Here is a 53,630-nt window from a genome sequence, read left to right as displayed (position 1 = left end):
GCGGCCATGACCTTGTCGATCACGATATAGGACTGGTTCGCGGGCGGCGGGCCGATATGGATCGCCTCATCGGCCATCTGCACATGCAGCGCATGCTTGTCCGCGTCCGAATAGACGGCCACCGTCTGGATGCCCATCTTGCGGGCGGTCTTGATGACCCGGCAGGCGATCTCGCCCCGGTTCGCGATCAGGATCTTGTCGAACATGTCCGTCCCTTCCAGCGTTCCGCCCGGGCGTCCCCGCCCCGGCGCTGACAAAACAAAGGGCCACCGGGGCGTACTGCCCCGATGACCCTGTCACAAACGGTCGCGTCGGCCCCGAAGGCCCCCGCGATCAGATCAGTTGCACACGCCCGCGTCGTCGCACAGCGCGCCCGCAGCGGCACCGGCCGCTGCACCGGCCGCGACATTGCCGCCCAGTGCGTCGGCCACGACCGCACCGCCAACGGCACCGGCAAGCGCCCGCTCGCCGTCGTTGGACATGCAGCCCGCGAGAACCGCCAGCGCGGCGCACGCGGCAAAAAGCTTGATACCACCCATTTTTCCCTGCCTCCTTGGGAGTTGTTCGAACATCCAAAGGATAGCGCGGCAGACCCGGCCAGGGAATAGCCCATAGGGCCGCGATCGGCGGTTTTCCACCACCGGCGGGGGCCGGTCGCATTGGGGCAAGACAGGGTGCAGCCGGTCATTCCCAGCCCCCCCCGTCAAAGGCATCCGGGAACGCCGCGCGGGCACGGGGCAGGTCGATCCGCAACAGCGCCTCATAGCTTTCGGGATCGAAGGGATCCTCGGCCGGCACGACCTCGCGGCCGAAAAGCCAGGACAGACGCCCGGCATCCAGGTTTCCCCGCTCGAACGGCGCCTCGCCGAAATAATCCCACAGCGCCGCCAAGAACGCTGCATCGGCCCGTCGGTCGGCCGGCCGGCGGTCGGCATAGCGTTCACGCGCGGTCAGGCGCGTTGCACCGGCCTTGTTCGCGCGGCGAATGGTGAACTGGAAATCCGTGCCCGGCAGGCGGCTGGGAAAACCGCGATGTTTCAGCATGCCGCACCTCCCCGGGCCGGGACGTGCGGAAGGGACGGGGCGGGACGAACCCGCCCCTTATCCCGATCAGTACTTGTTGTAGGTCGGCTCGGCCGGGATCGGCTCGGGCTCGACGTACACAACTTCTTCCTGCTGGGCGCAAGCCGCCACGAAGGCGACGAGGGACACGGCCAGAAGGGTTTTGATGCTCTTGGACATCCGAAGCTCCTGTTACTGTTGCGGGTGGGGGCTGGCCCCACCCCGATCAAGGTACAGGTCACAAACACGTAACCTTCCGCGATGATACCGAAAGGTTTTGGTTTTGCACGCGTTTCATGCCCCCCAAACAGGCCATGTGGCGGAAAAAACGCATCGCGGGAGGCGGATAAGCTTCTCCCGGCAAGATATTGTCGCATCTTGGGAAACGTCGCGCCCCGCCAAAAACGGGCTTTGCCCGGCCCGGAGGATGGAAACAGCGGCCGATTCATGAAACCGGCCTCCGCGCGAGGGCGTCGACCTCAACCAGCGCGCCAACCGCCAGCCCGGTCACCCCGATGGTGGTCCGCGCAGGGCGGCGATCTGCGGGGAAAAATCCGGCATAGGTGTCGTTGAAGACGGCGTAGTCGCGGTCGAATTCGGTCAGGTAACAGCGGCACTGGACGATATGGGACAGATCCAGCCCGACGCCGTTCAGAACGATCCCGAGGTTTTGCATCACCCGCCGGGTCTGCGCGGCGATGCCCTGCGGCAAGGGGGCATCGGGCGCCGCCGGATCGGTGGGCATCTGTCCGGTCAGCATCACCCAGCCATCGGCCTCCACCGCGTGGGAAAACGGCGCGACGGGGCGCGGGCCGCCCTGGATCATGTGGAACAGCGGGCTCATGCGTCCCCCGGCAATCTGGCGTGGGCCAGCCAGCGGGCGCGATGGGCCGGGCTGGCCAGCAACGCGGCGATGCGCGCCTCGGCGCGGGCGCGGGGAAATGGCTGCGCCGCGCGCCCGCCGGCGGTGACGGTCAGGCCGGTCTTTGCTTCTTCGACCCGCACCACCGGGGAAAAGCCGCGCAGATCCTGCAACGCCCGCCACATGTCCTGGCGGATCTGCTGCGCCAGACGCCCCTTGCGCGCGGCGGGAAACCCCGCGCGGGCGCACAGGTCAAGGCGCACCGGCAAGTGGCGTGCCAGCGTCAATGCGCCCGGTTCGCGCAGGATATGCCAGCCCCGTCGCGCCATCGCTCAGAGCGGGATATTGTCGTGCTTCTTCCAGGGCATCTGGCGCTTCTTGTTGCGAAGCGCGGCAAAGGCCCGGCTGACACGGCGGCGCGTGCTGCGCGGCTGGATCACCTCGTCGATAAAGCCACGCTCGGCCGCGACGAAGGGGTTGGCAAAGGCATCCTCGTATTCCTTGGTGCGCGCGGCGATCTTGTCCGCGTCGCCCAGTTCGGAACGGTACAGGATTTCAGTCGCGCCCTTGGCGCCCATCACCGCGATTTCCGAGGTCGGCCAGGCATAGTTGATGTCGCCGCGCAGATGCTTGGAACTCATCACCACGTAGGCGCCGCCATAGGCCTTGCGGGTGATGACCGTCACCTTGGGCACGGTGGCCTCGCCATAGGCGAACAGCAGTTTCGCGCCATGCTTGATGACGCCGTCATATTCCTGCTTGGTCCCGGGCAGGAAGCCGGGCACATCCACCAGCGTAAGGATCGGAATTTCAAAGGCATCGCAGAAGCGGACGAAGCGGGCCGCCTTGCGCGCGCTGTCGATGTCCAGAACCCCGGCCAGCACCATCGGCTGGTTGGCGACGACACCCACGGTCTGACCCTCCAGCCGGAAGAAGCCGGTGATGATGTTCTTGGCGAAATCTTCCTGGATCTCGTAGAAATCGCCCTCGTCGGCGATTTTCACGATCAGTTCCTTCATGTCGTAGGGCACGTTCGGGTTGTCCGGCACCAGCGTATCCAGGCTGGCATCCACCCGGTCGGGATCGTCGAAGAAGGGGCGAACGGGCGGCTTTTCGCGGTTGTTCAGCGGCAGGAAATCAACCAGCCGCCGCACCTCGTAAAGCGCCTCGACATCGTTTTCAAAGGCCGCATCGGCGACCGAGCTTTTCTTGGTATGGGTAGAGGCGCCGCCCAGTTCCTCGGCGGTGACCTGTTCGTTGGTCACTGTTTTCACCACATCGGGGCCGGTGACGAACATGTAGGACGAATCCCGCACCATGAAGATGAAATCGGTCATCGCCGGGCTGTAGACCGCGCCGCCCGCACACGGCCCCATGATGACGCTGATCTGCGGCACCACGCCAGAGGCCTCGATATTGCGCTGGAACACCTCGCCATAGCCGGCAAGGCTGTCCACACCTTCCTGAATGCGCGCACCGCCCGAGTCGTTGATGCCGATCACAGGGGCGCCGTTCTGCATCGCCATGTCCATGATCTTGCAGATCTTCTGCGCGTGGGTGTTGGACACCGACCCGCCAAGGACCGTGAAATCCTGGGAAAAGACATAGACCTGACGGCCATTGATCGTCCCCCAGCCGGTCACGACGCCGTCGCCGTAGGGTCGGTTTTCCTCCATCCCGAAATCGGTACACCGATGGGCCATGAACATGTCGAACTCTTCGAAGCTGCCCTCGTCAAGCAGCAGGTCGATGCGCTCGCGCGCGGTCAGCTTGCCCTTGGCGTGCTGGCTCTCGATACGTTTCTCGCCACCCCCCAGTCGGGCAATGTCGCGGCGGCGTTCGAGCTCTTGCAGGATGTCCTTCATCGGTGCTGGTCCCTCGCGGAAATTTGCGGCAACCTAACGGGGGCCTGCACGACATAAAAGAACCTTTCGGAATATTTGCAAATATTTCTCCGGACCGCTGTCGCAAAATGAATATTTGCGAACACTCCTCCCCTGCACTGGCCCGATAGACAAGCGCGCAGCACTGGCTTACATGCCATGCATGACCCCACCTTCCCGGGTGCGTTTCCTCGATCGCACCACCCCACCCCATATTGCGACGCTGGTTCTGCTGTCGGGCATCGCTGCGCTGTCGATGAACGTCTTCCTGCCCTCGCTGCCCATGATGGCAGAGGAGTTCGGTACGGATTACGCGGTCATGCAGCTTTCCGTGGCGCTGTACCTGGCGGTCAACGCGATCCTGCAACTGGTCATCGGCCCGATCTCTGACCGGTACGGGCGGCGGCCGGTGCTGCTGGTGTCATTGGGCCTGTTCCTGCTGGCGACGCTGGGCTGTTTGCTGGCCCCCAACGCACAGGTATTCCTGGCGTTCCGCATGGCACAGGCCGTCATCGTGACCGGCATGGTCCTGAGCCGCGCAGTCGTGCGCGACATGGTGGCCGATGCGCAGGCGGCGTCGATGATCGGCTATGTGACGATGGGCATGGCACTGGTGCCGATGGTCGGCCCGACGATTGGCGGCGTGCTGGACCAGATGTTCGGCTGGCGGGCCAGCTTCGGCTTTCTGTTTCTGTCAGGGGCCGCGGTGCTGGCCCTGACCTGGGCCGATCTCGGCGAAACCGCGACCCCGCGCAAGGTCAGCCTGCTGGGCCAGTTCGGCCAGTACCCCGAGCTGTTCCGCTCGCGCCGGTTCTGGGGCTATACGCTGACGGCGTCCTTCGCCTCGGGGGCGTTCTTTGCCTATCTGGGCGGCGCCCCCTTCGTGGGGACAGAGGTGTTCGGCCTGTCGCCCGCGGTGCTGGGCCTCTATTTCGGGATCGCGGCCCTGGGCTACATGGCCGGGAATTTCATCTCGGGGCGTTACTCGGTCCGGATCGGGATCAACGGGATGATCCTGCGCGGCACCCTGATCGCGGGATCGGCACCGCTGATTTCCATGGCGTTCTTCGCCCTGGGCGCCACGCATCCGCTGGCCTTTTTCGGGGTGATGGCGCTGGTCGGCCTGGGCAACGGCATGGTGATGCCGAACGCCACGGCAGGCATGCTGTCAGTACGCCCGCATCTGGCCGGCACAGCCAGCGGGCTGGGCGGCGCGATCATGATCGGCGGCGGCGCGGGCCTGTCGGCGCTGGCCGGTGCGCTGCTTGCGCCGGGCACGGGCGCCTGGCCCCTGCTGGGCATCATGCTTGCCACGTCGCTCAGCGCAGTGCTGGCAATGCTGTATGTCCGCCGCATCGACCTGCGCGAGGGGCCGTTGGCCGAGGGCGCGCCCGCCGACCCGCCGCAGGGCTGACCGCTTGCGAGCGGGCTTTGCAAAGGCTACTCAGGTTTCCGGCTAATCCGCAAACCGGGAACGCATGATGGCGGTTCGAAAACTCTATGCCGGGGTGAAACTACGCGAAACGCGAACGCGGCTGGGGCTGACGCAAAAGGCCTTTGCCGCCAAGCTGGGCGTGTCGCTGCCCTATCTCAACCAGATGGAGAACAACAACCGCCCCGTGTCCTCGACGGTGTTGCTGGCGCTGGCCTCGGAATTCGGGTTCGACGTGACGGAACTGTCGGCGGGGGATGCCGAACGGCTGGTTTCGGACATGCGCGAGGCGCTGGCCGACCCGGTTTTCGGCGACAGCGCGCCGCCGCTTGCCGATCTGCGGCTGGCCGCCTCCAACGCCCCGGCGCTGGCCCGCGCGTTTCTGGAATTGCACCGCGCCTATCGGCAAAGCCACGAACGCCTGGCCTCGCTGGACGAGGCGTTGGGCCGCGAGGATGCCGCGCTCAGCCCCTCGCCCTGGGAAGAGGTGCGCGACTTCTTTCATTACTGCGACAACTACATCGACGCGGTGGACCACGCCGCCGAGCATTTCATGCGCCCCGACGGCGGCAACCCCGACCCCGAGATCCGCGCCGCCGAGATGCTGGAACGCGCCGGGATCACCCTGCGTTTTGCGGACATCCCCGGCCTGCGCCAGTATGACGAGGGCAGCCGCACGCTGACCCTGCCCAACCGGCTGAGCGGGCCGACGCGGCGCTTCCAGTTGTTGCACCAGCTTGCCCTGCTGACCCAGGCCAAGCTGCTGGAGGCCACGCTGGACCTGGCCCGGTTCCAAAGCCCCGAGGCCCGCGCCATCGCCCGGATCGGCATGGCCAACTATTTCGCCGGTGCGGCCCTCTTGCCCTACAGCCGGTTCCTGGAGGCCGCACAGGCCACCCGCCACGATCTGGAATTGCTGGCAGACCAGTTCGGCGCCTCGATCGAGCAGGTGGCGCATCGCCTGTCCACCCTGCAACGGCCCGGCGCCAAGGGGTTGCCCTTCTACTTCGTCCGGGTGGATCAGGCCGGGACCATCACGAAACGCCATTCCGCCGCACCGCTGCAATTCGCCCGGTACGGCGGCGCCTGCCCCCTGTGGAACGTGCACCGCGCCTTTGAAACGCCGGGCCAGTTCCTGCGCCAACTGGCCGAAACGCCGGACGGGGTGCGCTATTTCTGCCTGGCGCGCGACGTGTCCAAACCGGGCGGCGCCTGGGGCGCGCCGGTGCGCCGCTTCGCCATCGGCCTGGGCTGCGAGGTGCGGCACGCGGGCGCGCTGGTCTACACGGACGATCTGGACCTGGACAACGCCGCGGCCTTTGAACCCATCGGAATTTCCTGCCGCATCTGCGAGCGGCGCAATTGCCACCAGCGCGCGGTGCCGCCCCTGGAACGGCGCCTCAGCGTGAACGCGGATCTGCGCGGCGTGCTGCCCTACGAGGTTGCCGAATAGTTTTGACCTGTCCGCCCCGCCCACCCTAAAAACAGGGAGGGAGACTTGGGAGGACACGCATGGAACTGACCGGCAGCCGCATGATCGCGGCCGACCGCGCAACCGTCTGGGCATACCTGACCGACCCGGACACGCTGCGCAGCTGCATCCCCGGATGCCAGGAACTGGAAGGCACGCTGGAAGATGGCTTTGACGCCGTGGTCAAGCAGAAGGTCGGCCCGGTAAAGGCCACCTTCAAGGGGGCGGTGGCGGTGTCGGACATTGTCGCGCCCGAAAGCTACACCATCGCGGGCGAGGGCAAGGGCGGCGTCGCCGGCTTTGCCAAGGGGCGTGCGGATGTTCGGCTGGCCGAGGTGGCCGAGGGCACCGAACTGACCTATGACGTGCATGCAGAGGTGGGCGGCAAGCTGGCCCAGCTCGGTTCGCGGCTGATCCACGGCACGGCGAAAAAGCTGGCCGACCAGTTCTTCGAGAATTTCCAGAACGAGGTGGAAGGCCCCGCCGAGGACGCGAGCGAAGCCCCCGCGGCAGCAGAAGAGGACTGAGCCCCGGCGCGCGGGGGGCGAAAGCGGCAGGCCGGCGCCCTGGGACAGGGCCCGGCGATCTCGCCGTCCAGGACCATGCGCGTCTTGCGCATCTCGTTCAGGTGCAGATCGTCGGTCGGCTCAAGATCGCTTTCGACGCGATGCACCGCGCTGTTGATCCCCCCGAAAAGCCGGGCGAAATGCGCATCGGTTTCCTTGAGCGTTTGAACCCGCTCTGCCCGGTCCGGGAAATCCTCGGCAAACCTGTGTCGTCACAGGTCAGAACGCCCATTCCCGCTGCGCCCCTGCCCCCGATCACCCCGGCGCGTCAACCTTCCAGTTCCGCACCGTTTTTCAGGATGATCGGAACGACCAGTTCTTCCTCGTCCAGCAGATGCCGGTCCAGAAAACGGCTGAAACCCGCCAGTTCCCCGTGCAGGGCACCGGCACGATCGGTCAGGCGGATGGGTTCGGCCCGCAGCAGGCGGTTCGTTGCATCGGCCAGGGCGTGCAGCTTTTCGTCCAGCGCGTGGTGATCGTGGTCCAGAATCTCGAACCCGTGCTGCAGGCCCGGCTCCAGCGCCGAGAGGCGGGGAAAATAGTGCACGTCCTCGATCCGGTGGTGGGCATGCAATTGCGACAGCAGCATCTGTGCCTGCTGCCCCAGGCCGTGCCGCGCGCGTTCGGGCGCGATATTGCCGTCCAGCAACGCCTCGGTCCGGGTGGTCATCCCGGCCAGCAGGCGGCGGAACATCATGTGCCGTTCCATCCAGAAGCGGGTCAGGCCATCGAAATTTTCATGGCTTTCCCACAGGTCGCGCGGATGGTCCTGCAACAGCGTGCGCAGGGCATCGGGCAGGCCCGTGCGGGCCGTCAGGTCAGTCTTTTCCAGCATGGGCGGCAGGTAGCCCGCCCGCCCTGCGACGGCAAGCCGCGTTCACAGCTTCGTGGCCTCGGGCGGCGGCGTGACCGCACGGCGGCGCAGCACCGCCTCGCGCCAGGAAATGAACACCACCGCGCCCACGATCATCGCGCCGCCCAGTATCACCCAGACATCCACCGGCTCGCCAAAGACCAGCCAGCCCAGCAACGTCGCCCAAACCAATTGCAGAAAGGTGATCGGCTGGGTCACCGTCAGGGGGGCTGCGCGGAACGCGCGGGTCATCGCATAGTGGCCCATCGTGGCAAACAGCGCGGTAAGGGCCAGCCAGCCCAGTTGCGCCAGCGTCGGCGGCACCCAGACCGCCAGCGCCAACGGCGCCAGCACCAGCGTCACCGTCACAGACATCATCGCGACAACCACGCCGGCCCCGTCCTGCTCGCTCAGCTTCTTGGCCAGCAGGTAAGAGCCGCCGAAGAAAAGCGCCGTGAACAGCATCGCGATATGCCCGTCCGAGATTTCGCGAAACCCCGGGCGCAGGATCACCAGCACACCGGCAAAGGCCACCGCGATGGCCAGGATACGCCGCAGCGCCAGACGCTCGCCAAAGATCAGCGCCGCCCCGATGGTCACGTAAACCGGGTTGAGGTAGTTCATCGCCGTAACCTCGGCGATGGGAATGCGGGTCATTGCATAGAACCAGCAGATCACGCCCGCCCCATGGACCAGCCCGCGCCAGCCATACAGCGCCAGCGTCCCCCGCGACAGCCCGCCCCGCATCAGAACCGCCAGCGTCGGCGCCAGAAAGACAAGCCCGAACAGGAACCGCAGGAACGCTGCCTGCGGCGCGGGCACGCCTTCGCCCACGGTCTTTACGCAGGCCAGAACCCCGACGAAGCTGAAGCCCGTCGCCAGCATCCACAGAATGCCGATAAGGGGCGACTGCCCCTGTTGCGGTTCCGTCCTGTCGGCCATTCGCGGATGTGACCGCAACCGGGGCGCGGACGCAAGGGGGCAACCGCACCGATCCGCCATGCAGCCGGGCGATAGCTCGCCCGGCCTGGGTCAGAGCTGGGCCAGAACCTCGTCGCTGGCCTCGAAATTGGTGGTGACGCGCTGCACGTCGTCGTCATCCTCCAGCGCGTCGACCAGCTTCATCAGCTTCTGCATGCCGTCAAGCTCCAGCTCGGTCGTGGTCGAGGGCTGCCAGATCAGCTTGGTCGAGTCGCTTTCGCCCAGTTCGGCCTCCAGCGCGGTGGCGACCTCGTTCAGGTCGGTGTCGGCGCAGATGATCGTGTGCCCGTCCTCGCCGCTTTCGACATCCTCGGCGCCGGCCTCGATCGCGGCCATCATCACGGTGTCCGCATCGCCCACCTCGGCGGGGTAAGTGATTTCACCCTTGCGTTCGAACATGAACGCGACCGAGCCGGTCTCGCCCAGGTTCCCGCCATTCTTGGTAAAGGTCGAACGCACGTTGGACGCGGTGCGGTTGCGGTTGTCGGTCATCGCCTCAACGATCACGGCAACGCCGCCGGGGCCGTAGCCCTCATAGCGGATTTCCTCGTAATCCTCGCTGTCGCCGCCGGTGGCCTTTTTGATGGCGCGTTCGATCACGTCCTTGGGGACCGAGTTCGACTTGGCCTCTTTCACCGCCAGGCGCAGGCGCGGGTTCTTTTCAGGGTCGGGGTCGCCCATCTTGGCGGCGACGGTGATCTCTTTCGACAGCTTGGAAAACAGCTTGGAGCGCGCCGCATCCTGGCGTCCCTTGCGGTGCTGGATATTCGCCCATTTGGAATGGCCTGCCATGGAACCCTCTTTGACGGCTGAACTCGACGGGGGTCTCTATATGTCAGCCACGCCGGGGGCCGCAAGCCCGCGCGCCGTTGCAAATGCCGCGCCGATCCGCTTGGCTACACGCAACGGAGGCGCCCATGACCCAGGACCAGATCATTCTCTTCGCGCTGTTCGGCGCGGTCTTCGCCGCGCTTTTGTGGGGGCGATGGCGGTATGACCTGGTGGCCTTTACCGCGCTGCTGTCCGCGGTGGTGCTGGGCGTCGTCCCCGCAAGCGAGGCGTTTGCGGGCTTTGGCCACCCGGCCACGCTGGTCGTGGCGCTGGTGCTGATCGTTTCGGCGGGGCTGGTGCGCTCGGGCGCGGTCTACCTGATTACCCGAACGCTGGTGGACAGCGCGCGGGGCCTGGGCGCGCATATCGCGATCATGGGCGGCATCGGCGGGGTTCTGTCGGCCTTTATGAACAACGTGGCGGCGCTGGCGCTGCTGATGCCCGTGGACATCGCCACCGCGCGCAAGGCCGGGCGCGCACCGGGCCTGTCGCTGATGCCGCTGGCCTTTGCCACGATTCTGGGCGGCATGGTCACGCTGATCGGCACGCCGCCCAACATCATCATTTCCGGCATCCGCGAGGACAGCCTGGGCGCACCGTTCCAAATGTTCGACTTTGCCCCCGTGGGCGGAACGGCGGCGATTGCGGGCCTGATCTTCGTGGCGCTGATCGGCTGGCGCCTGATCCCGCGGGGCGAACACATCACCCATGCCAAGAACCCGATGGCGGAATTCGCCCAATACATCGCGGAACTGACCGTGCCCGAAGACTCCGCCCTGATCGGCCAGCGTCTGCATGAACTGGAAGAACAGGCGGAAAAGAACGACGTGGCGATCCTGGGCCTGGTTCGGGATGGCAAGCGCCGCTATGGCCCGCAGCGCGCCACCCCCCTGCGCGCGGGCGATGCGCTGGTGCTGGAGGCCACGCCCGATGCGCTGGACGAATTTCGCGCCGCCCTCAGCCTGGATTTCGCCGAGAAGGACCGCGAAAAACAGTTGCGTGCCGAGGGCGCGGGCCTGTCCATCGTCGAGGTGGTGGTGCCAGATCAGTCCCGCATCACCGGCAAGACGGCCCAATCCATCGGGCTGGGTTGGCGGCGGCGCACGGTGCTGCTGGGCATCTCGCGTCAGGGCAAGGCGATCCGCACGCAAATCCGCAAGACCCAGATCCGCCCCGGCGACATCCTGCTGCTGCTGACCCCCGAGGACACCGCCCAGGATGTGGTGGACTGGCTGGGCTGCCTGACGCTGGCCGACCGCGGGCTGGCGGTGACCGATACGCGCAAGACCTGGGGGGCGGTGGGCCTGTTCGTGGCGGCCGTCATGGCGGCCAGTTTCGGGCTGCTTTACCTGCCCATCGCGCTTGGGCTGGTGGTCGTGGGCTATCTCTTCTTCCGCATTCTGCCGCTGACCGAGGTCTACGACCATGTCGAATGGCCCGTTGTGGTGCTGCTGGGCTCGATGATCCCTCTGGGCACGGCGCTGGATGCCTCGGGCGGCACGCAACTGATTGCAAACGCGCTGGTCGGCTGGACCGAGGGATGGCCCGCCTGGGCGATCCTGACGGTGCTGATGGTGGTGACGATGACCCTGTCGGACGTGCTTAACAACACCGCGACCACGGTGGTTGCCGCCCCCGTAGGCATCCAGATGGCGCAGGGGCTGGGCGTCGATCCCGACCCGTTCCTGATGGCGGTGGCGGTCGCGGCCTCCTGCGCGTTCCTCACGCCCATCGGGCACAAGAACAACACGCTGATCCTGGGCCCCGGCGGCTATCGCTTTGGCGATTACTGGCGGATGGGGCTGCCGCTGGAACTGTTGATCGTCGCGGTCTCGGTGCCTGCGATCCTGGTGTTCTGGCCGCTTTAGCCGCAGCTCAGTCGTCGCCGGGCCCCAGCCGCGGCGGCGAGCGGAAAGCGTAGCGCCGCCCGCTGTCGCTGACCAGCTCCACCTCGGCCAGCGGGGCGACGACCTGTGCCTGCCCCAGGCTCTCGAACAGTTCCAGCACGATGAAGCGCAGCGGGTTCGTGCCCTCCTGCAGGCGCACCTCATAGGCCAGCGGCAGGGGGCAATCGTCCAGCCGCCCGGCCCAGCCCATTTGCGTCGGCGTGGCCGCGGCGCGGGACGCCGCGCAGCGCGCACCGCCCGACAGGGTGACCGTCAGGCTGTCCCGGGTCAGTTTCACCGCCTCGGGCTGCCCGCCCTGTTGCGGGGCACAGGCGGCAAGGGCAGCAAGGCTCAGGCAGGCAAGAACACGCATCAGATCACCTCACAGCGGCCACAGGAACGGGATCAACGCCGAGGCCAGCACACCCACGCTCAGGTTCAACGGAATCCCGGTGCGCATGAAATCGACGAAGCGGTACCCACCCGGACCATACACCATCATGTTGGTCTGGTAACCGATGGGCGTGGCAAAACTGGCAGAGGCCGCCACCATCACCGCCACCACCAGCGGGCGTGCGTCGATCCCCAAGGCCTGGGCCAGGCCGATGGCGACCGGGGTGACGACCACGGCCACCGCGTTGTTCGACACCAGTTCGGTCAGAACCGAGGTCAGCAGATAGATCGCCCAGACGATAAAGAAGGGCGACAGCCCCTCCAGCCCCGGCGCCACGGCCTCGACGATCAGGCGGACCGCGCCGGAATGTTCCAGCGCCGCACCCACGGTCAGCATGGAAAAGATCAGCGCCAGAAGGCGCCCGTCGACGAAGGAAAACGCCTCTTCGGCATCCACGCAGCGGGTCAGCAGGACGACCGCAACCGCCACCAGCGCCAGCATCAGGATCGGCGCCACACCCAAGGCGGCCAGCCCCACGATCCCCAGCAGCGCCACGATTGCAATGGGCGCCTGCGTCCGGCGATAGGCCTGCCCCGAGGGTTGCGAGATATCGACCAGCCCCATATCGGCGGCCAGTCGCTTGATGTCGGGGGCTGCGCCCTCCAGCAGCAGGGTATCGCCGACCTTGACCACCAGATCATCCAGCTTCTGCCCGATATTCTGGTTTCGCCGATGCGCGGCCAGCACGTAGACCCCGTATTTCCGCCGCAGCCGCAGCGACCCCAGCGTCTGTCCGATCATCTTGCATCCGGGCGAAATCAGAACCTCAACGGTCGAGGTCTCCACTGCCGACACCTGGTCCACGCGGCGCAGGCTCTTGTTGCGCTGCAGGGACAGCAGTTCGGTCATCTGGGTGCGCAGGACGACGCGGTCGCCCACTTGCAGGACCACATCCCTAAGGTTGCGGCGCAGGGATTCGTTGCCCCGGATCACGTCGATCAGGCGGACGCCCTCGCGCTTGAACAATTGCACGCCCAGAACCTCGCGCCCGATCAGGTTGCTGTCGGGGGGGATCACCGCCTCGGTGAAGAATTTCATCTTGGACTTGTCGGACAGCAGGTTCGCCATGCTGTCGCGATCGGGCAGCAGGCGCGGCCCCAGAAAACGCAGATAAAGCATGCCCCATGCCACCAGCACGATGGCCAGCGGCGTGACCTCGAAGATCGAGAAAGGCGCCAGCCCGTGCGCCCGGGCCACACCGTCGACCAGCAGGTTGGTAGACGTGCCGATCAGCGTCAGCGTTCCCCCCAGGATGGCGGCATAGCTGAGCGGGATCAGCAGTTTCGACGCCGACAGCCCCAGGCTGCGCGACAGCTGCACGAAAACCGGGATCATCACCACCACGACCGGCGTGTTCGACACGATCGCCGAGGCGCCCACGACGAACCCCAGCAGCCCGGCCACCGCCCGGCGCGGGCTGCGCTGCACGCTGCGCTCGGCCGCCTGGGTGACCCAGTCCAGCGCGCCAGTGCGCACCAGCGCCCCCATCACCAGGAACATCGCCGCGATGGTCCAGGGCGCGGGGTTGGCTAGCACCTTCAGCGCCGCCTCATAGGGCAGGATGCCGAAAACCAGCATCACCGTCGCCCCTGCAATCGCGATCACCTCGGCCGGGTAGCGTTCACGCACGAAGAACACGAACATCCCCGCCACGACGGCGAGCGACAGGATCGCCATACCAGTCTCGGAAAGCGGAAGCGGGATCATCTGCGGGGCCTCACGTGTTGTTCGGACCGCGACTCTATCGCCCGCGCGGCCGCGCACAACAGGGTCTTGGTCCCGCACATGGCCGTCACGGTCCGGCCTGCTCCAACCGGCCGCCCTGGCGCACCATGCGGATGCGCGTTGCCTTGCCGGTGCGGTCGTCGGTTTCGACATAGACGCCCGACAGGGTGGCCTCGCCCATGGCGGGGGTGAACCGCCCCTTGGACATGCCGGTAACAAAGCGGCGTAGCGGTTCGGCCTTGTCCATGCCGATCACCGAGTTGTAGTCGCCGCACATCCCCGCATCGCTGAGATGCGCGGTCCCGCCGGGCAGGATCTGCGCGTCCCCGGTGGGCACATGGGTATGCGTGCCGACAACCAGGCTGGCCCGGCCATCGCAGAAATGGCCCATCGCCATCTTTTCCGAGGTCGCCTCGCAATGCACGTCCACGATGGCGGCCTGCGCCAACCCGCCCAGGGGATGGGCGCGCAACACCTGGTCCATGGCCGAGAACGGATCGTCGAAGGGCCGCTTCATGAACACCTGGCCCAGCACCTGCGCCACCAGCACCTTGCGCCCGCCCGCCGCCTGGAACAGGCGCGCGCCCTTGCCCGGCGCGCTCTTGGCGTAGTTCAGCGGCCGCAGGATGCGCGGCTCGGATTCAATAAAGGACAGCATGTCCTTCTGGTCAAAGGCATGATCGCCCAGCGTGACGCAATCCGCCCCCGCCGCAAGCAGCGCCTTGGCGTGATCGGGGCTGAGCCCCGCGCCCGAGGTCGCATTCTCGCCGTTGACCACAACGAAATCCAACCCCCAGTCCGCGCGCAATTGCGGCAACCGCTGGCTGACCGCCGCGCGGCCCGCCCGGCCCATGACATCCCCTAGGAACAATAGTTTCATGTCCAAACGCCTATGCCGCAGCGCGTGGAAGCGCAAGCCTCGGCATAGGGGCCGCCGCGCTAACCAAAGGGCAAAAGGCGCGTTCGCAGGCGAGCCCAGCCCGCGCTTGCCTGCCTGTGCAGCGCCGACAGGCCCGATGCACCGTCATAGACGTTCTTGGCGTAGTGCCGTTCGTCCACCGGCAGGTCCAGTCCGATCCGGTCGAACAGCGCGGGCAGCATCCCCTCGCGGCGGTAGTCCAGAACCTCGACCGGGCCGAACACTGCCTCATAGGCCGCGATCAGCCCGTCGAAATCCGTCAGCCATGTCCCCGGCCCGACATACAGCGCCGAGGCCGGGTCGTCCGAAGGGCACCGCCCCTTCACCCGCAGGATCTGCCGCGTGTAAGAGGCCAGGAATTCCTGCTTGTCGCGCAGCACCAGCAGGATGCGGAAGCGGGTAACCGTGTCGGGGAACAGCGCGCGCAGGGCGCGGCACTCGTCCTCGCTACGCAAGAGCGACAGCGCCTCTGCGCTGAAAATCAGCGTTTGCGCGGGGGTGCGCCGGACGAAATCGTGGATATGCGCCCGGACCTTTTCGCGCAGCGCGGCCTTGTCCTCGTCCGGGTGGGCCAGGCTGCCAAAGGATTCCAGCCCGTCCCGCACGGCGGCGCGGAACAGTTCGCCGTGGGTGTCGCGCCGCACAGCGCCCCGATAGAAATCGAAGCCCCGCCGCCGCATCCGCCGCCGGTTGTCCGCCAGCGCCGCCTGGAAAGAGGTCGTGCCGGTCTTGAACAGCCCAATATGCAGGATCGCGGTCTTGCCCTCGTCCCCGGTCATGTCAGTCTCCGTTTTCGGGGTGGATGATACCCGCCTCGGTCACGATGGCATCCAGCGGCTGATCGGTCGGTTCCACCGGCACGCGGGCGATCTCTTGCGCGGCATAGGCCAGCCCGACCGCCAGCACCGGGCCGCGGGCGCGCAGCCCCTCCAGCGTGCGGTCATAGAACCCGCCGCCATAGCCCAGCCGCGCGCCGCAGCGATCAAAGCCGACAAGCGGCACGATCAGAACCTCTGGCACGATCTCGTCGCCGTGCTCGGGCACCGACGCACCGAACGGCCCCGGCACCATGGCACAACCGGGCGACCAGCAACGAAAGCGCAGTGGGCGCCCCGCGCCCGCGATCACCGGCACCGCGACCGGGCCGTGCGCGGCCAGCGCCGTCATCGCCGGGCGCGGGTCGATTTCGGACCGGATCGGCATGTAACCCGCAACGGGCCGCCCAAGGTTGGGCCGCAACAGGGCAATCAACCGCTCGCAGGCCACCGCCCCCCGTGCCGGGTCATGCGCCGCCTTGCGCCGGTCCAGCGCCGCGCGCCGCAGCGCCGCCTTGTCCAGGCTCACAACAACACCGCCGAGGCCAGGCCAAGAAAGGCAAAGAACCCGACCACATCGGTTACGGTGGTGACGAACGTGCCCGAGGCCAGCGCCGGGTCCACCCCCAGCTTGTCCAGCGTCACCGGGATCAGGATACCCGCCAGCGCAGCAACCCCAAGGTTGATGATCATCGCCGCGGCAATCACCAGCCCCAGTTGCGGCGAGCTGAACCAGACCAGCCCGACAACGCCCATCACGATGGCAAAGATCGCCCCGTTGATCAGGCCCACGGCAAGCTCTCGCCGGACCACGCGCCAGACGTTCGATGCGGTCAAGTCCTTGGTCGCCAGCGCGCGCACCGCGACCGTCAGCGACTGGGTGCCCGCGTTGCCACCCATGGATGCGATGATGGGCATCAGCACGGCCAGCGCCACGACCTGGGCAATGGCCTCTTCGAACTGGGCGATCACCAGCGAGGCGATGATCGCCGTCAGCAGGTTCACGAACAGCCACGGGAAGCGCTGGCGCGTGGTCTCGCTGACCCGGTCCGACAGGCTGCCCTCGCCCACGCCGGCCAGGCGCAGGATGTCCTCTTCGTGCTCTTCGTCCAGCACATTCATCGCGTCGTCGATGGTGATGACACCCACCAAGCGCCCGGCATCGTCCACCACAGGGGCGGAAATCAGGTGATACTGGTTGAACGCATAGGCGACCTCGGACTCGGGCTGGCTGACCGGGATCGTGCGGAAACTGTCCTCGAACAGCGCGGTCAGCTTTTCCTTGCGCTTTGAAGACAGCAGCTTGCCCAAGGTCACGTAGCCGACCGGCCGAACGCCCGGGTCGATTACGATGACGTGGTAGAACTGGTCGGGCAGCGTCTTCTTGTTGGCGCGCAGGTAATCGATGGCCTCGCCCACGGTCCAGTGTTCGGGTGCGCGCACGACCTCGCGCTGCATCAGGCGGCCGGCGGAAAACTCGGGATAGGCCAGCGCCTGTTCGACGGCGATCCGGTCCGGCTCTTCCAGCGCGTCTAGGATCGCCTCTTGCTGGGGGGTATCCAGATCCTCCAACAAGTCGACAACGTCGTCCGATTCCAGATCGCGCACCGCGTCGGCCAGAACGTCCGGCGGAAGGAAGGCGATCACCTCTTCGCGCAGGCCCTCGTCCAGTTCGGACAGGATTTCGCCCTGGAACAGCCCCGCGCCCAGCAGCAGCAATTCGCGCCGGTGCCCACCATCGAGCTGTTCCAGAAGGTCCGCGATGTCGGCCGGGTGCAGGGGGTCCAGCAACTCGGCCAGGCGCTGCCGGTCGCCCGCGGCAATGGCCAGCCGGATCGCGGCCACCGTGCGGCCGTCCAGCGCATAGCCCTCGTCCTCGGGCGGGGTTTCCAGTATCTGCTCTTCGGTCATGGACTGCCTCATGTCCGCTTTGATGAAAGCATATCCAAAGCCCCTGCAGGAAAACAGCCCAGAGCCGCGATTTACCCGCCCCCGATCCATGCCTAATGTGGCGCCGCACCAGAGCGGAGACACATATGGGCGATGCGGAACTGATCCTTGGGCAGGTGCTGTCCTTTACCGGCGATCCGTTGACCGCCGGACCCGCCGCCGCCCGGGTGGAACCGCAGGGCGCCGTGCTGCTGGCCGATGACCGGATCGCCGATCACGGCACGGCAGCCGACCTGCGCGCCGCCTGGCCGCAGGCACGCATCACGGATATGGGCGATTGCCTGATTTCCGCGGGGTTCGTGGATGCCCACGCCCATTATCCCCAGACCGGGATCATCGCCAGTTGGGGCAAGCGGCTGATCGACTGGCTGGACCGCTATACCTTCCCCGAGGAGATGCGCTTTGGCGACCCGGAACACGCGGCCGCCGTCGCCAGTCGCTATCTGGATCTGCTGCTGAATCACGGTACAACGACGGTGGCCAGCTATTGCTCCACTCATCCCGCCAGCGTTGACGCCTTCTTTGCCGCGGCGCGGGCGCGCGGGATGCGCGTGGTGGCGGGCAAGACCTGCATGGACCGCAACGCGCCCGAGGGGCTGTGCGACACCGCCACGCGCGCCCATGACGAAAGCGCCGCCCTGATTGCGCGCTGGCATGGACAGGGGCGCGCGACCTACGCGATCACGCCCCGGTTCGCCCCCACCTCGACGCCAGAGCAGTTGGAGGCGCTCGGCGCGCTCTGGGCCGCGCACCCGACCTGTTTGATGCAGACGCATCTGGGCGAACAAACCGAGGAAATCGAATGGGTGCGCGCGCTTTACCCCCAGGCGCGCGATTACCTGGATGTCTATGAACGCGCGGGCCTGACCGGCCCCGGCGCGGTGTTCGGGCACGCGATCCACCTGACCGGGCGCGAGCGTCAGCACCTGCGCGACAGCGGGTCGTCGCTGGTCCATTGCCCGACCTCGAACACATTCATCGGGTCGGGCCTGTTCGACATGGCCGGACTGGCGGATGAGGGGCAGCGCATCGGGCTGGCCACCGATACCGGCGGCGGGTCGTCCTTTTCGATGCTGCGCACCATGGCGGCGGCCTATGAGGTTGCGCAACTGCGCGGCCAAGCCCTGCATCCGGCCGCGTTGTGGTGGCTGGCGACCGCCGGGGCGGCGCGGGCGCTGCGGCTGGAGGACCGCATCGGCAACATCGCCACGGGGATGGAGGCCGACCTGATCGCGGTGAACCTGGCCGCCACCCCGGCCATCGCACAGCGCAGCGCAAGGGCCGAGGATATGTGGGAGGCGCTGTTCCCCACGATCATGATGGGCGACGACCGCGCCATCGCCGGGGTCTGGGTGAACGGGCTCCGGCGCTGAGCGGGCTCAGCCCGCCGCGGCGGACAGGATGTCCAGCGCCGCGGCGTGGACCTCGGGGTTGGCCGCCGCGATCACCCGTCCGCCCCCATGGGCCGGCCCGCCGCGCCAGTCGGTGACGATGCCGCCCGCCGCCTGTATCACGGCAATCGGCGCGTGGATGTCATAGGGGTGCAGCCCGGCCTCGACCACCAGATCCACCTGCCCCAGGGCCACCAGCGCATAGGCATAGCAGTCCAACCCGTATCGGGTCAGCTGCACACGGTCCGACAACGCGGCAAAGGCCGCGCTTTCGGCGGGGCTGCCAACCTCGGGATAGGTGGAAAACAGGATCGCCCGGTCCAGCGGACGCGGCGGCCGGGTGCACAAGGCGCGTGCCCCGCCGGGGCCTGTCAGTTCAGTCCGACCCAGCCCGCCCTCGAACCGCTCGCCAATATGGGGTTGGTCGATCACCCCGTAAAGCGGCCCCTGCGCATCTGACACCGCGATCAGAACGCCCCAGGTCGGCGTGCCAGACATGAAACCGCGCGTGCCGTCGATGGGGTCCAGAACCCAGGTCAGGCCGGTTTCCCCGGCCACGTCGTCCATCTCTTCGCCCAGGATGCCATCGCGCGGGCGGCGTTCGGCCAGAACCGCGCGCATCGCGGCCTCGGCCTCGCGGTCGGCAACCGTGACAGGATCGAACCCGCCCTGCCCCTTGTCCTGAACACTTAGCGCCGCGCTGCGGAAATGGCGCAGGGTCGCGGCGCGCGCGGCCTCTGCCAGCGCATGGGCGGTCGCAATCAGGCTGTCGGCCTCGGGGTGGTCTCGCATGGGGTCTCCGGGCTTGGCGCGTCCCCTTTGGCGGTAGCGCCCGGCCCGTTACCCGTCAAGCACTGCGGTCAGCCGTCCGACAGCACGCGCGCCAATTCGAACAGGCGGCGGCGCTGGTTTTCCGGGATCGCGTAGTAGGAGCGGACCAGTTCCAGCGCTTCCTTGTCGCTGAGGATATCCTCGGGCACGGTGCCGCTGACGGCGCGTCCCTTATCGCTCAACCCTTCGAAGAAGAAGCTGATCGGCACATCCAGGGCCTCGGAAATGTCCCACAGGCGCGACGCGCTGACGCGGTTCATGCCGGTTTCGTATTTCTGAATTTGCTGGAACTTGATCCCGACCCGTTCGGCCAGTTGCTGCTGGGTCATGCCCACCATCCAGCGCCGGTGACGGATCCGTTTGCCGACATGCACATCCACGGGGTGCTTCATTCTTCGCCTCCTCTTCTTGCCAAAAGCAGTAGCAAGAACCGCGCCAAGTATGATGGCAACGGCTGCACACGCACCAAGAAACCCCTTATGTTATTGATTTACAGCAGACTAATTCCGCGCAAACATCAGACTTCAAGCTTGGCGCCGGGGGAATCCACCAAAAATGCGAGCCGCCTGATATTGCATAGCGCAAAATGCGCCGCCAGGCATTGCATTTTGCGAATCCGCAAACCGCTTCGGCCGCTGGCGCCCCCTCTGCAAGGGCGCTAACTTGCGCCCGACGCAAAGAGGGAACCGCCATGAACAGCTTCGAGATCGCCGCGTTCGGCGCCACGCCGGCCCTGGTTCAGCGCCCCGCGCCGCAGCCCGCCCCCTCCGAGGTGCGGGTGCGGATCGCTGCCTGCGGACTGAACTTCGCCGACCTGCTGATGATCGAAGGCAAGTATCAGGAACGCCCCCCCCTGCCCGTGACGCTGGGCATGGAACTGGCCGGCACGGTCGAGGCCGTGGGCCGCGACGCGAACCCTGCCTTGCTGGGTCGGCGCGTGGCGGTCTATGCCGGATCGGGCGGGCTGGCCGAGGCTGGCTGCTTCCCGGCGGCCCGCTGCGTCCCCCTGCCCGAGGGCATGCCGTTTACCGACGCGGCGGCTTTTCAGGTGGCCTATGGCACCAGCCATGTCGCGCTGGATCACAAGGCCCGGCTGCAACCGGGTGAAACCCTGCTTGTTCTTGGCGCGGCCGGTGGCGTGGGCCTGACGGCGGTCGAGATCGGCAAACGGATGGGCGCCCGCGTCATCGCCTGCGCGCGCGGCCCCCAGCGGCTGGCCATCGCCGAACAGGCCGGGGCCGACCACCTGATCGACAGCACCACCGACGATCTGCGCGACCAGGTCAAGGCCCTGGGCGGCGCCGATGTGGTCTACGACCCGGTGGGCGGCGATCTGTCCACACAGGCCATGCGCGCCTGCAACCCCGACGCCCGGCTGCTGGTCATCGGCTTTGCCAGCGGAGAGGTGCCGCAAATCAAGGCCAACCACCTGCTGGTGAAGAACCTGACCGTGATGGGCCTGTATTGGGGGGGCTATCTGGCCTTCCGTCCAGAGGTTCTGACCGACAGCCTGTCACGGCTGTTCCAATGGTACGCAGAGGGGCACCTTCGCCCGCATGTCAGCCACACCCTGCCGCTGAGCCGCGCGGCCGAGGGGCTGGACCTGCTGCGCCAACGCAAGGCAACAGGCAAGGTGGTCATCACGATGGACGGGGCCGCGACTGCCTGAGGTGCAACACGCCCCCGAGCAGCCACTGATCGCCCCACCCCTCTTCTTCTTGGTCAAAATACCCCGGGGGTCCGGGGGCAGCGCCCCCGGCGCTCGCCGCGGCGCGCCTACCCCGTCCGGTAGGCCTGCCGTATCAGCGCGGCCAGCGCCTCGGTCACCGGGCCGCCGGTCACATCCGACACGTACAGGTTGATCTGCGTGGTCATCAGTTCCGGTAGCGCGCCGCCATGCTGGATGCGCTCCACATAGGGGGGCTCGGTGCCCTCGACGACGGTGTGCACGGCCAGATCCGCGCTGACGCTGGCCTCGATCGTGCGGGTCGATTCGCTTTCCACGGCCATTTCCCAGGGGATACCCGCCCGGTCCAGTGCCCCCTGCACCCGCTTGCGGAAGATGCAGTTATGTTCATAGGCCAGCCGCAGGGGGCGCGATTTCCACGCCGACCCGCCAATCGCGCCGACCCAGATCAACGAACGCTCGTTCAGGGTTTCGCCCCCCGCGCCCACCGCATCCTCGGTCCCCAGGACGATATCGGCCTCGCCCCGCGCGAACTGCTCGCGCAGCCGCGTCGTGAAAGAGGACAGAAGTTGCACCTTTACACGCGGGTATTCCGCCGCAAAGCGGTTCAGAACCCTGGGGATTTCCGGGTAGACGATGTCATGGGGCACGCCCAGGACGATTTCGCCCTCGTATTCCTGGGCGGTCAGGCGGGCAAAGACCTCATCGTTCAGCGAAAGCATCCGCTTGGCATATCCCAACAGCTGCTCGCCCGCCCCGGTCAGCGCGATCTTGCGCCCCGCACGGTCGAAAAGCGCAAGGCCAAGCGCCTCTTCCAACCGTTTCAACTGCATCGAAACCGCCGATTGCGTGAGGTTGAGGAAGCCCGCGGCCCGGGTCACCCCGCCCGCCTCGGCCACCGCCACGAAAGAGCGCAGCGCGGTCATGTCCAGATTTCGCGGCACATCAGCATCCTTGATTCAAAACATCATTATCATTCGTTTGCAGAATGAACCATGAAGAGGCATATATATCAAGAACGATGATGGATGGGGGATGACCCATCACTAGCGCAAAAGAGGTATTCCCATGGCGCATATTACGACGAATGTCCGCCCCACCCATATGACCTTTGCCCCGATGGGCATTGCCCGGCGCATCGCGCTGGCCCTTGGCGCCGCGCGCCAGCGCCGCCACCTGGCCCAGCTTGACGACGCCATGCTGCGCGATATCGGGCTGAGCCGCGAGGCCGCCCGCGCCGAAGCGCGGCGTCCGCTCTGGGACGTGCCGCCCAGCTGGCTGCGCTGAGCCGCGTCCATCGATAAATTTTGCGCGGGTTGCGCTGGTCCGCACCTTGAAAACAGCCCCGTCCTCGCCGATATTTTCCGGCAATGGCGGGGCTTTGTCATGCTTGCCCGCCGGTTTGGGACCATCAAGGAGGCAGTCTATGGCTGACTACAACACGATCCGCGCCGGTCAGGCAGGTGTCCGCACCGCGCAGATTGACGAGGGCCTGCGCGCCCACATGAACAAGGTCTACGGCACGATGTCCGTGGGCATGCTGATCACCGGGCTGGCGGCCTGGGCGATCTCGGGGCTGGCCGTCACCGACGTGCCGACCGCCGCGCAGATCGGCGCCGACAAGTACCTGACGGGCCTTGGCCAGGCGATCTACGCCTCGCCGCTGAAATGGGTCATCATGTTCGCGCCGCTGATCATGGTGTTCGCCTTCGGCGCCGTCATCAACAAGCTGTCGGCCGCCGCCGCGCAGATCTACTTCTACGGCTTCGCCACGCTGATGGGTCTGTCGCTCAGCTCGATCTTTCTGGTGTTCACCGGCATCTCGATCGTGCAGACCTTCCTGATCACCGCGATCGCCTTTGCCGGGCTGTCCCTGTGGGGCTACACCACTAAAAAGGACATCTCGGGCTGGGGGTCGTTCCTGATCATGGGCCTGATCGGCCTGATCGTCGCCTCGATCGTCAACATCTTCCTGGCCTCGCCGGCGGTGATGTTCGCGATCTCGATCATCGGCGTTCTGATCTTTGCCGGTCTGACCGCCTATGACACCCAGAAGATCAAGACCGACTACATCCAGCACGCCCAGTCGATGGACAGCGAATGGCTGGCCAAGTCGGCGATCATGGGCGCGCTGAATCTGTACCTGGACTTCATCAACCTGTTCATGTTCCTGCTGCAATTCCTCGGCAATCGCGAGTGATCGGCAGCCATATCCCGACACGGGGGGCCGGTGGAAACACCGGCCCCTTTGTTTTCGTACCCCCGCGCATCGCCACGGACAGGAAGAGATGAGGAACAAGACCACGCTGAAGGGCCCTGCCCGGCTCAGGGCCGCATTCTGGAACTCCCTGACCGGGCTGCGCGCCATATGGCGCAGCGAAGAGGCCTTTCGCCTTGAGGTGCGCGCCCTGGCGCTGTCCGTTCCCCTGGCCGCCTGGCTGGGGCAAAGCCTGGTTCAGGCGGTTGCCCTGATCGGTGCCGTGCTGCTGATCGTGATCGTCGAGGTTCTGAATACCGCGATCGAGGCGGTCGTTGACCGCATCGGCCCCGAGCATCACGAATTGTCCGGCGAGGCCAAGGATCTTGGCTCGCTCGCCGTGCTGCTGGCCGCGATCCTGGCCGGCATGATCTGGCTGGCGGTATTGATCCAGCGGATCCTGGCCTGACACGCACCCCGCCCAGGGGCCATGCGCACAAAGGAAAAGGCCGCGCCAGATAGCACGGCCCTTCAACATCCCTGGGGGGCAGATCTTACTTGATCTTGCCTTCCTTGTAATCCACGTGCTTGCGGACCACGGGGTCGTATTTCTTGATCACCATCTTCTCGGTCATCGTGCGGGCGTTCTTCTTGGTCACGTAGAAATGCCCGGTGCCCGCGGTCGAGTTCAGGCGGATCTTGATGGTCGTCGGCTTCGCCATGTCTCTTCTCCGTCGCGCGGGCGGCAAGGGCCGCCCGAGGAATTCCATGAAGCCCGCGTTGTAGCGATCCACGAGGCCGAGTCAAGCAGGTATCCGCGCCTTACGACAGCACTTGCGGCAGGCGCATCGCCTTGTGAATGCGCTGGCGCGCCGCCTGGCCCAGATGCAGCGCCGCGGCCAGCCGATCCAGATAGGCGATCTCGGCCGCGTTCAGCACGTTGGCGGTGACGACCGACACCGCGTAGACCGCCGTGCGCTGGTAGCTGCCCACCTCGGCCACCAGCGCGTCGATATCGACGGGGCGGTCCATCTCGGCCTCGACAAAGGCGCGTTCCTCGGGCGTGGCATCGCCCAGCACATCCATGATATGCGCGCGCTCGCCCGCGTCGATTTCACCATCGGCCTTGGCGGCCTGCACCATCGCGCGGATCATCAGCCTGGAATGGGCCTCCATCGTGGCGCCTGGGGGCGTGCCGTCGCCCATGGCGTTCAACAGGTCGCGGGCATTGCCCGACCCCGCCCATTGGGCCCCGCCAAGCGCGGCCATCAGCCCGCCGACACCCATCATCGCCGCATCGCCCGTCGCGCGCGCCTTGGTGCCCAGCCAGCCGACGTTTTCCTTCAGCCCCTCGCCACCGCCGGGCACCTGCATGCGCGTCATCAGCGCGGCAACGTGGTTGCCGATCCCGCCCCCCGCCGACGCCGATTTCAGCGAGTTGGCAAGGCCGGCCCCTCCGCCCATTTCCTGGAACTTGTCAATTCCCTTGGCCACGGCAAAACCCACGGCAAGCGTGGCCATCGTTCTAAGAAAACTCATTCGATCGGTCCCAATCCTAGAGGTCAGCGTACAGGCAGGCGCAGCCCACGCAGCCCAGCCTAGACCGACTTTCCGTCTGCCCCAAGGATCGGGATGTCGCGCGCGGATGGCCTGTAAGCCGGATTCTGTCCGGGGGCCGAAACCCCGTGGATGACCATTCATCTGGGCGCATCGTTGCCGATCCGCCTCAAGCTGCCAACCCGGACCCCTGGGCCGAAGCCGCCTGCGGTTGCCCGCGCGGGATCCCTATTTGGCATTGCTCCCGGTGGGGCTTGCCGTGCCGGTCCTGTTGCCAGTCCCGCGGTGGGCCCTTACCCCACCGTTTCACCCTTGCCCCGGCGGACCGGGGCGGTCTGTTCTCTGTGGCGCTTTCCCTGGGGTTGCCCCCGCCGGGCGTTACCCGGCACCGTTGCTCCGTGGAGTCCGGACTTTCCTCGTGCGTTGCCGCCCGCGGTCATCCGGCCATCCGCGCCCTGCCTACTTAGGAACCCACCCCGGGCCGGTCAACGGGAAAGCGCGCGGCCAGGGCGGCCATCAGCGCCATGTCGGCGCCCTGTAGCGGGCCATGGGCAGACGGGCGGAAGCGTTGGCGAAACGCCTCCAGAACGGCGTCCGTGTCCCAGTCGGAACCATAGCCAAAGCGGGTGGCCGCCTGACGAAAGCGCACCGCATCCGGGGCGGCCCCCACCCCCGCATCGGGCCAGATGGCCAACCCCCGCCGCGCAAGGCGCTGCCAATCGAACCGGCGGCCCGGATCGCATTTGCGCCCCGGCGCCATGTCGGAATGGGCGATCACCCGTTCAGGCCGCACGCCATGGCGGGCCATGACATCGGCCAGCAACGGCTCAAGCGCATCCATCAGCGGCGCGGCAAAGGGCGTGATCCCGTCATTGTCCAATTCGATTCCGATGGAACGGGAATTTACGTCCGCAACCGCCCCCCAACACCCTGTCCCGGCATGCCAGGCGCGGGCCTCTTCGGGGACCATCTGGAAAACCTGCCCGTCACGGGCCACCAGGTAATGGGCAGACACCTGCGCCGCCGGATCGCACAGCCGGTCCAGCGCCGCCGCCGCATCCAGCATCGCAGTGTAGTGTAGAACCACCATGTCGGGCCGCGCGCCGCCGCGCCGGTCCCCGAAATTGGGCGAAGGGCGCCAGACCGCGCCTATCAACCCCCGTTCACCGCCTGGCGGAAGGGGCGCGGATCCCAGTAACAGGCGAACCCGTCGCCATCGGGGTCCAACCCCATGCGGTCACGCTCCGGCCCACCGGCATCCAGAAACGCCTGTTGGGCCAGGTCGGACGACGCGTAGCGCGCGCAGTTGCGTTGAAAGCGGGACTCGCCTCCCAACAAGGTGACCCGGCGATAGCGTTGTTCGCCCACCGCGTTGGTGGTGGACAGCGCATAGGCCACGATATTCGGCCCGGTCTTGCCGGGTCGGGCCGGCAGCGGCTCGGGCTCGACGACGACGTATTGCTGACGCTGCGCTTCCAGGCGCTCACGGTCGCTTTCGATGGTCTCGCGCGCGGTGACCGCCTCGAAGCTCTGCTCATCCGAAATGCCGGGGGCCCCGGTCGTGGCAGGTGCGGCGGGCGCCGTGGCCTGCGGGGCAATGGCCGAAAGCGGCGCCTCGGGCGCGGCCTGGACCGGGTCCGCGGGCGGACGCACGGTCATCTCCCGCTGCAACGCCGCCTCGCGTCGGGCGGAATAGCTGTCATAGCTGTCGAACCCAACACCGGCGGCGGAATCGGGCACCTCGGGCGAACAGGCAGCCAGTGCCAGCACCGCCAGCACGGGAAGGGGCATACGCATGGGGACGTTCCTGCTCTCGTCGTCTTGCAGTTCTTGTTCCCGCGCTTTTACCACCATTTGGAGGGCGAGGAAACAAAGCTCGCCGCACGCTCCATCACTTCGGCGGTATTCAGCAGGTCGCCCTCTTCCCAAGGCCGCCCGATCAGTTGCAGACCCAGCGGCAGGCCCTGCCCGTCCAATCCGGCGGGCACGGCGATGCCCGGCAGACCGGCCAGGTTCACCGTCACCGTGAACACGTCGTTCAGGTACATCTGCACCGGGTCGGCCTCGGCCATCTCGCCCAGCCCAAACGCCGCCGATGGCGTGGCCGGGGTCAGGATCGCGTCGATCCCGTCGGCAAAGACCGTCTCGAAGTCGCGCTTGATAAGGGTCCGCACCTTGCGGGCGCGGTTGTAATAGGCGTCGTAGAACCCCGCCGACAGCACATAGGTTCCGATCATGACCCGGCGCTGCACCTCGGGGCCAAAGCCCTCGGCGCGGGTCTTTTCGTACATCTGCACGATGCCGTCGCCCTGGGCCAGCTTGGCACGGTGACCATAGCGCACCCCGTCATAGCGGGCCAGGTTGCTGGACGCCTCGGCCGGGGCAATGACGTAATAGGCGGGCAGCGCGTATTTGGTATGCGGCAGGCTGATATCGACGATCTCGGCGCCCGCATCACGCAGCATGTCCGCCCCGTCGGCCCACAGCTTCTCGATTTCGGCGGGCATGCCCTCCATCCGGTATTCCTTGGGGATACCGATCTTCTTGCCGCGGATGTCGCCGGTGATCGCGGCCTCGAAATCGGGCACGGCCAGATCGGCACTGGTGGAATCCTTGGGGTCGTGCCCGGCCATCGCGCCCAGCATGATCGCCGCGTCGCGCACAGTCTTGGTCATCGGCCCGGCCTGGTCCAGCGACGAGGCAAAGGCCACCACCCCCCAACGCGAGCAGCGCCCATAGGTCGGCTTCAGCCCGACGATCCCGGTAAAGGCCGCTGGCTGCCGGATGGACCCGCCGGTATCGGTCCCCGTCGCGGCCAGACACAGATCCGCCGCCACGGCCGCCGCCGACCCGCCCGAGCTGCCGCCGGGCGTCAGCTGCGCATCGTCATTGCCGCGCCGCCAGGGGTTGACCGCGTTGCCATAGGTCGAGGTCTCGTTCGACGAACCCATGGCGAATTCGTCCATGTTCAGCTTGCCCAGCATCACCGCGCCGGCATCCCACAGGTTCTGCGTGACAGTGGATTCGTATTCCGGACGGAACCCGTTCAGGATATGCGAGGCCGCCTGGGACGGCACACCGCGCGTGCAGAACAGATCCTTGATCCCCAGGGGCATCCCGCACATGGCGGGCGCGTCCCCGCCTGCGATACGCTCATCCGCAGCCTTCGCGTGTTCCAGCGCAATTTCGGGCGTGTGGTGAACAAAGGCGTTCAGCGCACCCGCCCCCTCGATTTCCGCCAGACATGCCTCGGTCAGGGCGACCGAAGTGGTTTCGCCCTTGCGCAGCGCATCGCGGGCCTCGGCCAGGGTCAGCTTGGTCAGATCGCTCATCGGCCTTACTCCACCACCTTGGGCACGGCAAAAAACCCCTCGCGCGCGTCGGGCGCGTTGGACAGGATCTTGTCCTGCATGCCGCCATCGGTAACGACATCCTCGCGCCGCTTCAGCCGCATCGGCGTGACGCTGACCATCGGCTCGACGCCGTCTACATCCACCTCGTTCAACTGTTCCATGAAGGTCAGGATGCCCGACAGCTCGCGCGCCAGTTCGGGCAGGTCGTCCTCTTGCACGGCGATGCGGGCCAGGTGCGCCACCTGCCGCGCGGTGTCGATGTCGATGGACATGGGGCCGCCTTTCCTTGTGCCTGAAATCTCGCCCCCGCGTTTAGCCCCGCGCCGCGCGCGCTGCAAGGGTCGCACACGGACCGCGGAATGCCGCGACGGGAAAGGCGCTTGAATTCATGGGCCGTCTATCTCACTACATCCCCGCCCGCGCCCGGGCCATCATCCCAGAAAGGCAAAGCTTGCGATGCCCTCGACCCATTTCATCCTGACGCTGACCTGCGCCGACCAGCGCGGAATCGTGGCCACTGTCTCCAATGCCGTGACAGCCCTTGGCGGGAACATCCGCGAAAGCGCCCAGTTCCGCGATCCTGAAAGCAACCGCTTCTTCATGCGCGTCGCCTTCGATACCGAAACCCCGGCCGAGGCCGACGACCTGCGCGCCCGCCTGCTGCCGGTGATCACCGGCTATGACATGTCGGCAGAGGTCGTGGACGCGGACCGGCGCCCCCGGATCATCCTGATGGTGTCGAAATTCGATCACGCGCTGCTGCACCTGCTCTACCAGATCCGCGTGGGCTGGATGCAGGCCGAGGTGGTGGCGGTCGTGTCCAACCACGAGGACAGCCGCCCCACCGCCGAGGCCCATGGCATCCCCTACCACCACTGGCCGGTGACCAAGGACACCAAGCCCGAACAAGAGGCCCGGCTGAAAGCCCTGGTCGCCGAAACCGGCGCGGAACTGGTGGTGCTGGCCCGCTACATGCAGGTTCTGTCCGACGACCTGTCGCGCGCGCTGGCCGGCCGGATCATCAACATCCACCACTCGTTCCTGCCCTCGTTCAAGGGGGCCAAGCCCTATCACCAGGCCCATGAACGCGGCGTCAAGCTGATCGGCGCAACGGCGCATTACGTCACCGCCGACCTGGACGAAGGCCCGATCATCGAACAGGAAACCGAGCGGGTGAACCACGCGCTGTCACCCGAGGACTACGTCGCCGTCGGCCGCGACATCGAAAGCCGCGTGCTGGCCCGCGCCGTGCGCCTGCACCTGCAACGCCGCGTCCTGCCCAACGGGCACAAGACCGTGGTGTTCATGCCGGGCTGACCCCCCGGCCGCGCGCCCGTGGCGGGTCTATGAATATGGGTACTTAAGCCAAGAAGAAGCGGCAGGGTCTTCTTCTTGGTAAAAATACCCATTGTCCCGGGGCCGCCACCCCGCGCCGCGGTCAGAGGGGGGCGCTGCGGCGGGCGTGGCGTCGATAGACCTCGATCATCCAGCCCAGCATGACCGCGTTCAGAATATGCCACATGAAATGCGTGCCCAGCGGCAGGGCTGCGCAGATAGGGTCGTCCAGACTGCGGAACGTGATCGAAACGGCAAGCAGCCCCGCGCCCAGGGCCAGGCCGCGCGCCGTGGCGGGCGCGCGGCGGCGCAGGAACAGGGCGTGCAGCCCGATCAGCAGCGCGACCGGCGCGTATCCGGCGGAACTGCCCAACCCGGGGACCAACCCGAAAAGCGGTGCGGTCGCCGCCGCATAGGGAAAGAACGCCGCGGTCAGCCCCAGTGCGGACCAGCGGCCCAGCCCCCAGAACTCCCGATGCGCGACATAGAGATACAGCAGGATAAAGCCCAGAATCGGCAACACATCGGCCATCGCGGCCCAGGTGGTTGCGATGCTGTGAAACAGAAAACTGCCGATGCCGATCAACCCCAGCACAACGCATAGCGCGCGCGCCAGCGGCAGGCCGCGCACCCGCGGCCACATCACTGCCGCAGCCAGCAGAAAGGCGGCGTTGGTCAGCGCGTTCACCGGCTCGGCCCAGAAGGCGGGGTCGGTGCGTTCGCAGTAGGCGTCGATCTGGCGCATCCAGTCCATGGGGAATCGCGGTGCTCTTTGCTATGGTCCGACCAAGGTTCACATAGGGAGATTCCCATGAAAATCACGTGGCTCGGCCATTCCGGCTTTCGTATCGAGATCGCGGATCAGATCCTGCTGGTCGATCCCTGGCTGGCGGGCAATCCGATGTTTCCCGAGGATCGGCGCGCCGAGGCGATCGGGGGGGCCACCCACGTACTGCTGACCCACGGCCATGGCGACCATTCGGCGGATGCGATCGCCATCGCGCGCGAATTGGGCATCCCCTGCGTGGGCATCTATGACCTGATGACCTGGTGGCAGGAAAAAGAGGGGATCGAGGTCATCGGCTTCAACAAGGGCGGCACGGTCGCCCTGGGCGATGTCGCCGTGACGATGGTCAACGCGGTGCATTCGTCATCCGTGTCGGGGCCGGACGGGCCGATCTATACCGGGGGCGAGGCTGGGTTCATGCTCCGCGGCGAGGGCCACACGATCTATGTCACCGGCGATACGGACGTGATGGCGGACATGGAGATCTTTAACGACCTGCACGCGCCGGACATCGGCATCCTGTGCGCGGGGGGGCATTTCACCATGGACATGCAGCGCGCGGCCTATGCGGCGCGGACCTTCTTCAACTTCAAGACGGTGATCCCCTGCCATTACCGCACCTTCCCGCTGCTGGAACAGTCGGCGCAGCTTCTCAAGGACGCACTGACCGAGGTCGATGTCATCGAACCGCAGGTGCTGGAGCCGATCACGCTCTGACCGGCCATGAAAAAACCGCGGCCCACATGGGGGCCGCGGTTCAATAGGCGTTGGGGGACGATCAGGCCGCCCGGGACACCAGAACCTCGCCCACCTGTTTCTGCGCGGCGGCCTCATCGGCACCGGACACGGCGGCAACCTCACGCGTCAGGCGCTCCAGGGCCGCTTCGTAAAGCTGACGCTCGGAATAGCTCTGCTCGCGCTGGTCGTCGGTGCGGTGCAGGTCGCGCACGACCTCGGCGATGGCGATCAGGTCGCCCGAATTGATCTTCTGTTCGTATTCCTGGGCGCGGCGGGACCACATCGCGCGCTTCACCCGGGCCTTGCCACGCAACACCTGCATCGCCTCGGACACGACATCGGGCGAGGACAGCGAGCGCATGCCCACCTCGGTCGCCTTGTTCGTCGGGACGCGCAGGGTCATCTTGTCCTTCTCGAAGGAGATGACGAACAGTTCCAGCGGGATACCCGCGATTTCCTGTTCCTCAATCGAGACGATCTTGCCCACGCCATGGGCAGGGTAGACGACGAAATCGTTGGGGCGAAACTCGGATTTCTTGGTCTTGGTCATTCAGTTCTTCCTCGCATGGACCCCTGGCAAGCGCCCGCAAAGAGAAACCTGCCCTTCGGATCCTGCGGACCCGAGGCCAAGTTCACTACGGCGCTAAAAAACCACTCCACAGACGAGCAGCACTGCGGGTGGCGGTCAGGTTTCGGTCGGCCATTTATGAAGCAAAGATAACAGAAAATTCCGCCGGGGGAAAGCACCACCCGGCGGACTCAAGGTCAACCCTTTGAGACCACTTTTCTTTTCCTGCCCGAAGAGCGGGCAGAGGGCGCGAATCGCTCAGCCGCCTTCGCCCGGCGCCTCAGAGAAGTACTTGTCGCGCTTGCCGGCCTCGCCGTCGCGCTCGGCCGCCTCGGGAAGCGGATCCTTGCGGGTCACGATGTTGGGCCAAATCTCGGCGTATTTGCGGTTGAACTCCACCCACTCGTCCATGTCCGGTTCGGTATCCGGGCGGATGGCATCGGCGGGACATTCCGGTTCGCACACGCCGCAGTCGATACACTCGTCAGGATGGATCACCAGCGCGTTCTCCCCCTCGTAGAAGCAATCCACGGGGCAGACCTCGACACAGTCGGTATATTTGCAGGCGATGCAGTTGTCGGTAACGACGTAGGTCATGTGCAGACTCTCGTTCTTGCGTGTTGGCCCCTAGCTAAATCAGGGCGTTCGATCATTCAAGCGGCGGGATGCTCATTCAAAGGGCGGTATGTTGCCCCGCATGATCCCGCGGCGGGCCTTTTTGGTGGGGCGGCCGCCGCCCTCGTATCGGGGGGCGGGGGGCGGCTTGTCCTTGATCGGGGTCAAGTCATCGTAAAGGGTGCGCGCCTCGGGCGCGGGACCGCGGCGTTCGCCCGGCGCCACGATGCGAACCACGCGGATATCGCGGCCCTGGGCAAAGGTCAGCGTATCGCCCGGGCCGACCCGCGCGCCGGGCTTGTCGGTCTTGGTCCCGTTCACGCGGACATGGCCACCGGCGACGACCTTGGCCGCCAGCGTCCGCGTCTTGAAGAAACGCGCCTGCCACAGCCACTTGTCCAGGCGGATGCGTGGGGCGGGCGTGTCGGTCACGCGCTACTTCTTGTCCTTCAGCCCCATCAGCGCAGCGGCGAAGGGGTTGTCGGGGTCGATCGGCTTTTCCTTGCGGGGCGGGCGGGCCTCGAAGTTCTTGGCCTTGTCGGGGCGCGGGCCGCCCTTGGGCTTGCCGCCCGGTTTGCCGCGAGGCTTGCCCTTGTTGCCCTGGGGACGGTCGCCGCGCGGACGCGCGGCCCCGCCCTTGCGCCGGGGCGCCCAGGTAAAGGTATAGAACACCTCGATTTCCGGGGCGGCCTCGCCCGTGTCGGGGGCATCGGCGGGCTGGTCCGCATCGGTCGGCACGGGGGCCTGTTCGGCCTCTTGCGCCTCGTCCGGGGCTTCAACCGCTTCCGTCTCCGTCGGCGCGGCATCCTCGGCGGGGGGCTCTGCCTCGGCGGGGGTATCCGCCGGTGCCTCTGGCGCGGCCTTGACCTTGGGGCGTTCGCCCCGCTCTGCCTTGTAGCCCAGGCCCTGCATCAGGTCGGCGAACTGATCCAGCGTCATGCCGGTGATCGACAACATGTCGGCCTTGGCCTCAAACCCGCCGCGGCTGTCCTCGGCGCGCAGCAGGTCGGCCAGACGCTCCAACATGTCGATGCGGATGGCGCGGCTGCCCGCGGCACGGTAGCCCGACAGGCGATGATAGTCCTGCGGCAGCCCCTCGGTCACGGGGATCGTCACCAGGCCCGGCGGCGGGCTTTCGGGAAACTCGTCCAGACCACGGGCCAGCGAATCCAGCACCAGCCGCAGGCGGGTCGGCGCGGGTTTCAGCAGCAGGGGCATGAAGATGGTATATTGCCCGAAGCGGATGCCATGCTTGCGCAGCGCGCCGCGCGCGTCCTGATCCAGCTGTTTGACATCCTGGGCAACGCTTTCGCGCGGCAGCACGCCCAACGCCTCGACCATCTGAAAGCCGAAGCCGCGCGCCAGCCCGGTCAGCGCCTCGTCCCGTTGCAGGTTCAGCAGCGGCTCGAACAGGGTGGCGATCTTGCGGTCGATGAAATGCTGCAGGCGGCGGCGCACCTTTTCGGCGACCTCCGGCCCGGCCTCGTCGTCGACAAAGGCGGCGACGGTGGGTTTCAGCGGATCGGCCCCGGCCACCAGCTTGCCGACCGAGTGTTCGCCCCACATCAGGCCGCCCTGCTCGGTGTAATCCAGTTCGGTATCGGGGGCGTTATACAGACGATCCGCGCGCAGGTTGAATTCAGGCCCCAGCGCGACCAGCGCCGCCTGGCGCAGGGTCTTGGCCTCGTCGGGGCTGCTAGAGGCATCCTGCCGAAACCGGAACCCTTCCAGCCGGCCGATGAACTCCCCCTCGACCGTCACTTCACCCTTGTCGTTCACCTCGGCCACAAGGCTCTCCTTCTGCTTCAACCGGCGAAGCAGCACACTGGTCCGCCGGTCAACAAATCTTTGCGTCAGCGCACCGTGCAGCGCATCCGACAGACGGTCTTCTACCGCGCGGGTCACGCCGCGCCAATGGGCTTCGTCCGCGACCCAGCCCGTTCGCTGTGCGACATAGGTCCACGTCCGGATATAGGCCAAGCGTTTCGACAGCGTGTCAATGTCGCCTTCTGTCCGGTCGATCCGGCGCACCTGTCCGGCCAGCCAGTCGTCGGGCACCTGCCCCGTTTCCTGCAGGAACCCGAAGATCCGTTCCAGCATGCCCGTATGTTCAGCCGCGGAAATGCCGCGAAAATCGGGGATGCGGCACACATCCCACAGCAGGCGCACATCCCGCGCATCCCCCAGCCGGTCGCGCAGCGCGGGATCGGCCGCCAGGGTTTTCAAGGCATGCAGATCGTCGGCCTCGCGCGCGCGAACCAGCCAGTCGTCCGAGGTCGGCGCCTCAAGCGCGGCAATCAAGCGCTCGGGCGTGCCGAAATCCAGCCGCGAATTGCGCCACTGCAACTTGCGGATCGGGGCAAAGCGGCTGTCCATGATCGCGTCGGCAACCTCGGGGTCCAGCTGCGGCGCCTCGCCCGTGACGCCGAAGGTGCCATCCTGCGTATGCCGCCCCGCACGCCCTGCGATCTGCGCCAGTTCGTTGGGGGCCAGCAGGCGCATGCGCCGCCCGTCGAATTTCGCCAGGCTGGAAAAGGCGATATGCCGGATATCCAGGTTCAGCCCCATGCCGATGGCATCGGTGGCCACCAGGTAATCCACGTCGCCGTTCTGATACAGCTCCACCTGCGCGTTGCGGGTGCGGGGCGACAGCGCACCCATGACCACGGCGCAGCCGCCCTTTTGCCGGCGGATCAATTCGGCATTCGCGTAGACCGTATCGACGGAAAACCCCACGATGGCCGCGCGGGGTTTCATGCGGCTGATCTTGCGCGCGCCGGTGTAGGTCAGGGTCGAAAACCGTTCCCGCCACATGAACCGCGCCTTGGGCACCAGGGCCGCAATGGCCCCGCGCATCGTGGCCGCCCCCAGGAACAGCGTTTCGTGCAAGCCCCGCGCATGCAGCAGCCGGTCGGTGAACACGTGGCCGCGTTCCGGATCGGCGCAAAGCTGGATCTCGTCCACGGCCAGGAAATCCGCGCCCAGCCCGGTCGGCATCGCCTCGACCGTGCAGACCCAGTATTGCGTGCGCTCGGGTACGATCCGCTCTTCGCCGGTGACCAGGGCCACGACCGAGGGGCCGCGCAGGGCAACGATGCGGTCGTAGACCTCGCGCGCCAGCAACCGCAGCGGCAGGCCGATCACGCCGGTCCGATGCGCCAGCATCCGCTCGATCGCATAGTGGGTCTTGCCGGTATTGGTGGGCCCGAGGACCGCCGTGATCCGCGCCTCGCTTGCCATTCTCTGCCCCTTCGCCCGCGCCTCAGAGCGTCTGGCCGGTCACCTTGGGTTCCAGCCGGTTCACGGCATCTTCTAGGTCAGGATCGTGGGGATGTATAGCGCGGGCGGCGCGGTAGGCCTGCAACGCGGCGGCGTGCCGCCCGGTTTCCTCAAGGATGGTGGCCAGCCCGGTCAGCGCGCCGAAATGATCGGGGTTGAGCGTGAGCACATGGGACAGGTCTGCGACTGCCGGCCCGTAAAGACCCGACCTGAAATAGGCCAGCGCCCGGGCGTTGAACCCTTCGGCGAAATCGGGGGCGTGATCGGTCAGCGCGGTCAGGTGTGCGATGGCCTTGGGCCAGTCCTCGGCCTCGATCGCGTCGCGTCCGCGTTTGAGCAGCAGATCGGCCGTGGCCGAACCCGATTTCGACCACTCTGCCCACAGTGCCTCTTCGACGCGTTGCCAGTTCGGCAGGTCGGGGCGCTGCAATTCCTGCAACAGCTCTGCGGCGCGCCCCCCATCCGCCCAGACCGGCGTCGCAAGCGGCAGGGCGGCACAAAATGCCGCAACGACAGGATTGAGAAGTCGCAAACTGATCCCCATAACGTGTATCAGCATAGCGCGGACACCAGCCATGGCGACAGCCCCGCGTTCACATTTTCGGAGGAGACAGCATGAGCGAGATGATGGAACAGGCCCTGGAGGTGCTGCGCGAGAAGATCGAGGGCGGCATCGACGGCGTGGCCAAGTTCGATATCGAGGACGAGGGCGCCATCGTGATCGATTCGGAAGGCGCGCGGCTGGGCGACGACGCCGCCGACGTGACGCTCAGCGCGACGCTGGACACGTTCCGCGACATGCTGGAGGGCGATCTGAACCCGACCGCCGCCTTCATGTCCGGCAAGCTGAAGATCGACGGCGACATGGGCATGGCGATGCGCCTGGCGCAAATCTTTACCTGATCCGCGCCCCGGTGGAACCCGCCCCCCTTTATCGCGACATCGCGGACGGCCCGGCGGACGGCACCGCCCGTTGGCTGCGGGCCGCCGATGGCGTGCGCCTGCGCATTGCCCTGTGGGGGCGCGACGCGCCCGATGGAACGGTGCTGCTTTTCTGCGGGCGCACCGAGTTTGCTGAAAAATACGGCCGGGCGGCGCGCGATTTCCGCGACCGCGGGCTGGCCACCGTGGCGGTGGACTGGCGCGGGCAAGGGCTGGCCGACCGGCTGCACGGGGATGCGCGCCTGGGGCATGTGGACAGGTTCGACGCCTATCAGTGCGACGTGGACGCGGTACAGGCCGCTGTGCGCGATCTGGGCCTGCCGCGGCCGTTCTTCCTGCTGGGGCATTCCATGGGCGGGGCAATCGGCCTGCGCGCGTTGATGCGGGGGCTGGATGTGGCTGCAGCGGCCTTCAGCGCGCCTATGTGGGGCATTTCGATGGCGCCCGCTCTGCGCCCGGTGGCCTGGACCCTCAGCGCCGCCAGCCGACCGCTGGGGCTGGGCGGGCGCTACACGCCCGGCAAGGCGGGCGATGGCGTGTTGCTGGACAATGCGTTCGAGGGCAACGACCTGACCACGGACCCAGAGATGTTCGCCCATATGCGCCGCCAACTGACCCGCTATCCCGAACTGGCGGTCAGCGGCCCCAGCCTGGCCTGGCTGCACGAGGCGCTGCGCGAAAGCCGCCAGTTGATCCGCGCCCCCGTGCCCGATTTGCCGGTGCTGACCTGGCTGGGCACCGATGAACGCATCGTCTGCCCCGAGGCGATCCGCGTGCGAATGGATGACTGGCCCGAAGGACGGCTGGAACTGATCCGGGGCGCCCGGCACGAGGTGATGATGGAACGCCCCGAGATTCGCGCCCGGGTCTTCGACCAGGCGGCGGAACATTTCCTGGCCCATGCCCGCCAGCCAGTCTGAGGGGTTCTGGCCCCCCGGTCACCGCGCCCTATACTCGCCCGCATGGCTGTTCTGAGCTTCACCGATCGCGGCATCTACTGTCCGGCGGGGGATTTCTTCGTCGATCCCTGGCGGCCCGTGGACCGCGCGCTGGTTACCCATGGCCATGCCGATCATGCCCGGCCTGGGCATCGCCGCTATCTGGCCACCGCCAGCGCCGCGCCGGTGATGCGGCATCGATTGGGCGACATTCCATTGGAAACCATCGCCTATGGCGAAACACGGCGGATCGGCGATGCGCAGGTGTCCTTTCACCCCGCGGGGCACGTGCCCGGCTCTGCCCAGATCCGCATAGAGGTCGGGGGCGAAGTCTGGGTGATCTCTGGCGATTACAAGCTGGAACAGGACGGCCTGTCCGACCCCTTCGAACCGATCCGCTGCCACGCCTTCGTCAGCGAATGCACCTTCGGCCTGCCGATCTTTCGCTGGCGCCCGCAGGCGGAAGTGATGACCGACATAAACGCATGGTGGGCCGAAAATGCCGCCCAGGGCCGGTTCAGCCTGCTGGGGGCCTATGCGTTGGGCAAGGCACAGCGCCTGCTGGCGGGCGTGGATACGGGTATCGGCCCGATCCTGACCCATGGCGCGGTCGAGGCCACCTGCGCCGTGATGCGCGCCCAGGGCATCGCCCTGCCCGCGACCGTGCCTGTCACCCCCGACACGGACCTCAAGGCGCACATGGGCGCGCTGGTCCTTGCCCCGCCGTCGGCGCTGGCGGGGCCCTGGGCGCGGCGCTTTGGCCCCGCTGCCACCGGGATCGCCTCGGGCTGGATGGCCCTGCGCGGGGTGCGGCGGCGGCGCGGTGCGGATCGCGGTTTCGTGCTGTCCGATCATGCGGATTGGACCGGGCTGAACGCGGCGATCCGGGAAACCGGGGCGCAGCGGGTGTTTGTTACCCATGGCTACACCGCCGTCTTTCGCCGCTGGCTGGCCGAACAGGGCTATGACGCCGACATCGTGGAAACCGCCTATGAGGGCGAGTCGCTGGACACGGCCACGGATCAGCCATGAAACGCTTTGCCGCCCTGTTCACCGCGCTGGATCGCACAACGAAAATCACCCCCAAGGTCGACGCGCTGGCCGCGTATTTCACCCAGGCCCCCGAGGATGACAGGTTATGGACCGTCGCGCTGCTGTCGGGCCGCCGCCCCCGGCGCGCGGTCACGACCACGCGCCTGCGCGAATGGGCGGCGGAACGGGCGGGCCTGCCGCTGTGGCTGTTCGAGGAATGCTATCCGGTTGTGGGCGATCTGGCCGAAACCATCGCGCTGGTTCTGCCCGACCCCAGCGGCACCAGTACGGCCAGCCTGTCCGACTGGATGGCCGAGATCGCAACCCTTGCCGGCATGGAGGATAGCGAACGCAAGGCCCGCATCCTGGCCGCCTGGGACCGGCTGGACCGGACCGAGCGGTTCCTGTTCAACAAGCTGCTGACCGGGGGTTTTCGCGTCGGCGTCAGTCAAAAGCTGATGACCCGCGCGCTGTCCCGCGCCACGGGAATTGACGAGGCAGAGCTTGCCCACCGCCTGATGGGCGACTGGACGCCCGCCACCACCAGCTGGGCCGGATTGATCGAGACGCCCGACCCGGCCGCGCAACAGGCGCGCCCCTATCCGTTCTACCTGGCCTACCAGGTCGATGGCACGCCCGATGCCCTGGGCGATCCAGCCAACTGGCTGGCCGAATACAAGTGGGACGGCATCCGCGGGCAACTGATCGTGCGGGGCGGCGATCATTTCGTCTGGTCGCGGGGCGAAGAGTTGATGACAGACCGTTTTCCCGAACTGGTGGCGGCCCGCGATTTCCTGCGCCCCGGCATCGCGCTGGATGGAGAGATCCTGGCCTGGGCGGACGGCCGCCCCCTGCCCTTTGCCGCGCTTCAAAAGCGGATCACGCGAAAAAGCGTGCCGAAAAAACTGCTGGCCGAGGCCCCGGTGGTGTTCACCGCCTATGACCTACTGGAGGAGGACGGCCAGGATATCCGCCAGCGCCCCCTGTCGGATCGCCGCGCCCGGCTGAACGCGATCATCGCCGCCCTGCCCGCCGATGCGCCGATCCGCCCGTCGCCGCTGCTGCCCTTTGACGATTGGGCGGCCCTGGCCGAAACCCGGTCCGGCGCGCGCGACATCGGCGCCGAGGGCGTCATGCTGAAACGCGCCGATGCGCCCTACCTGTCAGGCCGGAAAAAGGGCGACTGGTGGAAATGGAAGCTGGATCCGCTAAGCGTGGACGCGGTGATGATCTATGCCCAGGCCGGCCACGGGCGGCGGGCGACGCTTTATACCGATTTCACCTTTGCGGTCTGGCACGATGGGGAACTGGTGCCGTTCACCAAAGCCTATTCCGGGCTGACGGATGCGGAATTCCGCGAAATCACCCAGTGGGTGCGCCGCAATACGCTGCAACGCTTTGGCCCCGTGCGGCAGGTAAAGCCCGAGCATGTCTTCGAAATCGCGTTCGAAGGCATCCAGGAAAGCCCGCGCCACAAATCCGGCCTTGCCCTGCGCTTCCCCCGCATGGCGCGCTGGCGGCGGGACAAGCCGGTGGCAGAGGCCAACACATTGGACGATCTGCGCGCGATGCTGGCCGCGTGGGGGTAGATCCGCCCCACCGGTGGCCGGCAGGCCTTACGACTTCTTCACGAACTCGGTCAGGATGACGATGCGCTGGCCCTCGACCCGGCCTTCGATATGGGCGGCGTTGTCGGGCACCAGCGCGATGTTGCGAACCGCGGTGCCGCGCTTGGCGGTAAAGCCTGCGCCCTTGACCGGCAGATCCTTGATCAACGTCACGGTATCGCCCGCCGCCAGCACCGCGCCGTTCGTGTCGCGGTGGATCACCTCGGGATCGTCGGACAGGCCCGCCTCGGCCCAGGTCAGAACGTCCGGTTCCAGATAGGCGATTTCCAGCAACTCATGCGCCCAGGGCGCCCCGACCAGCCGCTTCAGCACCCGGTAGGCGACGACCTGCACCGCGGGTTCGGTACTCCAGACCGCTTCGTGCAGGCATTGCCAATGGGGGGCGTCCTGCGGCGCCTGTTCTACCCCCGCGCGGCAGGTGTCGCACAGCGCGATCACGTCCTCGCGCGGGCCCACGGTGTAATCGGTCGCGCCCTCGGCGCCGCACAGGGAACAGGTTTGCATGGAGATTTCCTATAGCTGGGACAGCGGTTGCCGCCTGCCTAGCCGCCCACCCGCACACTGTCCATGCGGCGCAAGGGGCCTGCCACGGCTTGAAGCCCCCTACCCCCGCGCTCTATCTCTAGGGCGAACAGCGCTCTATCTCTAGGGCGAACAAAGGATAAGAGGTTTCCCATGCGCATCACCCCGCCCGCCCCCGTCTTCGACGCCAATGCTAGCGGAGGGGGCGACCTGGGCAAGTTGCCCGACTGGGATCTGAGCGACCTGTATTCCGCCCCCGACGCGCCGGAAATCGCCCGCGATCTGGACTGGCTGGCAACCGAATGCGCCGCCTTTGCCTCTGATTACGAGGGCAAGCTGGCCGATCTGGACGCCGCCGGTTGGCTGACCTGCATCGACCGGTACGAGGCCATCGACCGCATCTCGGGGCGGCTGATGTCCTATGCCGGGCTGCGCTATTACCAGAACACGGTGGATGCGGAACGGGCCAAGTTCCTGTCCGACTGCCAGGACAAGATCACCACCTTCACCACGCCGCTGGTCTTCTTCACGCTGGAAATCAACCGCATCGACGATGCGCGGCTGGATGCGGTCTTTGCCGAAAATGCCGATCTGGCCCGCTACAAGCCCGTTTTCGACCGGCTGCGCGCGATGCGGCCCTACCAGCTGTCGGATGAGCTGGAGAAATTCCTGCACGACCAATCGGTGGTGGGCGCCTCGGCCTGGAACAAGCTTTTCGACGAAACCATCGCCGGGCTGGAATTCGAGGTGAACGGCGAACCCTTCGGCATCGAGGGCACGCTGAATTTCCTGACCGACCCCGACCGCGAAAACCGCGAGGCGGCCGCGCGCGAACTGGCCCGGGTCTTTGGCGGGAACATCAAGACCTTTGCCCGTGTCCACAACACGCTGGCCAAGGAAAAGGAAATCGAGGACCGCTGGCGCAAGATGCCCACGCCGCAAACGGGCCGGCACCTGGCCAACCACGTGGAACCCGAGGTCGTGCAGGCCCTGCGCGACGCGGTGGTCGCGGCCTATCCCAAGCTCTCGCACCGCTATTACGCGCTGAAGGCCAAATGGATGGGTCTGGACACGCTACAGGTCTGGGACCGCAACGCGCCGCTGCCTATTGAGGAACCGAAAACCGTGGACTGGGATACCGCCAAGGCCACGGTGATGGAGGCCTATGCCGATTTCTCGCCGAAGATGGCCGAGATCGCGGAACCCTTCTTCACCAAGGGCTGGATCGACGCGGGCGTGAAACCGGGCAAGGCGCCGGGGGCCTTTGCCCATCCCACGGTGACGGATGTGCACCCCTATGTGATGCTGAACTATCTGGGCAAGCCGCGCGACGTGATGACCCTGGCGCATGAACTGGGCCACGGGGTGCATCAGGTGCTGGCCGCGCCGCAGGGCGAGTTGCTGGCCTCCACACCGCTGACGCTGGCCGAAACCGCGTCGGTGTTCGGGGAAATGCTGACCTTCCGCAAGCTGCTGGCCGCCGCCGAAACGCCCGCCCAGAAAAAGACCCTGTTGGCGGGCAAGGTCGAGGACATGATCAACACGGTCGTCCGCCAGATCGCGTTCTACGATTTCGAATGCAAGCTGCACGAGGCCCGGCGCGGCGGCGAACTGACGCCCGAAAATATCAACGACATCTGGATGAGCGTGCAGGGCGAATCCCTTGGCCCCGTGTTCGAGTTCATGGACGGGTACGAAACCTTCTGGGCCTATATCCCGCATTTCGTCCACTCGCCCTTCTACGTCTATGCCTATGCCTTTGGCGACGGGCTGGTGAACGCGCTGTATGCGGTCTACGAGGAAAGCGGCACAGACTTCCAGGACAAGTATTTCGAGATGCTCAAGGCGGGCGGGTCCAAGCATCACAAGGACTTGCTGGCGCCCTTCGGTCTGGATGCCTCCGACCCGGCCTTCTGGGACAAGGGGCTGTCGATGATCTCGGGCATGATCGACGAGCTGGAGGCGATGGAGGACTGAGACCCCATGCACGCCGCGCCCACGACCTTGCGCAGCCGCTTCAGACAGTGGCTGCGCACGATCCGGCGCAAAGTGCCGCCGGGCCTGCGGCTGGTGCTGGGGCTGGTGCTGATCTGCGGCGGCCTGCTGGGCTTCCTGCCAATTCTCGGCTTCTGGATGATCCCGCTGGGCGTGGCGGTCGCCGCACTGGATATCGCGCCACTGTGGCGCCGACTGCGGCACCCGGGCAGCAAGGGCAAGCCAACCCGCGCAGACAAGGGGTGACGGGCACCGGCCACACCAGCTGAACAGGGCATGTGACACCCCGATCTGCCGATTGGATTCTGTTGGAAAATGGTGCGGTCGAGAAGACTCGAACTTCCACGGGAGTTACCCCACAGCGACCTCAACGCTGCGCGTCTACCAATTCCGCCACGACCGCACGCGCCGGATAGTGCGCGGGTTCTTATCCGCTTGGCCTTGGGATGTGAAGGGGAATTTTCGCTTTTTCGCGATGGTCGCACGCGGCGCGGGGCTGGCCCCGCGCCGCGGTGGCGGTGTCAGTTCTCGACGCTGAAGCTGGGCAAGGCGGTCGGCTTCGGCGTGTTGTCAAAGCTGGGTACGGCACGGCTGCTGTCACGCCCGCCCAGGCTGTAGGCGGCCTTGCGGATCAGGGCGTTGCGTTCCGGCTGACCGGGGGCGAAGACCGCAACCGCACCGGAATCCAGCGCCGTCAGCGCCGTATCATACCAGGCCATCGCCAGGTCGGGACGGCGCGAGGTGCCAAAGCCCTGGCTGAGATGATGGCCGATCAGTTCTGCGTAGACCTTCTCGCCCAAGACCACCAGCAGCAGTCCCGACCCGATCGCGACCGTCATGTTATCCCTGCGATAGCCGACGGACATGCAGATCTTGGCGGTGCCGGCCAGCTGCTCGGGCGCCATGCCCGCGTTCAGCACGAAGGTACTGACATCGCGCAGCACCTCGGACTGGGATTTCAGGGACAGAGCGGCGACATGGTCCTTCAGCAGCGGCCCAAGGGCCTCGCACTGGGCGGCGATCTCGTCGGGTTGGATCTGGGCGACCTTGCGCACCAGATCCTCGCCCTCGGCAATCGCATAGGTCCGTGCCAGGCAGAACTGTTCGCTCAGCGCGAAGGCCGGGTCAGACATGCTGGCCAACGTGGTGAAACCGCCATTGCTGTTGGTCAACAGGCTGACCTTGTTGCAATGAGAGGCCAGCGAGGGCCCGTCGCCCCCGGCCATGAAGTTGGGCATCGACGGCACGGTAGCCGCGGGCGGGGTCGTGACCGGCGGGGTTGCGGCGGCGGGCGGCGTGGCCGCGGGAACCGTGACCGGCACCGAGGGCATGGATTGCGGCGGCGGCGCCATGCCCGGCGCGGCGCCGGGCATCGTGGCCATGGTCCCGCCCATGGCACCCCCGGCCATGCCAGCGGCACCGCCGGTGGCCAGTTCACGCTGGTAGGCCTTCAGCAGCCCGCGCGGCCCCATCGGGCTGGCGGCCACCATCTGGCTGGTCGCCGGTCCGCCCGCGATCGCCCGATGGTAGGACGACACCAGGAAATCCTTTTCGTAGGGCGCCAGCGAGCCCGTCACGGCATATCCCATGAAGGCCTGATACTGCGAAATGGCATTGCGAGAGTTCTGCCCCATCACGCCGTCGACCACCCCGGCCGGGAAGCCGAAATAGTTCAGCGAGGTCTGAATCTCGCGGTTCTGGGCGCGGGTCGCGGCCGACACCGGGCTGACATAGACCGTTTTCTTCTTCTTGCTCTTGGCGCGCTGCGCCTCGTTCACGATGGCGCCGCCGATGATCCCGCCAATGATGCCGCCTACGACGTCGCTGCCATCTGCAGCCGCGCGCGTCACCGGCGTCACGGTCAGGCTTGCGGCAAGGCAGGCCATTACAATATGTCTCTTGGTCATCGGTTCCCTCCCCGGGCAAGGCGCCGCCGGCGGACCGGCGTGGCAGTCATAATGCAATCAAGTGTCGCGGCGCCGCGCGACATCTGTCAAGGCTGGAAAGCGGAAAGTGAACATATGACCCCGGAATGGAGCATTCTGCCCGGGCTGAGCCCCTATCAAGACACCTGCGCCCGGATGGAAGCGCGCGCCGAGGCGATCGCCGCAGGCACCGCGCCCGAGGCGATCTGGCTGCTGGAACACCCCCCCCTTTACACCGCAGGGACATCCGCCGATCCGCGCGACCTGACCGACCCGGACCGTTTTCCCGTGTTCCAGACACGGCGCGGCGGGCAGTATACCTATCACGGACCCGGCCAGCGGGTGGTTTACACGATGCTGGATGTTGGCGCGCGCGGCCGCGATGTGCGGCAATTCGTCTGGCAGCTTGAGGAATGGGTGATCGCCACGCTGGACGCGTTCAACGTCAAGGGCGAGCGGCGCGCGGGCCGCGTGGGCGTCTGGGTGGTGCGGCCCGATCTGCCCCCGGCCGCCGACGGCAGCCCGCGCGAGGACAAGATCGCGGCAATCGGGGTCCGACTGCGCCGTTGGGTCAGCTTCCACGGGATCGCCATCAACGTGGAACCCGACCTTTCCCATTTCGGGGGGATCGTTCCCTGCGGCATCCAGGGCCATGGCGTCACCAGCCTGGTGGACCTGGGCCTGCCGGTCACGATGGCCGATCTGGACGTGGCGCTGCAGCAGACGTTTCCCCGCGTCTTCGACTGAGGACGCGGGGGGACGTTCAGTTCTTGGACTTGCGCTCGGTGATGTCGCGCATGGCCGCCCGCCCCTCGATCAGCAGGTTGGGGTGCTTGTGTTCGGCCTCTTGGCCTTCCTTCAGCTCGCGCAGATCCTTTTCGTATTCCTCGGCCTTCAGGCGGAAGAAGCGCTGCGCCAGATCCTCGTACATCTCGCGGGCCAGAAGCAGGCCCAGCACGATCGCGGTGATCACGAAGATGATGTGGTAGTAGATGAAGAACGCCGTGAAAAGGTGGATCACGATCAACGCCAGCGCGGCGCCGCGCAGGATCACGGCGGGCCAGTCTTCCGGCTTCACGTTCTTGAAATAGTTCAGCATTTCACGCTCCTGTCTGGGTCTGCGGCCCGCTGGCCCTGTCAGTCTTCCCGCGTGGCCCGCGCCCGCGCCCCGCCGCCCCTAGATGGCGCGGCTACCGCCCGGCGCAAGCCCTTGCGGGCAAGAAACGGCCGAGGAGCGATGCTCCTTTTGTCGCAGGTCTAGCCACGCCCCCGGCCCGGTGCAAGCTCTAGCCTGCCAGTCGCTGCCGCACCATGGGGCCGACCTGTCCGAAATCCATGCGCCCGGCATAGTCCGCTTTCAGCGCGGCCATGACCTTGCCCATATCGCGGATAGAGTCCGCCTCTTGCCGGGCGATGGCCTTGTCGATTGCGGCGGCGACTTCGGTGTCGTTCAGTTGCCGGGGCAGGAATTCCTCGATCACCGCGATCTCCGCGCGCTCGTGCTCGGCCAGGTCCAGGCGCCCGCCTTCCTCATAGGCGCGGGCGCTTTCCTGGCGCTGCTTGACCATCCGCCCCAGAATCGACAGCACCTCGCCATCCCCGACGCCATCCTCGGCCCCGTCGCCGCGCAGCGCGATGTCGCGATCCTTGATCGCCGCATTGATCAGCCGCAGGGTGCCCAGCCGCTCAGGTTCCTTGTTCTTCATCGCCGCTTTCAAAGCAGCGGCGATGCGCGTCCGCAGGTCCATTTTGCATCCTCTTGTCGCCATCGGGAGCGGAAGCGATAAAATAGCGGCGGCGCATATCCGAAACAAGCTGGCGTGAATAGCGCTATGTGCCTGATTTTATTTAATTTCACATTTTGTCGCCCCTCTTGATTCTTTCCGCACGCCCCCCTAGTTTCCGCCCGATCGCCGACCAGGAGAGTGTCATGCCCGCATCCCCCACCGACCGCCCAACCGCCTGCCTGGCCCTAGCCGACGGCACGCTTTTCTATGGGCAGGGCTTCGGCGCCGCCGGCGACACGGTCGCCGAGCTGTGCTTCAACACGGCGATGACGGGCTATCAGGAAATCATGACCGACCCCTCCTACGCGGGGCAGGTCGTCACCTTCACCTTCCCGCATGTCGGCAATGTCGGGGTGAACCCCGAGGATGACGAAACCGCCGCCCCGGTCGCCGCCGGCATGGTGGTGAAATGGGATCCGACCGACCCCAGCAACTGGCGCGCGGCCGAACCGCTGACCAACTGGCTGGCCAAGCAGGGGCGGATCGGCATTGGCGGGATCGATACCCGCCGCCTGACCCGCGCGATCCGGCAACAGGGCGCCCCCCATGTGGCCCTGGCCCACGATCCCGAGGGCAAGTTCGACATCGAAAAGCTGGTCGCCAAGGCGCGCGGCTTTTGCGGGCTGGAAGGGTTGGACCTGGCGCGCGAGGTCACCTGCGCGCAATCCTACCGCTGGGACGAAATGCGGTGGGCCTGGCCCGAGGGATATACCCGGCGCGAGGGGCCCGGCCATCGCGTGGTGGCCATCGACTATGGCGCGAAACGCAACATCCTGCGCTGCCTGGCCTCTGCCGGGTGCGAGGTAACCGTGCTGCCCGCCACCGCCACCGCCGAGGATGTGCTGGCGCTGGAACCCGAGGGCGTGTTCCTGTCCAACGGTCCGGGCGACCCGGCGGCCACCGGCGAATATGCCGTGCCGATGATCCAGAGCGTGCTGGAACGTGATATTCCGATCTTTGGCATCTGCCTGGGCCACCAGATGCTGGCGCTGGCCCTGGGGGCCAAGACGGTCAAGATGAACCACGGACACCACGGCGCCAACCATCCGGTCAAGGACCTGGAAACCGGCAAGGTCGAGATCACCTCGATGAACCACGGTTTCACCGTGGACAGCCAGACCCTGCCGCAGGGTGTCAAGGAAACCCATGTCTCGCTGTTCGACGGCTCGAACTGCGGGATCCGCATGGCGGATCGGCCAGTCTTTTCGGTGCAGTATCACCCCGAGGCCAGCCCGGGGCCGCAAGACAGTTATTACCTGTTCGAACGCTTCGCCGCGGCGATGGCCCAACGGGCCTGAGCCGGGCGCCGCGCCGTTCGACCGCTGGGTGGTCGGGGCGATCTTTACGCTTTGTTAACCCTACGCCTGCCAGTTTCGCAGATCGCGTTCAGGCAGGTCAGTCATGTCCCTCATCGCTCCCCTTGTTGCGCCCGCGCCGCCCGCCCCGGCGCGCGCGTCCTTGCCCAGGGGCGAGGCCGGGCTGTGCGCCGCGCTGTTGGACCAAGGGGCGATCACACCCGCCGCGCTGAACCGCGCGGTGCTAGACCGCGCGCGGATGGACATCCCGCTGGCGGATCTGCTGATCGCACGGGGGGCTGTATCGCCGGAACAAATCGTCGCCGCACAGTGCCGCTGCCACGGCACCGCCGCCGCACCGGCTGATCTGCGGCCGGACCAGACCCTGGTCGCGCAACTGGGCGTGGCGCGCTGCCTGCGCGAGGGCTGGATGCCCCTGCGCCGGATCGGGTCTGCCACGCTGATCGCCACCAGCCGGCCCGACTGTTTCGCCCGCCAGACCGCAGCCCTGCCTGCGGGCTTTGGCGTGCCGATCATGACGATTTGCAGCGAACGGCAGGTGCAGGATACCCTGGCCCGGCATTTCGGCCCGGCCCTGGCCATAAACGCCGCCCGCCGCGTCCCTGAAACGGAAAGCTGTCGCAGCTGGTCCGGCGCCGGTCCACGGCTGGCGGTCGCGCTGTTTCTGGTGGCCGTGCTGACGCTGTTGCTGGTCGCCCCCCAGGGCGCACTGGCCGCGCTGACGCTGTGGGCCGCGGCCTGGATGGCATTAGGCACCTTGCTGAAAGCTGCCGGCGCCCTGGCCGAGGCGCTGCATGCCGGTCGCCGCCCCGACCCGCCGTCGCCCCCGCCGGTGATCGCCCGCCTGCCCGTGGTCTCTATTCTGGTGCCGCTGCACCGCGAAACCGAGGTCGCCGCGCGCCTGATCGAGCGTCTGGAACGGCTGGATTACCCCCGCCCGCTGCTGGACATCTGCCTGGTGACAGAGGCTGCGGATACCCCCACGCGAACTATGCTGGAAACCGCTGTCCTGCCAGCGTGGATCCGCACCCTAACCGTGCCCGACGGCGCGCTGAAAACGAAACCGCGCGCCTTGAACTATGCGCTGGAATTCTGCCGCGGGTCCATCGTCGGGGTCTACGACGCCGAGGATGCCCCCGCCCCCGACCAGTTGCAGCGCATGGTCGCCCATTTCCACGCCTGCGGGGGCGATGTGGCCTGCCTGCAGGGCCGGCTGGATTTCTACAACACCAACCGGAACTGGCTGTCGCGCTGTTTCGCCATGGAATACGCCGCCTGGTTCCGCGTGGTGCTGCCGGGGATTGCGCGGCTGGGCCTGCCCGTGCCGCTGGGGGGCACGACGCTGTTCTTCCGCCGCGCCGCGCTGGAGGCCCTGGGCGGCTGGGACGCGCATAACGTGACCGAGGATGCCGATCTGGGCCTGCGGCTGGCCCGCCATGGCTATCGCACCGAATTCCTGGACAGCGTGACCGAGGAAGAGGCCAATTGCCGGACCTGGCCCTGGATCAAGCAACGCTCGCGCTGGCTGAAAGGCTATGCAATGACTTGGGCCACCCACATGCGCGCCCCGGTGCAGCTATGGCGCCAACTGGGGCCTTGGGGGTTTGCCGGCGTGCAGATCCTGTTTCTGGGCACGTTGGTCCAGTTCGCGCTGATGCCGGTCCTGTGGTCCTTCTGGGGTCTGCTGCTGGGGATGGGGCACCCGCTGGCCGCGCAAGGGCTGACCCCCACCCTGATCGGGCTGATCGGCCTGTTCGTGTTCAGTGAAACGGTCACCTTGGCCGTGGGCGTTCAAGCGTTACGCCGGGCGGGCAAGCCGGGCCTGATCCCCTGGCTGCCCACGCTGCACGTCTATTTCCCCCTGGCCACGCTGGCGCTGTACAAGGGCGTGTGGGAAATGATCGCGCGCCCCTTCTACTGGGACAAGACGCGCCACGGCGTCAGCTAGGGCGGCTCAGCCCTCGGCCATCAGCTGTTCGGCATCGTGGCGCAGACGCGATTCGAAGGCCATCGAGATATGGCTTTTCAGCGCCTCATAGGCCGCGTCGCCATCGCCCGCCTCGATCGCCGCCACGATCACCCCATGTTCGGCCAGGGCGTCGCAGCCGCGCCCCTCCAGCGCAAGCGAGGTCGTCGACATCAGCGCCATCGTCCGATAGACCAGATCCAGCTGCTGCACCAGATAACGGTTGTGCGAGGCCAGGTGGATCTGCTTGTGGAACCGCCGGTTGGCACGGGCCAGTGCGGCAGGGTCTTCCAGCAGCGCCTCGTCGTCCCGAACCATGCTGCGCAACACGCGCACCTCCTCGGCCGTGGCGTGGCGCGCGGCCAGACGCGCCGCCAGCCCCTCCAGTTCCGAGCGGACAACATAAAGTTCGGCCATCTGGTCATGGCTGAGCGAGGCGACGATCAGGCTGCGCCCGTCGCGGGCCAGCAGCGATTGCGTTTCCAGCCGTTGCAACGCCTCGCGGATCGGGGTCCGCGACACGCCGAAGCGTTCGGCCAGTTCACTCTCGACAAGACGGTCGCCGGGCCCATAAATGCCGACATCGATCGCCTCGAGGATCATCTCGTAGGCGTCCTTTTGAGTCGCGCGGGTGTCTTTCATCGGGGGCTCCTGCATACGATGGTCCACATTAAGGTTCTGCAGCGCAGCAGATCAAGCCCCGGGCATTGAGCCTTTTGCCGCAGCGGGTTAAGCCAGCCCCATGGTGCAACGCGATTTTTCCCATGTGCGTGGCTGGGTGTTCGACCTGGACAACACGCTGTATCCGCCCCAGGCGCGGCTGTTCGACCAGATCGAGCAGCGCATGACTGCCTTCGTGATGGAGGCGTTGAACGTGACGCGCCCCGAGGCCGATCGCCTGCGCCATGCCTACTGGGCAGAATATGGCACAACGCTGGCCGGGCTGATGCAGATCCACGGCCTCGCGCCAGAGCGTTACCTGCACGAGGTGCACGACATATCCCTGGATCACCTGAACCCGGACCCCGACCTGCGCGCACGGATCACCGCGCTACCGGGCCGGCGGATCGTTTATACCAACGGATCTGCCGATTACGCCCAGCGCGTGCTGGCGGCCCGTGGGCTGGACGGGGTGTTCGACGGGGTCTTCGGGGTCGAGGATGCGGATTACCGCCCCAAGCCGCAGCGCGCGGCCTTTGAGGCGGTGTTCGCCCGCGGCGGGATCGAGCCGCTGGAGGCTGCCATGTTCGAGGACGACCCGCGCAATCTGGCCGCCCCGCACGCGATGGGGATGCGCACGGTGCATGTGGCGCCCAGCCCCGCCGACGCGCCCCACATCCATCATCACACCGACGATCTGCCGGGCTTCCTGGGGCGGCTGGTGGCATAGCGGTTTCAGGTCGCCCCGCCACATGGTGCGGCGTTTTGTCGCATTCTGCGAATTGCCGCATGTGGTGATATGGCCCGGCAAAAGGGAGATATGCATGCATTCGAATACAATCGAACAACCGTCCCGCGCGATGCGCATCCTGATGGCGGTGCCGGTGTTTGGCTGGATCCTGCGCGACCTGATGTTCGGCGACAAGGACAACATCTGGTACCTGATCGGCGGCGGGCTGTGCCTGTGGGCCCTGGCCGTCATCAAGTGGGGCGTGCTGGGCCTGTACCTGCCCGCGGTGGCCGCCGTGCCCGTTGTCATGGTCATCCTGCTGCTGATCACGCGCGGCTGATCCGGTTCCTCTTGGACCTCGGGCCGGGAGGGGCTATCTGAGGTTCAGGAGGCGCCACATGACCGATCATTCCACCGACATCCTGATTTCCGGCGGCGGTGTCGCCGGACTCACCGCGGCCGCGGCTTTTGGTTCGGCCGGGTTTTCCGTTCTGTGCGTGGACCCCGCCCCACCGGTGACCGAGGAAACCGCAGATGGCGCGGACCTGCGCACCACCGCCTTCCTACAACCCTCACTGAAGGTGCTGAAGGACGCGGGCCTATGGGACCGGCTTGCCCCCTTTGCCACGGACCTGCAGGTGATGCGCATCGTGGATGCGGGCGGCAAGACACCCGCCCCCCGCGTGACCCGCGATTTCAACGCGCGCGACGTGTCCGACCTGCCCTTTGGCTGGAACCTGCCCAACTGGCTGCTGCGCCGGGAAATCCTGGCCCGGCTGAAAGAGCTGCCCAACGTCACCTTCCGCCCCGGCACGGGCACCGCCAGCGTTCTGACCCGCGATGTCGAGGCCCGCGTGACCCTGTCCGATGGAACCCGCGTGCGCGCCAAGCTGCTGATCGCCGCAGACGGCCGCAACTCCCCCGTGCGCGAGGCCGTGGACATCGGCGCCAAGACCATCCGCTACGGACAAAAGGCGCTGGCCTTTGCCGTCACCCATCCCGAACCGCATAACAACGTGTCCACCGAAATCCACCGCTCGGGCGGGCCGTTCACGCTGGTCCCCCTGCCCGACCGTGATGGCCGGCCCTGCTCTGCCATCGTCTGGATGGAACGCGGGCCAGAGGTGCTGCGCCTGGCCGCCCTGCCAGAGGCCGATTTCAACGCCGAGATGACGGCGCGTTCCGGCGCGCTTTACGGTCCGCTCAAACTGGAAACCCGCCGCACCGTCTGGCCCATCATCAGCCAGATCGCACATCGCATGTGGGCCGAACGCACCGCCCTGATCGCCGAGGCCGCCCATGTGGTCCCGCCCATCGGCGCGCAGGGCCTGAACATGAGCCTGGCCGACATCCGCGTCCTGCTGGAACTGTCCCGCGCCGCCCCCGCCGATATCGGCAATGACCGCATGCTGGACCTGTATCACCGCCGCCGCCACCCCGAGGTCGCCGCGCGTGTCGCAGGCATCGACATCCTGAATCGCACCTCGATGCGGGGCGAGCGGATCGCGCGCGATCTGCGCGCGGCGGGCATTGCCGGGCTTTATGGCTTGCCGCCGGTGCGCAAGACGCTGATGCGTGCGGGCATGGGGGTTCGGTTGTCTGCGTAACCCGCACGCCAGCTTGCCATTGCACTTTGTTGCCCAAACCCGCTATGGAGCGCAGGATATGGTCCGGCAGGCGCCGGAAACGCTGCGACGAGGGATAACACATGCGCGTCTATTACGACCGTGACTGCGACATCAACCTGATCAAGGACAAGAAAGTGGCGATCCTGGGCTATGGCTCCCAGGGGCATGCCCACGCGCTGAACCTGCGCGACTCGGGGGCCAAGAACGTGGCGGTCGCGCTACGCGAAGGTTCCCCTTCGGCCAAGAAGGCCGAGGCCGAGGGCCTGGCCGTGATGGGCATCGCCGAGGCCGCCGCCTGGTGCGATCTGATCATGTTCACCATGCCCGACGAGCTGCAGGCCGAGACCTACAAGAAATACGTCCATGACAACCTGCGCGAGGGCGCCGCGATCGCCTTTGCCCACGGTTTGAACGTGCATTTCGGCCTGATCGAGCCCAAGCCGGGCGTCGATGTCATCATGATGGCGCCCAAGGGGCCCGGCCACACCGTGCGCGGCGAATACACCAAGGGCGGCGGCGTGCCCTGCCTGGTC

60 protein-coding genes, 1 tRNA gene and 1 other RNA gene (2 of these 62 only partly in view) are annotated in these 53,630 nt (G+C 66.7%); 24 read left to right on the top strand and 38 right to left on the bottom strand.

What is annotated here, in order from left to right:
* The 7 genes from EV656_RS12785 to EV656_RS12760 form a co-directional block, all read right to left on the bottom strand.
* On the bottom strand, positions 1 to 206 hold the 5' portion of the coding sequence (locus EV656_RS12785) for an acetyl-CoA carboxylase biotin carboxylase subunit (protein ID WP_132604708.1). It extends 1,795 nt beyond the left edge of the window; 206 of the gene's 2,001 nt are visible here — the first part of the coding sequence; it begins with the start codon at positions 204 to 206; the stop codon falls past the left edge of the window.
* 132 nt (positions 207 to 338) lie between these two features.
* Entirely contained in the window at positions 339 to 539 is a 201-nt protein-coding gene (locus EV656_RS12780; protein WP_132604706.1) for a hypothetical protein, read from the bottom strand.
* 145 nt (positions 540 to 684) lie between these two features.
* Positions 685 to 1,044, bottom strand: coding sequence for a hypothetical protein (locus EV656_RS12775; RefSeq protein ID WP_132604704.1), 360 nt, complete (start codon positions 1,042 to 1,044; stop codon positions 685 to 687).
* Between the two features lie 66 nt (positions 1,045 to 1,110).
* Positions 1,111 to 1,242 carry a hypothetical protein gene (locus tag EV656_RS16895; RefSeq protein ID WP_274610533.1) on the bottom strand — a complete coding sequence of 44 codons (132 nt, stop codon included), beginning with the start codon at positions 1,240 to 1,242 and terminating at the stop codon, positions 1,111 to 1,113.
* Between the two features lie 265 nt (positions 1,243 to 1,507).
* Entirely contained in the window at positions 1,508 to 1,906 is a 399-nt protein-coding gene (locus EV656_RS12770) for a RidA family protein (RefSeq protein WP_207287041.1), read from the bottom strand.
* Positions 1,903 to 2,253, bottom strand: a complete 351-nt coding sequence (locus EV656_RS12765; RefSeq protein ID WP_132604702.1) for a hypothetical protein — start codon at positions 2,251 to 2,253, stop codon at positions 1,903 to 1,905. Before EV656_RS12765 ends, EV656_RS12770 begins: the two co-directional genes overlap by 4 nt.
* Before the next feature lie 3 nt (positions 2,254 to 2,256).
* Positions 2,257 to 3,789 (bottom strand): acyl-CoA carboxylase subunit beta, encoded by a 1,533-nt coding sequence (locus EV656_RS12760; RefSeq protein WP_132604700.1) that lies wholly within the window; start codon positions 3,787 to 3,789, stop codon positions 2,257 to 2,259.
* A 181-nt stretch (positions 3,790 to 3,970) separates the two neighbouring features.
* On the opposite strand from EV656_RS12760, the gene EV656_RS12755 reads away from it, so the two are divergent.
* The 3 genes from EV656_RS12755 to EV656_RS12745 all read left to right on the top strand — a co-directional run bounded on the left by EV656_RS12755 (position 3,971) and on the right by EV656_RS12745 (position 7,237).
* Positions 3,971 to 5,221: a multidrug effflux MFS transporter gene (locus EV656_RS12755; RefSeq protein WP_132604698.1), complete on the top strand. Its 1,251-nt coding sequence runs from the start codon at positions 3,971 to 3,973 to the stop codon at positions 5,219 to 5,221.
* Positions 5,222 to 5,288: 67 nt separating this feature from the next.
* Positions 5,289 to 6,692 (top strand): helix-turn-helix domain-containing protein, encoded by a 1,404-nt coding sequence (locus tag EV656_RS12750; protein ID WP_132604728.1) that lies wholly within the window; start codon positions 5,289 to 5,291, stop codon positions 6,690 to 6,692.
* A gap of 59 nt (positions 6,693 to 6,751) precedes the next feature.
* On the top strand, positions 6,752 to 7,237 hold the full coding sequence (locus EV656_RS12745; protein WP_132604696.1) for an SRPBCC family protein: 486 nt from the start codon (positions 6,752 to 6,754) through the stop codon (positions 7,235 to 7,237).
* Between the two features lie 307 nt (positions 7,238 to 7,544).
* Here the strand turns inward: EV656_RS12745 and EV656_RS12735 are convergent, their stop codons facing one another.
* The 3 genes from EV656_RS12735 to EV656_RS12725 all read right to left on the bottom strand — a co-directional run bounded on the left by EV656_RS12735 (position 7,545) and on the right by EV656_RS12725 (position 9,902).
* Positions 7,545 to 8,111 carry a hemerythrin domain-containing protein gene (locus tag EV656_RS12735; protein WP_132604694.1) on the bottom strand — a complete coding sequence of 189 codons (567 nt, stop codon included), beginning with the start codon at positions 8,109 to 8,111 and terminating at the stop codon, positions 7,545 to 7,547.
* Between the two features lie 42 nt (positions 8,112 to 8,153).
* Entirely contained in the window at positions 8,154 to 9,071 is a 918-nt protein-coding gene (locus EV656_RS12730) for a DMT family transporter (protein ID WP_242468981.1), read from the bottom strand.
* Between the two features lie 90 nt (positions 9,072 to 9,161).
* Positions 9,162 to 9,902, bottom strand: coding sequence for a YebC/PmpR family DNA-binding transcriptional regulator (locus tag EV656_RS12725; RefSeq protein WP_132604692.1), 741 nt, complete (start codon positions 9,900 to 9,902; stop codon positions 9,162 to 9,164).
* A 125-nt stretch (positions 9,903 to 10,027) separates the two neighbouring features.
* Between EV656_RS12725 and EV656_RS12720 the strand changes: the two genes are divergently transcribed.
* Positions 10,028 to 11,809, top strand: a complete 1,782-nt coding sequence (locus tag EV656_RS12720; RefSeq protein WP_132604690.1) for an SLC13 family permease — start codon at positions 10,028 to 10,030, stop codon at positions 11,807 to 11,809.
* 7 nt (positions 11,810 to 11,816) lie between these two features.
* Here the strand turns inward: EV656_RS12720 and EV656_RS12715 are convergent, their stop codons facing one another.
* The 6 genes from EV656_RS12715 to mgtE all read right to left on the bottom strand — a co-directional run bounded on the left by EV656_RS12715 (position 11,817) and on the right by mgtE (position 17,663).
* Positions 11,817 to 12,200 carry a hypothetical protein gene (locus tag EV656_RS12715; RefSeq protein ID WP_132604688.1) on the bottom strand — a complete coding sequence of 128 codons (384 nt, stop codon included), beginning with the start codon at positions 12,198 to 12,200 and terminating at the stop codon, positions 11,817 to 11,819.
* A 9-nt stretch (positions 12,201 to 12,209) separates the two neighbouring features.
* Positions 12,210 to 13,988, bottom strand: a complete 1,779-nt coding sequence (locus EV656_RS12710; protein WP_242468982.1) for an SLC13 family permease — start codon at positions 13,986 to 13,988, stop codon at positions 12,210 to 12,212.
* Between the two features lie 85 nt (positions 13,989 to 14,073).
* Positions 14,074 to 14,886 (bottom strand): TIGR00282 family metallophosphoesterase, encoded by an 813-nt coding sequence (locus EV656_RS12705; RefSeq protein ID WP_132604684.1) that lies wholly within the window; start codon positions 14,884 to 14,886, stop codon positions 14,074 to 14,076.
* Between the two features lie 59 nt (positions 14,887 to 14,945).
* Positions 14,946 to 15,704, bottom strand: a complete 759-nt coding sequence (locus EV656_RS12700) for a hypothetical protein (protein WP_132604682.1) — start codon at positions 15,702 to 15,704, stop codon at positions 14,946 to 14,948.
* A 1-nt stretch (position 15,705) separates the two neighbouring features.
* Entirely contained in the window at positions 15,706 to 16,263 is a 558-nt protein-coding gene (locus tag EV656_RS12695) for a 5-formyltetrahydrofolate cyclo-ligase (protein WP_132604724.1), read from the bottom strand.
* Between the two features lie 2 nt (positions 16,264 to 16,265).
* A complete protein-coding gene (gene mgtE / locus EV656_RS12690) occupies positions 16,266 to 17,663 on the bottom strand; it encodes a magnesium transporter (RefSeq protein WP_242468983.1) in 1,398 nt (465 codons plus the stop codon).
* A 113-nt stretch (positions 17,664 to 17,776) separates the two neighbouring features.
* Here mgtE and guaD point away from each other — a divergent pair, with 113 nt between their 5' ends.
* Entirely contained in the window at positions 17,777 to 19,063 is a 1,287-nt protein-coding gene (gene guaD, locus EV656_RS12685) for a guanine deaminase (protein WP_132604678.1), read from the top strand.
* 6 nt (positions 19,064 to 19,069) lie between these two features.
* Here guaD and EV656_RS12680 read toward each other — a convergent pair whose 3' ends face one another.
* Together EV656_RS12680 and EV656_RS12675 are read right to left on the bottom strand one after the other, a co-directional pair.
* On the bottom strand, positions 19,070 to 19,873 hold the full coding sequence (locus tag EV656_RS12680) for an inositol monophosphatase family protein (RefSeq protein WP_132604676.1): 804 nt from the start codon (positions 19,871 to 19,873) through the stop codon (positions 19,070 to 19,072).
* Between the two features lie 68 nt (positions 19,874 to 19,941).
* Entirely contained in the window at positions 19,942 to 20,304 is a 363-nt protein-coding gene (locus EV656_RS12675) for a helix-turn-helix domain-containing protein (protein ID WP_132604674.1), read from the bottom strand.
* Positions 20,305 to 20,603: 299 nt separating this feature from the next.
* Between EV656_RS12675 and EV656_RS12670 the strand changes: the two genes are divergently transcribed.
* Positions 20,604 to 21,581 carry an NADPH:quinone oxidoreductase family protein gene (locus EV656_RS12670; RefSeq protein ID WP_132604672.1) on the top strand — a complete coding sequence of 326 codons (978 nt, stop codon included), beginning with the start codon at positions 20,604 to 20,606 and terminating at the stop codon, positions 21,579 to 21,581.
* Positions 21,582 to 21,688: 107 nt separating this feature from the next.
* On the opposite strand, the gene EV656_RS12665 is transcribed toward EV656_RS12670, so the two are convergent.
* Entirely contained in the window at positions 21,689 to 22,543 is an 855-nt protein-coding gene (locus EV656_RS12665) for a LysR family transcriptional regulator (protein WP_132604670.1), read from the bottom strand.
* 124 nt (positions 22,544 to 22,667) lie between these two features.
* Between EV656_RS12665 and EV656_RS12660 the strand changes: the two genes are divergently transcribed.
* From EV656_RS12660 to EV656_RS12650, 3 genes are all read left to right on the top strand, one after another.
* Positions 22,668 to 22,886 carry a DUF1127 domain-containing protein gene (locus EV656_RS12660; RefSeq protein ID WP_132604668.1) on the top strand — a complete coding sequence of 73 codons (219 nt, stop codon included), beginning with the start codon at positions 22,668 to 22,670 and terminating at the stop codon, positions 22,884 to 22,886.
* Positions 22,887 to 23,025: 139 nt separating this feature from the next.
* Positions 23,026 to 23,799 (top strand): Bax inhibitor-1/YccA family protein, encoded by a 774-nt coding sequence (locus tag EV656_RS12655; protein ID WP_132604666.1) that lies wholly within the window; start codon positions 23,026 to 23,028, stop codon positions 23,797 to 23,799.
* An 88-nt stretch (positions 23,800 to 23,887) separates the two neighbouring features.
* Positions 23,888 to 24,265 (top strand): diacylglycerol kinase, encoded by a 378-nt coding sequence (locus tag EV656_RS12650; RefSeq protein ID WP_132604664.1) that lies wholly within the window; start codon positions 23,888 to 23,890, stop codon positions 24,263 to 24,265.
* Positions 24,266 to 24,350: 85 nt separating this feature from the next.
* Here EV656_RS12650 and rpmG read toward each other — a convergent pair whose 3' ends face one another.
* The 7 genes from rpmG to gatC all read right to left on the bottom strand — a co-directional run bounded on the left by rpmG (position 24,351) and on the right by gatC (position 28,978).
* Positions 24,351 to 24,518, bottom strand: coding sequence for a 50S ribosomal protein L33 (gene rpmG, locus EV656_RS12645; protein WP_107890459.1), 168 nt, complete (start codon positions 24,516 to 24,518; stop codon positions 24,351 to 24,353).
* Between the two features lie 100 nt (positions 24,519 to 24,618).
* Positions 24,619 to 25,335 (bottom strand): tellurite resistance TerB family protein, encoded by a 717-nt coding sequence (locus EV656_RS12640; protein WP_132604662.1) that lies wholly within the window; start codon positions 25,333 to 25,335, stop codon positions 24,619 to 24,621.
* A gap of 98 nt (positions 25,336 to 25,433) precedes the next feature.
* An RNA gene (gene rnpB, locus EV656_RS12635) (RNase P RNA component class A) lies at positions 25,434 to 25,805 on the bottom strand.
* An 11-nt stretch (positions 25,806 to 25,816) separates the two neighbouring features.
* Positions 25,817 to 26,506 (bottom strand): N-acetylmuramoyl-L-alanine amidase, encoded by a 690-nt coding sequence (locus EV656_RS12630; RefSeq protein ID WP_481883011.1) that lies wholly within the window; start codon positions 26,504 to 26,506, stop codon positions 25,817 to 25,819.
* Entirely contained in the window at positions 26,506 to 27,150 is a 645-nt protein-coding gene (locus EV656_RS12625) for a hypothetical protein (RefSeq protein WP_132604658.1), read from the bottom strand. The genes EV656_RS12630 and EV656_RS12625 overlap by 1 nt, the downstream gene beginning before the upstream one ends.
* 47 nt (positions 27,151 to 27,197) lie before the next feature.
* Positions 27,198 to 28,685, bottom strand: coding sequence for an Asp-tRNA(Asn)/Glu-tRNA(Gln) amidotransferase subunit GatA (gatA, locus tag EV656_RS12620; protein WP_132604656.1), 1,488 nt, complete (start codon positions 28,683 to 28,685; stop codon positions 27,198 to 27,200).
* Between the two features lie 5 nt (positions 28,686 to 28,690).
* Positions 28,691 to 28,978 (bottom strand): Asp-tRNA(Asn)/Glu-tRNA(Gln) amidotransferase subunit GatC, encoded by a 288-nt coding sequence (gatC, locus tag EV656_RS12615; RefSeq protein WP_132604654.1) that lies wholly within the window; start codon positions 28,976 to 28,978, stop codon positions 28,691 to 28,693.
* Between the two features lie 184 nt (positions 28,979 to 29,162).
* On the opposite strand from gatC, the gene purU reads away from it, so the two are divergent.
* Complete coding sequence (purU, locus tag EV656_RS12610) at positions 29,163 to 30,023, top strand: formyltetrahydrofolate deformylase (protein ID WP_132604652.1); 861 nt, start codon at positions 29,163 to 29,165, stop codon at positions 30,021 to 30,023.
* A gap of 121 nt (positions 30,024 to 30,144) precedes the next feature.
* Here the strand turns inward: purU and EV656_RS12605 are convergent, their stop codons facing one another.
* A complete protein-coding gene (locus EV656_RS12605; protein ID WP_132604650.1) occupies positions 30,145 to 30,795 on the bottom strand; it encodes a ceramidase domain-containing protein in 651 nt (216 codons plus the stop codon).
* A gap of 57 nt (positions 30,796 to 30,852) precedes the next feature.
* Between EV656_RS12605 and EV656_RS12600 the strand changes: the two genes are divergently transcribed.
* Positions 30,853 to 31,545: a metal-dependent hydrolase gene (locus EV656_RS12600; protein WP_132604648.1), complete on the top strand. Its 693-nt coding sequence runs from the start codon at positions 30,853 to 30,855 to the stop codon at positions 31,543 to 31,545.
* Positions 31,546 to 31,606: 61 nt separating this feature from the next.
* Here the strand turns inward: EV656_RS12600 and EV656_RS12595 are convergent, their stop codons facing one another.
* The 5 genes from EV656_RS12595 to EV656_RS12575 form a co-directional block, all read right to left on the bottom strand.
* Complete coding sequence (locus EV656_RS12595) at positions 31,607 to 32,116, bottom strand: CarD family transcriptional regulator (protein ID WP_132604646.1); 510 nt, start codon at positions 32,114 to 32,116, stop codon at positions 31,607 to 31,609.
* 276 nt (positions 32,117 to 32,392) lie between these two features.
* A complete protein-coding gene (gene fdxA, locus EV656_RS12590; protein ID WP_132604644.1) occupies positions 32,393 to 32,731 on the bottom strand; it encodes a ferredoxin FdxA in 339 nt (112 codons plus the stop codon).
* A gap of 72 nt (positions 32,732 to 32,803) precedes the next feature.
* Positions 32,804 to 33,181, bottom strand: coding sequence for an RNA-binding S4 domain-containing protein (locus EV656_RS12585; protein WP_132604642.1), 378 nt, complete (start codon positions 33,179 to 33,181; stop codon positions 32,804 to 32,806).
* Positions 33,182 to 33,184: 3 nt separating this feature from the next.
* Positions 33,185 to 35,989 carry a helicase-related protein gene (locus tag EV656_RS12580; protein WP_132604639.1) on the bottom strand — a complete coding sequence of 935 codons (2,805 nt, stop codon included), beginning with the start codon at positions 35,987 to 35,989 and terminating at the stop codon, positions 33,185 to 33,187.
* Between the two features lie 22 nt (positions 35,990 to 36,011).
* On the bottom strand, positions 36,012 to 36,560 hold the full coding sequence (locus EV656_RS12575; protein WP_243695705.1) for a tetratricopeptide repeat protein: 549 nt from the start codon (positions 36,558 to 36,560) through the stop codon (positions 36,012 to 36,014).
* Between the two features lie 83 nt (positions 36,561 to 36,643).
* Between EV656_RS12575 and EV656_RS12570 the strand changes: the two genes are divergently transcribed.
* From EV656_RS12570 to EV656_RS12555, 4 genes are read left to right on the top strand one after another with little or no spacing between them, the layout of a single operon-like run.
* Positions 36,644 to 36,931 carry an SCP2 sterol-binding domain-containing protein gene (locus tag EV656_RS12570; RefSeq protein WP_132604633.1) on the top strand — a complete coding sequence of 96 codons (288 nt, stop codon included), beginning with the start codon at positions 36,644 to 36,646 and terminating at the stop codon, positions 36,929 to 36,931.
* 11 nt (positions 36,932 to 36,942) lie between these two features.
* The gene (locus EV656_RS12565; RefSeq protein WP_132604630.1) at positions 36,943 to 37,890 is read left to right on the top strand and encodes an alpha/beta fold hydrolase; all 948 of its coding nucleotides are present in this window, start codon (positions 36,943 to 36,945) and stop codon (positions 37,888 to 37,890) included.
* Positions 37,891 to 37,932: 42 nt separating this feature from the next.
* Positions 37,933 to 38,940, top strand: coding sequence for a ligase-associated DNA damage response exonuclease (locus EV656_RS12560; protein WP_132604627.1), 1,008 nt, complete (start codon positions 37,933 to 37,935; stop codon positions 38,938 to 38,940).
* On the top strand, positions 38,937 to 40,529 hold the full coding sequence (locus EV656_RS12555) for an ATP-dependent DNA ligase (protein WP_132604624.1): 1,593 nt from the start codon (positions 38,937 to 38,939) through the stop codon (positions 40,527 to 40,529). Before EV656_RS12560 ends, EV656_RS12555 begins: the two co-directional genes overlap by 4 nt.
* A gap of 27 nt (positions 40,530 to 40,556) precedes the next feature.
* Here EV656_RS12555 and EV656_RS12550 read toward each other — a convergent pair whose 3' ends face one another.
* Positions 40,557 to 41,072 (bottom strand): alkylphosphonate utilization protein, encoded by a 516-nt coding sequence (locus tag EV656_RS12550; protein ID WP_132604621.1) that lies wholly within the window; start codon positions 41,070 to 41,072, stop codon positions 40,557 to 40,559.
* A gap of 171 nt (positions 41,073 to 41,243) precedes the next feature.
* Here EV656_RS12550 and EV656_RS12545 point away from each other — a divergent pair, with 171 nt between their 5' ends.
* Both EV656_RS12545 and EV656_RS12540 read left to right on the top strand, forming a co-directional pair.
* Entirely contained in the window at positions 41,244 to 43,067 is a 1,824-nt protein-coding gene (locus EV656_RS12545; protein ID WP_132604618.1) for a M3 family oligoendopeptidase, read from the top strand.
* Between the two features lie 6 nt (positions 43,068 to 43,073).
* Positions 43,074 to 43,331, top strand: coding sequence for a hypothetical protein (locus tag EV656_RS12540; protein WP_132604615.1), 258 nt, complete (start codon positions 43,074 to 43,076; stop codon positions 43,329 to 43,331).
* Positions 43,332 to 43,401: 70 nt separating this feature from the next.
* On the opposite strand, the gene EV656_RS12535 is transcribed toward EV656_RS12540, so the two are convergent.
* Both EV656_RS12535 and EV656_RS12530 read right to left on the bottom strand, forming a co-directional pair.
* Positions 43,402 to 43,488, bottom strand: a tRNA-Leu gene (locus EV656_RS12535).
* A 118-nt stretch (positions 43,489 to 43,606) separates the two neighbouring features.
* Positions 43,607 to 44,992, bottom strand: coding sequence for a peptidoglycan-binding domain-containing protein (locus tag EV656_RS12530; RefSeq protein ID WP_242468984.1), 1,386 nt, complete (start codon positions 44,990 to 44,992; stop codon positions 43,607 to 43,609).
* 114 nt (positions 44,993 to 45,106) lie between these two features.
* Here EV656_RS12530 and lipB point away from each other — a divergent pair, with 114 nt between their 5' ends.
* Positions 45,107 to 45,757 (top strand): lipoyl(octanoyl) transferase LipB, encoded by a 651-nt coding sequence (lipB, locus tag EV656_RS12525; protein WP_200276512.1) that lies wholly within the window; start codon positions 45,107 to 45,109, stop codon positions 45,755 to 45,757.
* 16 nt (positions 45,758 to 45,773) lie between these two features.
* Here lipB and EV656_RS12520 read toward each other — a convergent pair whose 3' ends face one another.
* Positions 45,774 to 46,109 (bottom strand): hypothetical protein, encoded by a 336-nt coding sequence (locus tag EV656_RS12520; RefSeq protein ID WP_132604609.1) that lies wholly within the window; start codon positions 46,107 to 46,109, stop codon positions 45,774 to 45,776.
* A 187-nt stretch (positions 46,110 to 46,296) separates the two neighbouring features.
* Positions 46,297 to 46,758: a GatB/YqeY domain-containing protein gene (locus tag EV656_RS12515; protein WP_132604606.1), complete on the bottom strand. Its 462-nt coding sequence runs from the start codon at positions 46,756 to 46,758 to the stop codon at positions 46,297 to 46,299.
* Positions 46,759 to 46,940: 182 nt separating this feature from the next.
* Between EV656_RS12515 and carA the strand changes: the two genes are divergently transcribed.
* Together carA and EV656_RS12505 are read left to right on the top strand one after the other, a co-directional pair.
* Positions 46,941 to 48,095: a glutamine-hydrolyzing carbamoyl-phosphate synthase small subunit gene (carA, locus tag EV656_RS12510; RefSeq protein WP_132604603.1), complete on the top strand. Its 1,155-nt coding sequence runs from the start codon at positions 46,941 to 46,943 to the stop codon at positions 48,093 to 48,095.
* A gap of 103 nt (positions 48,096 to 48,198) precedes the next feature.
* Positions 48,199 to 50,061 carry a glycosyltransferase family 2 protein gene (locus EV656_RS12505; protein ID WP_132604600.1) on the top strand — a complete coding sequence of 621 codons (1,863 nt, stop codon included), beginning with the start codon at positions 48,199 to 48,201 and terminating at the stop codon, positions 50,059 to 50,061.
* A gap of 6 nt (positions 50,062 to 50,067) precedes the next feature.
* Here EV656_RS12505 and EV656_RS12500 read toward each other — a convergent pair whose 3' ends face one another.
* The gene (locus tag EV656_RS12500) at positions 50,068 to 50,721 is read right to left on the bottom strand and encodes a GntR family transcriptional regulator (RefSeq protein ID WP_132604597.1); all 654 of its coding nucleotides are present in this window, start codon (positions 50,719 to 50,721) and stop codon (positions 50,068 to 50,070) included.
* Between the two features lie 100 nt (positions 50,722 to 50,821).
* Between EV656_RS12500 and EV656_RS12495 the strand changes: the two genes are divergently transcribed.
* The 4 genes from EV656_RS12495 to ilvC form a co-directional block, all read left to right on the top strand.
* Positions 50,822 to 51,469 (top strand): pyrimidine 5'-nucleotidase, encoded by a 648-nt coding sequence (locus EV656_RS12495; protein WP_132604594.1) that lies wholly within the window; start codon positions 50,822 to 50,824, stop codon positions 51,467 to 51,469.
* Between the two features lie 94 nt (positions 51,470 to 51,563).
* Complete coding sequence (locus tag EV656_RS12490) at positions 51,564 to 51,809, top strand: hypothetical protein (protein WP_132604591.1); 246 nt, start codon at positions 51,564 to 51,566, stop codon at positions 51,807 to 51,809.
* Between the two features lie 58 nt (positions 51,810 to 51,867).
* Positions 51,868 to 53,076, top strand: a complete 1,209-nt coding sequence (locus EV656_RS12485; protein WP_132604588.1) for a UbiH/UbiF family hydroxylase — start codon at positions 51,868 to 51,870, stop codon at positions 53,074 to 53,076.
* A 101-nt stretch (positions 53,077 to 53,177) separates the two neighbouring features.
* On the top strand, positions 53,178 to 53,630 hold the 5' portion of the coding sequence (ilvC, locus tag EV656_RS12480) for a ketol-acid reductoisomerase (protein WP_132604585.1). 570 nt of this gene lie beyond the right edge of the window; 453 of the gene's 1,023 nt are visible here — the first part of the coding sequence; its start codon is at positions 53,178 to 53,180; its stop codon lies beyond the right edge, outside the window.

This window comes from Rhodovulum adriaticum (assembly GCF_004345735.1).
Lineage (GTDB): Bacteria > Pseudomonadota > Alphaproteobacteria > Rhodobacterales > Rhodobacteraceae > Rhodovulum > Rhodovulum adriaticum.
This window is presented reverse-complemented; position numbering and strand designations above follow the sequence as displayed.

What these genes read in the sequence shown, in the direction of transcription:
- EV656_RS12675 (WP_132604674.1), bottom strand. Translation starts at nt 20,304, where the DNA reads ATGAAGCACCCCGTGGATGTGCATGTCGGCAAACGGATCCGTCACCGG.
- EV656_RS12505 (WP_132604600.1), top strand. Translation starts at nt 48,199, where the DNA reads ATGTCCCTCATCGCTCCCCTTGTTGCGCCCGCGCCGCCCGCCCCGGCG.
- guaD (WP_132604678.1), top strand. Translation starts at nt 17,777, where the DNA reads ATGGGCGATGCGGAACTGATCCTTGGGCAGGTGCTGTCCTTTACCGGC.
- fdxA (WP_132604644.1), bottom strand. Translation starts at nt 32,731, where the DNA reads ATGACCTACGTCGTTACCGACAACTGCATCGCCTGCAAATATACCGAC.
- EV656_RS12680 (WP_132604676.1), bottom strand. Translation starts at nt 19,873, where the DNA reads ATGCGAGACCACCCCGAGGCCGACAGCCTGATTGCGACCGCCCATGCG.
- EV656_RS12720 (WP_132604690.1), top strand. Translation starts at nt 10,028, where the DNA reads ATGACCCAGGACCAGATCATTCTCTTCGCGCTGTTCGGCGCGGTCTTC.
- EV656_RS12555 (WP_132604624.1), top strand. Translation starts at nt 38,937, where the DNA reads ATGAAACGCTTTGCCGCCCTGTTCACCGCGCTGGATCGCACAACGAAA.
- EV656_RS12490 (WP_132604591.1), top strand. Translation starts at nt 51,564, where the DNA reads ATGCATTCGAATACAATCGAACAACCGTCCCGCGCGATGCGCATCCTG.
- EV656_RS12710 (WP_242468982.1), bottom strand. Translation starts at nt 13,988, where the DNA reads ATGATCCCGCTTCCGCTTTCCGAGACTGGTATGGCGATCCTGTCGCTC.
- EV656_RS12515 (WP_132604606.1), bottom strand. Translation starts at nt 46,758, where the DNA reads ATGGACCTGCGGACGCGCATCGCCGCTGCTTTGAAAGCGGCGATGAAG.
- EV656_RS12655 (WP_132604666.1), top strand. Translation starts at nt 23,026, where the DNA reads ATGGCTGACTACAACACGATCCGCGCCGGTCAGGCAGGTGTCCGCACC.
- EV656_RS12755 (WP_132604698.1), top strand. Translation starts at nt 3,971, where the DNA reads ATGACCCCACCTTCCCGGGTGCGTTTCCTCGATCGCACCACCCCACCC.
- EV656_RS12660 (WP_132604668.1), top strand. Translation starts at nt 22,668, where the DNA reads ATGGCGCATATTACGACGAATGTCCGCCCCACCCATATGACCTTTGCC.
- carA (WP_132604603.1), top strand. Translation starts at nt 46,941, where the DNA reads ATGCCCGCATCCCCCACCGACCGCCCAACCGCCTGCCTGGCCCTAGCC.
- EV656_RS12670 (WP_132604672.1), top strand. Translation starts at nt 20,604, where the DNA reads ATGAACAGCTTCGAGATCGCCGCGTTCGGCGCCACGCCGGCCCTGGTT.
- EV656_RS12580 (WP_132604639.1), bottom strand. Translation starts at nt 35,989, where the DNA reads ATGGCAAGCGAGGCGCGGATCACGGCGGTCCTCGGGCCCACCAATACC.
- EV656_RS12760 (WP_132604700.1), bottom strand. Translation starts at nt 3,789, where the DNA reads ATGAAGGACATCCTGCAAGAGCTCGAACGCCGCCGCGACATTGCCCGA.
- EV656_RS16895 (WP_274610533.1), bottom strand. Translation starts at nt 1,242, where the DNA reads ATGTCCAAGAGCATCAAAACCCTTCTGGCCGTGTCCCTCGTCGCCTTC.
- EV656_RS12730 (WP_242468981.1), bottom strand. Translation starts at nt 9,071, where the DNA reads ATGGCCGACAGGACGGAACCGCAACAGGGGCAGTCGCCCCTTATCGGC.
- EV656_RS12570 (WP_132604633.1), top strand. Translation starts at nt 36,644, where the DNA reads ATGAGCGAGATGATGGAACAGGCCCTGGAGGTGCTGCGCGAGAAGATC.
- EV656_RS12485 (WP_132604588.1), top strand. Translation starts at nt 51,868, where the DNA reads ATGACCGATCATTCCACCGACATCCTGATTTCCGGCGGCGGTGTCGCC.
- EV656_RS12500 (WP_132604597.1), bottom strand. Translation starts at nt 50,721, where the DNA reads ATGAAAGACACCCGCGCGACTCAAAAGGACGCCTACGAGATGATCCTC.
- purU (WP_132604652.1), top strand. Translation starts at nt 29,163, where the DNA reads ATGCCCTCGACCCATTTCATCCTGACGCTGACCTGCGCCGACCAGCGC.
- EV656_RS12560 (WP_132604627.1), top strand. Translation starts at nt 37,933, where the DNA reads ATGGCTGTTCTGAGCTTCACCGATCGCGGCATCTACTGTCCGGCGGGG.
- EV656_RS12600 (WP_132604648.1), top strand. Translation starts at nt 30,853, where the DNA reads ATGAAAATCACGTGGCTCGGCCATTCCGGCTTTCGTATCGAGATCGCG.
- EV656_RS12770 (WP_207287041.1), bottom strand. Translation starts at nt 1,906, where the DNA reads ATGAGCCCGCTGTTCCACATGATCCAGGGCGGCCCGCGCCCCGTCGCG.
- EV656_RS12650 (WP_132604664.1), top strand. Translation starts at nt 23,888, where the DNA reads ATGAGGAACAAGACCACGCTGAAGGGCCCTGCCCGGCTCAGGGCCGCA.
- EV656_RS12520 (WP_132604609.1), bottom strand. Translation starts at nt 46,109, where the DNA reads ATGCTGAACTATTTCAAGAACGTGAAGCCGGAAGACTGGCCCGCCGTG.
- gatA (WP_132604656.1), bottom strand. Translation starts at nt 28,685, where the DNA reads ATGAGCGATCTGACCAAGCTGACCCTGGCCGAGGCCCGCGATGCGCTG.
- EV656_RS12775 (WP_132604704.1), bottom strand. Translation starts at nt 1,044, where the DNA reads ATGCTGAAACATCGCGGTTTTCCCAGCCGCCTGCCGGGCACGGATTTC.
- EV656_RS12640 (WP_132604662.1), bottom strand. Translation starts at nt 25,335, where the DNA reads ATGAGTTTTCTTAGAACGATGGCCACGCTTGCCGTGGGTTTTGCCGTG.
- EV656_RS12605 (WP_132604650.1), bottom strand. Translation starts at nt 30,795, where the DNA reads ATGGACTGGATGCGCCAGATCGACGCCTACTGCGAACGCACCGACCCC.
- EV656_RS12545 (WP_132604618.1), top strand. Translation starts at nt 41,244, where the DNA reads ATGCGCATCACCCCGCCCGCCCCCGTCTTCGACGCCAATGCTAGCGGA.
- EV656_RS12530 (WP_242468984.1), bottom strand. Translation starts at nt 44,992, where the DNA reads ATGACCAAGAGACATATTGTAATGGCCTGCCTTGCCGCAAGCCTGACC.
- gatC (WP_132604654.1), bottom strand. Translation starts at nt 28,978, where the DNA reads ATGTCCATCGACATCGACACCGCGCGGCAGGTGGCGCACCTGGCCCGC.
- lipB (WP_200276512.1), top strand. Translation starts at nt 45,107, where the DNA reads ATGACCCCGGAATGGAGCATTCTGCCCGGGCTGAGCCCCTATCAAGAC.
- EV656_RS12595 (WP_132604646.1), bottom strand. Translation starts at nt 32,116, where the DNA reads ATGACCAAGACCAAGAAATCCGAGTTTCGCCCCAACGATTTCGTCGTC.
- EV656_RS12735 (WP_132604694.1), bottom strand. Translation starts at nt 8,111, where the DNA reads ATGCTGGAAAAGACTGACCTGACGGCCCGCACGGGCCTGCCCGATGCC.
- EV656_RS12715 (WP_132604688.1), bottom strand. Translation starts at nt 12,200, where the DNA reads ATGCGTGTTCTTGCCTGCCTGAGCCTTGCTGCCCTTGCCGCCTGTGCC.
- EV656_RS12495 (WP_132604594.1), top strand. Translation starts at nt 50,822, where the DNA reads ATGGTGCAACGCGATTTTTCCCATGTGCGTGGCTGGGTGTTCGACCTG.
- EV656_RS12700 (WP_132604682.1), bottom strand. Translation starts at nt 15,704, where the DNA reads ATGACCGGGGACGAGGGCAAGACCGCGATCCTGCATATTGGGCTGTTC.
- EV656_RS12540 (WP_132604615.1), top strand. Translation starts at nt 43,074, where the DNA reads ATGCACGCCGCGCCCACGACCTTGCGCAGCCGCTTCAGACAGTGGCTG.
- rpmG (WP_107890459.1), bottom strand. Translation starts at nt 24,518, where the DNA reads ATGGCGAAGCCGACGACCATCAAGATCCGCCTGAACTCGACCGCGGGC.
- EV656_RS12705 (WP_132604684.1), bottom strand. Translation starts at nt 14,886, where the DNA reads ATGAAACTATTGTTCCTAGGGGATGTCATGGGCCGGGCGGGCCGCGCG.
- EV656_RS12745 (WP_132604696.1), top strand. Translation starts at nt 6,752, where the DNA reads ATGGAACTGACCGGCAGCCGCATGATCGCGGCCGACCGCGCAACCGTC.
- EV656_RS12725 (WP_132604692.1), bottom strand. Translation starts at nt 9,902, where the DNA reads ATGGCAGGCCATTCCAAATGGGCGAATATCCAGCACCGCAAGGGACGC.
- EV656_RS12750 (WP_132604728.1), top strand. Translation starts at nt 5,289, where the DNA reads ATGGCGGTTCGAAAACTCTATGCCGGGGTGAAACTACGCGAAACGCGA.
- EV656_RS12625 (WP_132604658.1), bottom strand. Translation starts at nt 27,150, where the DNA reads ATGCGTATGCCCCTTCCCGTGCTGGCGGTGCTGGCACTGGCTGCCTGT.
- EV656_RS12550 (WP_132604621.1), bottom strand. Translation starts at nt 41,072, where the DNA reads ATGCAAACCTGTTCCCTGTGCGGCGCCGAGGGCGCGACCGATTACACC.
- EV656_RS12765 (WP_132604702.1), bottom strand. Translation starts at nt 2,253, where the DNA reads ATGGCGCGACGGGGCTGGCATATCCTGCGCGAACCGGGCGCATTGACG.
- EV656_RS12780 (WP_132604706.1), bottom strand. Translation starts at nt 539, where the DNA reads ATGGGTGGTATCAAGCTTTTTGCCGCGTGCGCCGCGCTGGCGGTTCTC.
- mgtE (WP_242468983.1), bottom strand. Translation starts at nt 17,663, where the DNA reads ATGAGGCAGTCCATGACCGAAGAGCAGATACTGGAAACCCCGCCCGAG.